54 protein-coding genes (2 of these 54 running past the window's edge) are annotated in these 57,671 nt (G+C 38.5%); 24 read left to right on the top strand and 30 right to left on the bottom strand.

Annotated features, from left to right (window positions below):
- From recN to CQZ96_RS12120, 4 genes are all read left to right on the top strand, one after another.
- On the top strand, nucleotides 1-16 hold the end of the coding sequence (gene recN, locus CQZ96_RS12105; protein WP_105714633.1) for a DNA repair protein RecN. 1,646 nt of this gene lie to the left of the window's left edge; 16 of the gene's 1,662 nt are visible here — the last part of the coding sequence; its start codon lies off the left edge, out of view; the stop codon is at nucleotides 14-16.
- A gap of 319 nt (nucleotides 17-335) precedes the next feature.
- Entirely contained in the window at nucleotides 336-890 is a 555-nt protein-coding gene (locus CQZ96_RS12110; protein WP_105714632.1) for a YqgE/AlgH family protein, read from the top strand.
- A complete protein-coding gene (gene ruvX, locus CQZ96_RS12115) occupies nucleotides 883-1,326 on the top strand; it encodes a Holliday junction resolvase RuvX (protein ID WP_004818593.1) in 444 nt (147 codons plus the stop codon). Before CQZ96_RS12110 ends, ruvX begins: the two co-directional genes overlap by 8 nt.
- Nucleotides 1,327-1,340: 14 nt before the next feature.
- Nucleotides 1,341-2,054 (top strand): SDR family NAD(P)-dependent oxidoreductase, encoded by a 714-nt coding sequence (locus tag CQZ96_RS12120; protein ID WP_105714631.1) that lies wholly within the window; start codon nucleotides 1,341-1,343, stop codon nucleotides 2,052-2,054.
- A 54-nt stretch (nucleotides 2,055-2,108) separates the two neighbouring features.
- Here CQZ96_RS12120 and CQZ96_RS12125 read toward each other — a convergent pair whose 3' ends face one another.
- Genes CQZ96_RS12125 through CQZ96_RS12135 form a run of 3 tightly spaced genes read right to left on the bottom strand, consistent with a single transcriptional unit; the run spans nucleotide 2,109 to nucleotide 5,464 of the window.
- Nucleotides 2,109-3,119 carry an HlyD family secretion protein gene (locus tag CQZ96_RS12125; protein ID WP_034613594.1) on the bottom strand — a complete coding sequence of 337 codons (1,011 nt, stop codon included), beginning with the start codon at nucleotides 3,117-3,119 and terminating at the stop codon, nucleotides 2,109-2,111.
- A gap of 51 nt (nucleotides 3,120-3,170) precedes the next feature.
- Nucleotides 3,171-3,377, bottom strand: coding sequence for a DUF1656 domain-containing protein (locus tag CQZ96_RS12130; protein ID WP_004718368.1), 207 nt, complete (start codon nucleotides 3,375-3,377; stop codon nucleotides 3,171-3,173).
- Between the two features lie 2 nt (nucleotides 3,378-3,379).
- A complete protein-coding gene (locus CQZ96_RS12135; protein ID WP_105714630.1) occupies nucleotides 3,380-5,464 on the bottom strand; it encodes an FUSC family protein in 2,085 nt (694 codons plus the stop codon).
- Between the two features lie 612 nt (nucleotides 5,465-6,076).
- On the opposite strand from CQZ96_RS12135, the gene CQZ96_RS12140 reads away from it, so the two are divergent.
- Nucleotides 6,077-6,865, top strand: coding sequence for an IclR family transcriptional regulator (locus CQZ96_RS12140; protein ID WP_004818582.1), 789 nt, complete (start codon nucleotides 6,077-6,079; stop codon nucleotides 6,863-6,865).
- A gap of 313 nt (nucleotides 6,866-7,178) precedes the next feature.
- Nucleotides 7,179-7,880, top strand: a complete 702-nt coding sequence (locus tag CQZ96_RS12145; RefSeq protein WP_105714629.1) for an NAD(P)H-dependent oxidoreductase — start codon at nucleotides 7,179-7,181, stop codon at nucleotides 7,878-7,880.
- Here the strand turns inward: CQZ96_RS12145 and CQZ96_RS12150 are convergent.
- Nucleotides 7,865-8,488: an alpha-ketoglutarate-dependent dioxygenase AlkB family protein gene (locus CQZ96_RS12150; protein ID WP_004718376.1), complete on the bottom strand. Its 624-nt coding sequence runs from the start codon at nucleotides 8,486-8,488 to the stop codon at nucleotides 7,865-7,867. The genes CQZ96_RS12145 and CQZ96_RS12150 overlap by 16 nt on opposite strands.
- 291 nt (nucleotides 8,489-8,779) lie before the next feature.
- Here CQZ96_RS12150 and CQZ96_RS12155 point away from each other — a divergent pair, with 291 nt between their 5' ends.
- Nucleotides 8,780-10,582 carry an ABC transporter ATP-binding protein gene (locus tag CQZ96_RS12155; RefSeq protein ID WP_056516588.1) on the top strand — a complete coding sequence of 601 codons (1,803 nt, stop codon included), beginning with the start codon at nucleotides 8,780-8,782 and terminating at the stop codon, nucleotides 10,580-10,582.
- 198 nt (nucleotides 10,583-10,780) lie between these two features.
- On the opposite strand, the gene CQZ96_RS12160 is transcribed toward CQZ96_RS12155, so the two are convergent.
- Genes CQZ96_RS12160 through CQZ96_RS12170 form a run of 3 tightly spaced genes read right to left on the bottom strand, consistent with a single transcriptional unit; the run spans nucleotide 10,781 to nucleotide 13,190 of the window.
- Complete coding sequence (locus tag CQZ96_RS12160) at nucleotides 10,781-11,032, bottom strand: DUF6587 family protein (RefSeq protein WP_105714628.1); 252 nt, start codon at nucleotides 11,030-11,032, stop codon at nucleotides 10,781-10,783.
- Between the two features lie 29 nt (nucleotides 11,033-11,061).
- Entirely contained in the window at nucleotides 11,062-12,924 is a 1,863-nt protein-coding gene (feoB, locus tag CQZ96_RS12165; protein ID WP_105714627.1) for a ferrous iron transport protein B, read from the bottom strand.
- On the bottom strand, nucleotides 12,921-13,190 hold the full coding sequence (locus tag CQZ96_RS12170) for a FeoA family protein (protein ID WP_004718380.1): 270 nt from the start codon (nucleotides 13,188-13,190) through the stop codon (nucleotides 12,921-12,923). Before CQZ96_RS12170 ends, feoB begins: the two co-directional genes overlap by 4 nt.
- 168 nt (nucleotides 13,191-13,358) lie before the next feature.
- On the opposite strand from CQZ96_RS12170, the gene xerD reads away from it, so the two are divergent.
- The 4 genes from xerD to thrC all read left to right on the top strand — a co-directional run bounded on the left by xerD (nucleotide 13,359) and on the right by thrC (nucleotide 17,916).
- Nucleotides 13,359-14,276, top strand: a complete 918-nt coding sequence (gene xerD / locus CQZ96_RS12175) for a site-specific tyrosine recombinase XerD (protein WP_105714626.1) — start codon at nucleotides 13,359-13,361, stop codon at nucleotides 14,274-14,276.
- A gap of 122 nt (nucleotides 14,277-14,398) precedes the next feature.
- Nucleotides 14,399-15,211 (top strand): thioredoxin fold domain-containing protein, encoded by an 813-nt coding sequence (locus CQZ96_RS12180; protein WP_056516582.1) that lies wholly within the window; start codon nucleotides 14,399-14,401, stop codon nucleotides 15,209-15,211.
- A 125-nt stretch (nucleotides 15,212-15,336) separates the two neighbouring features.
- The gene (locus tag CQZ96_RS12185; RefSeq protein WP_004718385.1) at nucleotides 15,337-16,641 is read left to right on the top strand and encodes a homoserine dehydrogenase; all 1,305 of its coding nucleotides are present in this window, start codon (nucleotides 15,337-15,339) and stop codon (nucleotides 16,639-16,641) included.
- Nucleotides 16,642-16,776: 135 nt separating this feature from the next.
- A complete protein-coding gene (gene thrC / locus CQZ96_RS12190; RefSeq protein ID WP_105714625.1) occupies nucleotides 16,777-17,916 on the top strand; it encodes a threonine synthase in 1,140 nt (379 codons plus the stop codon).
- A gap of 281 nt (nucleotides 17,917-18,197) precedes the next feature.
- Here the strand turns inward: thrC and pbpG are convergent, their stop codons facing one another.
- Complete coding sequence (gene pbpG, locus CQZ96_RS12195) at nucleotides 18,198-19,253, bottom strand: D-alanyl-D-alanine endopeptidase PBP7/8 (protein ID WP_004718389.1); 1,056 nt, start codon at nucleotides 19,251-19,253, stop codon at nucleotides 18,198-18,200.
- Nucleotides 19,254-19,485: 232 nt separating this feature from the next.
- On the opposite strand from pbpG, the gene CQZ96_RS12200 reads away from it, so the two are divergent.
- The 3 genes from CQZ96_RS12200 to CQZ96_RS12210 are packed head-to-tail and all read left to right on the top strand — an operon-like array spanning nucleotide 19,486 to nucleotide 23,159.
- The gene (locus CQZ96_RS12200) at nucleotides 19,486-20,121 is read left to right on the top strand and encodes a response regulator (protein ID WP_004718392.1); all 636 of its coding nucleotides are present in this window, start codon (nucleotides 19,486-19,488) and stop codon (nucleotides 20,119-20,121) included.
- Between the two features lie 36 nt (nucleotides 20,122-20,157).
- Entirely contained in the window at nucleotides 20,158-21,726 is a 1,569-nt protein-coding gene (locus tag CQZ96_RS12205; protein WP_105714624.1) for a sensor histidine kinase, read from the top strand.
- A gap of 17 nt (nucleotides 21,727-21,743) precedes the next feature.
- Nucleotides 21,744-23,159 carry a sigma-54-dependent transcriptional regulator gene (locus CQZ96_RS12210; protein ID WP_105714623.1) on the top strand — a complete coding sequence of 472 codons (1,416 nt, stop codon included), beginning with the start codon at nucleotides 21,744-21,746 and terminating at the stop codon, nucleotides 23,157-23,159.
- A gap of 280 nt (nucleotides 23,160-23,439) precedes the next feature.
- Here CQZ96_RS12210 and CQZ96_RS12215 read toward each other — a convergent pair whose 3' ends face one another.
- The 4 genes from CQZ96_RS12215 to lptF all read right to left on the bottom strand — a co-directional run bounded on the left by CQZ96_RS12215 (nucleotide 23,440) and on the right by lptF (nucleotide 28,521).
- Nucleotides 23,440-24,618: a S41 family peptidase gene (locus CQZ96_RS12215; RefSeq protein ID WP_105714622.1), complete on the bottom strand. Its 1,179-nt coding sequence runs from the start codon at nucleotides 24,616-24,618 to the stop codon at nucleotides 23,440-23,442.
- A gap of 30 nt (nucleotides 24,619-24,648) precedes the next feature.
- Entirely contained in the window at nucleotides 24,649-26,196 is a 1,548-nt protein-coding gene (gene gpmI / locus CQZ96_RS12220) for a 2,3-bisphosphoglycerate-independent phosphoglycerate mutase (RefSeq protein WP_105714621.1), read from the bottom strand.
- A 154-nt stretch (nucleotides 26,197-26,350) separates the two neighbouring features.
- Nucleotides 26,351-27,421 (bottom strand): LPS export ABC transporter permease LptG, encoded by a 1,071-nt coding sequence (gene lptG, locus CQZ96_RS12225; RefSeq protein ID WP_105714620.1) that lies wholly within the window; start codon nucleotides 27,419-27,421, stop codon nucleotides 26,351-26,353.
- Entirely contained in the window at nucleotides 27,421-28,521 is a 1,101-nt protein-coding gene (gene lptF / locus CQZ96_RS12230) for an LPS export ABC transporter permease LptF (protein ID WP_035371793.1), read from the bottom strand. Before lptF ends, lptG begins: the two co-directional genes overlap by 1 nt.
- A gap of 144 nt (nucleotides 28,522-28,665) precedes the next feature.
- Between lptF and CQZ96_RS12235 the strand changes: the two genes are divergently transcribed.
- The 4 genes from CQZ96_RS12235 (at nucleotide 28,666) to CQZ96_RS12250 (ending at nucleotide 31,583) form a co-directional block, all read left to right on the top strand.
- Nucleotides 28,666-30,114 carry a leucyl aminopeptidase gene (locus CQZ96_RS12235; protein ID WP_004718405.1) on the top strand — a complete coding sequence of 483 codons (1,449 nt, stop codon included), beginning with the start codon at nucleotides 28,666-28,668 and terminating at the stop codon, nucleotides 30,112-30,114.
- Nucleotides 30,107-30,514, top strand: coding sequence for a DNA polymerase III subunit chi (locus CQZ96_RS12240; RefSeq protein ID WP_096732716.1), 408 nt, complete (start codon nucleotides 30,107-30,109; stop codon nucleotides 30,512-30,514). Before CQZ96_RS12235 ends, CQZ96_RS12240 begins: the two co-directional genes overlap by 8 nt.
- A 32-nt stretch (nucleotides 30,515-30,546) precedes the next feature.
- Nucleotides 30,547-31,176: a hypothetical protein gene (locus CQZ96_RS12245; protein ID WP_228722719.1), complete on the top strand. Its 630-nt coding sequence runs from the start codon at nucleotides 30,547-30,549 to the stop codon at nucleotides 31,174-31,176.
- A gap of 188 nt (nucleotides 31,177-31,364) precedes the next feature.
- Nucleotides 31,365-31,583, top strand: a complete 219-nt coding sequence (locus CQZ96_RS12250; RefSeq protein ID WP_004818550.1) for a hypothetical protein — start codon at nucleotides 31,365-31,367, stop codon at nucleotides 31,581-31,583.
- 102 nt (nucleotides 31,584-31,685) lie between these two features.
- On the opposite strand, the gene CQZ96_RS12255 is transcribed toward CQZ96_RS12250, so the two are convergent.
- The 9 genes from CQZ96_RS12255 to CQZ96_RS12295 all read right to left on the bottom strand — a co-directional run bounded on the left by CQZ96_RS12255 (nucleotide 31,686) and on the right by CQZ96_RS12295 (nucleotide 41,185).
- Complete coding sequence (locus tag CQZ96_RS12255) at nucleotides 31,686-32,846, bottom strand: hypothetical protein (RefSeq protein ID WP_105714618.1); 1,161 nt, start codon at nucleotides 32,844-32,846, stop codon at nucleotides 31,686-31,688.
- A 214-nt stretch (nucleotides 32,847-33,060) separates the two neighbouring features.
- Nucleotides 33,061-33,648 (bottom strand): CDP-diacylglycerol--glycerol-3-phosphate 3-phosphatidyltransferase, encoded by a 588-nt coding sequence (pgsA, locus tag CQZ96_RS12260; RefSeq protein WP_004718416.1) that lies wholly within the window; start codon nucleotides 33,646-33,648, stop codon nucleotides 33,061-33,063.
- Between the two features lie 105 nt (nucleotides 33,649-33,753).
- Nucleotides 33,754-34,548, bottom strand: a complete 795-nt coding sequence (locus tag CQZ96_RS12265) for a thioesterase family protein (RefSeq protein WP_105714641.1) — start codon at nucleotides 34,546-34,548, stop codon at nucleotides 33,754-33,756.
- 126 nt (nucleotides 34,549-34,674) lie between these two features.
- Nucleotides 34,675-36,474 (bottom strand): excinuclease ABC subunit UvrC, encoded by a 1,800-nt coding sequence (uvrC, locus tag CQZ96_RS12270; RefSeq protein ID WP_034613521.1) that lies wholly within the window; start codon nucleotides 36,472-36,474, stop codon nucleotides 34,675-34,677.
- 110 nt (nucleotides 36,475-36,584) lie between these two features.
- Nucleotides 36,585-37,412 (bottom strand): hypothetical protein, encoded by an 828-nt coding sequence (locus CQZ96_RS12275; RefSeq protein WP_105714617.1) that lies wholly within the window; start codon nucleotides 37,410-37,412, stop codon nucleotides 36,585-36,587.
- 321 nt (nucleotides 37,413-37,733) lie between these two features.
- Entirely contained in the window at nucleotides 37,734-38,153 is a 420-nt protein-coding gene (locus tag CQZ96_RS12280) for a PH domain-containing protein (protein WP_056516545.1), read from the bottom strand.
- Nucleotides 38,154-38,288: 135 nt separating this feature from the next.
- Nucleotides 38,289-38,912 carry a PH domain-containing protein gene (locus CQZ96_RS12285; RefSeq protein ID WP_004718435.1) on the bottom strand — a complete coding sequence of 208 codons (624 nt, stop codon included), beginning with the start codon at nucleotides 38,910-38,912 and terminating at the stop codon, nucleotides 38,289-38,291.
- A 108-nt stretch (nucleotides 38,913-39,020) separates the two neighbouring features.
- Complete coding sequence (gene lpxO / locus CQZ96_RS12290; protein WP_004718437.1) at nucleotides 39,021-39,965, bottom strand: lipid A hydroxylase LpxO; 945 nt, start codon at nucleotides 39,963-39,965, stop codon at nucleotides 39,021-39,023.
- A 227-nt stretch (nucleotides 39,966-40,192) separates the two neighbouring features.
- Nucleotides 40,193-41,185, bottom strand: a complete 993-nt coding sequence (locus tag CQZ96_RS12295; RefSeq protein WP_105714616.1) for a hypothetical protein — start codon at nucleotides 41,183-41,185, stop codon at nucleotides 40,193-40,195.
- A 432-nt stretch (nucleotides 41,186-41,617) separates the two neighbouring features.
- Between CQZ96_RS12295 and fadB the strand changes: the two genes are divergently transcribed.
- Complete coding sequence (gene fadB, locus CQZ96_RS12300; protein ID WP_105714615.1) at nucleotides 41,618-43,771, top strand: fatty acid oxidation complex subunit alpha FadB; 2,154 nt, start codon at nucleotides 41,618-41,620, stop codon at nucleotides 43,769-43,771.
- Between the two features lie 12 nt (nucleotides 43,772-43,783).
- Complete coding sequence (gene fadA / locus CQZ96_RS12305; protein ID WP_004718442.1) at nucleotides 43,784-44,956, top strand: acetyl-CoA C-acyltransferase FadA; 1,173 nt, start codon at nucleotides 43,784-43,786, stop codon at nucleotides 44,954-44,956.
- A 297-nt stretch (nucleotides 44,957-45,253) separates the two neighbouring features.
- Here fadA and CQZ96_RS12310 read toward each other — a convergent pair whose 3' ends face one another.
- Nucleotides 45,254-45,763, bottom strand: coding sequence for a hypothetical protein (locus CQZ96_RS12310; RefSeq protein ID WP_105714614.1), 510 nt, complete (start codon nucleotides 45,761-45,763; stop codon nucleotides 45,254-45,256).
- Nucleotides 45,764-46,001: 238 nt separating this feature from the next.
- Here CQZ96_RS12310 and CQZ96_RS12315 point away from each other — a divergent pair, with 238 nt between their 5' ends.
- Entirely contained in the window at nucleotides 46,002-46,367 is a 366-nt protein-coding gene (locus CQZ96_RS12315; protein ID WP_105714613.1) for a MerR family transcriptional regulator, read from the top strand.
- 12 nt (nucleotides 46,368-46,379) lie between these two features.
- Here CQZ96_RS12315 and CQZ96_RS12320 read toward each other — a convergent pair whose 3' ends face one another.
- Nucleotides 46,380-47,195, bottom strand: a complete 816-nt coding sequence (locus tag CQZ96_RS12320; protein ID WP_105714612.1) for a DKNYY domain-containing protein — start codon at nucleotides 47,193-47,195, stop codon at nucleotides 46,380-46,382.
- Nucleotides 47,196-47,245: 50 nt separating this feature from the next.
- Complete coding sequence (locus CQZ96_RS12325; protein ID WP_105714611.1) at nucleotides 47,246-47,995, bottom strand: hypothetical protein; 750 nt, start codon at nucleotides 47,993-47,995, stop codon at nucleotides 47,246-47,248.
- Nucleotides 47,996-48,186: 191 nt separating this feature from the next.
- Here CQZ96_RS12325 and CQZ96_RS12330 point away from each other — a divergent pair, with 191 nt between their 5' ends.
- Together CQZ96_RS12330 and CQZ96_RS12335 are read left to right on the top strand one after the other, a co-directional pair.
- The gene (locus tag CQZ96_RS12330) at nucleotides 48,187-48,888 is read left to right on the top strand and encodes a DsbA family oxidoreductase (protein WP_004718454.1); all 702 of its coding nucleotides are present in this window, start codon (nucleotides 48,187-48,189) and stop codon (nucleotides 48,886-48,888) included.
- A gap of 723 nt (nucleotides 48,889-49,611) precedes the next feature.
- Nucleotides 49,612-50,757: a hypothetical protein gene (locus CQZ96_RS12335; protein ID WP_035372393.1), complete on the top strand. Its 1,146-nt coding sequence runs from the start codon at nucleotides 49,612-49,614 to the stop codon at nucleotides 50,755-50,757.
- A gap of 81 nt (nucleotides 50,758-50,838) precedes the next feature.
- Here the strand turns inward: CQZ96_RS12335 and CQZ96_RS12340 are convergent, their stop codons facing one another.
- The 6 genes from CQZ96_RS12340 to CQZ96_RS12365 form a co-directional block, all read right to left on the bottom strand.
- Nucleotides 50,839-51,249 carry a hypothetical protein gene (locus tag CQZ96_RS12340; protein ID WP_105714610.1) on the bottom strand — a complete coding sequence of 137 codons (411 nt, stop codon included), beginning with the start codon at nucleotides 51,247-51,249 and terminating at the stop codon, nucleotides 50,839-50,841.
- 61 nt (nucleotides 51,250-51,310) lie between these two features.
- Complete coding sequence (gene htpG / locus CQZ96_RS12345) at nucleotides 51,311-53,242, bottom strand: molecular chaperone HtpG (protein WP_105714609.1); 1,932 nt, start codon at nucleotides 53,240-53,242, stop codon at nucleotides 51,311-51,313.
- A 92-nt stretch (nucleotides 53,243-53,334) separates the two neighbouring features.
- Nucleotides 53,335-53,676: a lysozyme inhibitor LprI family protein gene (locus CQZ96_RS12350; RefSeq protein ID WP_004818519.1), complete on the bottom strand. Its 342-nt coding sequence runs from the start codon at nucleotides 53,674-53,676 to the stop codon at nucleotides 53,335-53,337.
- A 167-nt stretch (nucleotides 53,677-53,843) separates the two neighbouring features.
- Nucleotides 53,844-54,455 carry an OmpW/AlkL family protein gene (locus CQZ96_RS12355; RefSeq protein WP_016539694.1) on the bottom strand — a complete coding sequence of 204 codons (612 nt, stop codon included), beginning with the start codon at nucleotides 54,453-54,455 and terminating at the stop codon, nucleotides 53,844-53,846.
- Between the two features lie 379 nt (nucleotides 54,456-54,834).
- Nucleotides 54,835-56,253: a Na+/H+ antiporter family protein gene (locus tag CQZ96_RS12360; protein WP_004718465.1), complete on the bottom strand. Its 1,419-nt coding sequence runs from the start codon at nucleotides 56,251-56,253 to the stop codon at nucleotides 54,835-54,837.
- 144 nt (nucleotides 56,254-56,397) lie between these two features.
- Entirely contained in the window at nucleotides 56,398-57,273 is an 876-nt protein-coding gene (locus CQZ96_RS12365) for an alpha/beta fold hydrolase (RefSeq protein ID WP_105714640.1), read from the bottom strand.
- 119 nt (nucleotides 57,274-57,392) lie between these two features.
- Here CQZ96_RS12365 and CQZ96_RS12370 point away from each other — a divergent pair, with 119 nt between their 5' ends.
- Nucleotides 57,393-57,671 carry the 5' portion of a PaaI family thioesterase gene (locus CQZ96_RS12370; protein ID WP_004718468.1) on the top strand. Its footprint extends 210 nt past the window's final position, so 279 of the gene's 489 nt are visible here — the first part of the coding sequence; it begins with the start codon at nucleotides 57,393-57,395; its stop codon lies off the right edge, out of view.

Here is a 57,671-nt window from a genome sequence, read left to right on the forward strand (position 1 = left end):
ATTTCAGCCGTCTTAATACCTCAATCTAGTGTATAAAAAAGAATCCCCATATAAAAAACCAGTCAGCACGCGACTGGTTTTTTATTCCTATTTTGGAATATTAGCGCTTTTATCTATTCACTCACCCTATTGTCATCGCTTTTATAGAGATGCGCATTTTTATTTGGACACCATTTTGTTTATATTTTAAACATATTGGTGAAAAACTTGGGCTGTTTTTGCAGGCTTTTAAAATATTCACAACCTATTGATATTAATTGTGCTATTTATATAGATATAGATTTTATTTGAACAATTAAAATTATTTAAGCGGATTGAAAAGGAGTTGCATATCGGTGCCAAAACAATATCTTTCTCATCGCTGCTTGATTGCACCACCTGATCTTGCTGATGATTTCTTTGCCAATACGGTAATCTATCTTGCCCGTCATGATGAAGATGGTGCGCAAGGTATTATTATCAATCGACCTTCAGGTATTCAAGTCAAAGAACTTTTGAATGACTTAGAAATTGAAGCTGATAATGTGCATCCGCATGAAGTCTTACAAGGTGGTCCATTACGCCCAGAAGCGGGTTTTGTGATTCATACAGGACAACCAACCTGGCACTCTTCGATTGCCGTGGGTGAAAATCTGTGTATTACCACCAGCAAAGATATTTTAGATGCGATTGCACACAATGAAGGTGTTGGTCGTTATCAAATTGCATTGGGCTACGCCAGCTGGAGCAAAAATCAACTTGAAGATGAAATTACCCGTGGCGATTGGTTGATTTGTGATTCAGATATGGATTTGGTGTTTAATTTGCCTTATACCGACCGTTGGGATGCTGCTTATCGTAAAATAGGGATTGATCGTACTTGGTTATCTTCTGAGATTGGACATGCCTGATTTAAATTCCCCACAACTGATTATTGCATTTGATTTTGGTACACAAAAAACGGGAATGGCTGTAGGCTCCTCCATCATTGAAAGTGCAACACCGCTTGCACTTTTCCCAATGAAAGATGGTATCCCCAATTGGGATGAATTGCTTAAGATCATCAAACAGCATCAACCGAATTTATTTCTGGTCGGTTTACCATTAAATATGGATGATTCCGAATCAGAATTATCCACACGCGCACGCAAATTTGCACGACGTTTACGTCATCAAACCAATATTGAAACTCTAATGGTCGATGAGCGCTTAACCACACGTGAAGCACGAGATGAACTCGATCATTACCACGCGCAAGGTCGAGCAAAGAAATTAGCAGCGGATAGTATTGCAGCTGCTTTATTTATTGAAAGTTGGTATCGAAACCCTGAAGGAATTACCCCTTAAGCTGAGCATTAAAAATGTCAAAAACTTATGTCATCTACGGTGTAAGCAAAGGCTTGGGACAAGCTATTTTACACGCAGTACCTCAAACACAAGATCTGGTTTTTGGTATTTCACGTTCTCAACCACAGTGTGACCATCCTCATTTCAAATGGATCTCTGCTGATTTATCAAAACCTGAACATGCTCGGGATTTAGTTAAAAATCAAATTCAAAACCAGCCTATAGATTATCTGATTTACAATGTCGGGATCTGGGAAACAAAAGCCTTCCAAGCAGATTATGATTTTGAACAATGCACTGACATTGAAATATCAAATTTAATTCATACCAATATTCAGTCCTGTATTTTGGCAATTCAATCCTTGATTGAGAATCTTAGACTGTCTCCAAATGCAAAAATTATCTTGATTGGTTCAACCTGGGGACTAGATAATCATAACGGCAAAGAAGTGGTGTTTTCAGCCAGCAAATTCGCCCTCAGAGGCATTGTCCATTCGCTCCGAGAAAGTTTACGCAAAGACCAGATTGGGGTGAGTATATTAAATTTAGGCTACTTGGCCACTGAGTTTGATCTAAATACATCTATAGAAGATGTTTTACAACAGAGTGGCCATGAGTTAATTCCCTTACAGGATGTTATTCTTGCCATCAAGTTTATCTTATCCACCAGTCAAGCCAGCTGTGTTAAAGAAATTAATATGCCCGCTATGGCAGACTTAAATCTATAAAAAAAACCCATTTTTCAATGGGCTTTAAGATCAAAGTTTAATGATGGATACTGGTTATTTTTTTGCTTTTTCCAAAATATGTACTGTCACGGTACGCCCTGCAACAAAGGCCAATGAATCATGGGGCACTTCATCTAAAATAATTTTCACAGGTACCCGTTGAGCCAAACGTACCCAGCTGAATGTTGGATTTACATTGGCCAATAAGCCTGACGAAGTGGTCCGTTCACGATCCTCAATCCCAGACGCAATCCCTTGAACATGGCCTTTATATTTCAAAGAATCGCCCATGAGTTGTACTGTTGCAGGATCACCTAGATGTATTTTATTGAGTTTGGTTTCTTCAAAATATCCCACAACATAGAGCTGTTTACGATCAAGTAAAGCGGCAACAGCTTGCCCAACTTTGACATAATTCCCTGCACGCAAATCAAAATTTGATAATGTTCCATCTGCTGGTGCAATCACTTCTGAACGTTGCATATTCAATTGCGCCAAATGCACACTACTGGTTGCTGCTTCAATCAAAGCTTTTTGTTGTTTGATATTGGCTTCTGCTTGTTGTACCGCAGCTTGCAATTGCTGATGTTCTGCATGAGATTGATCTCGTGTAGCAAACATTTGATCTTGTTCTTGTTTAGAGATCGCACCATTCATCAGGTCCGCATAGCGACGTGCATTTTTATCTGCAAGATTGATATTGGCTTTTGACTTGACAATATTGGCTTTTGCCTCAGCAAGCCCCGCTTCTGCTTCAGCCAGTCCTGACTGGGCTTTTGCAAGATCTGATTTTGCTTGTTCCACGTCTAAAGTTTGGCGTGCTAAATCAATTTTAAAAAGCACCTGCCCTTTTTTCACTGTTTGGTTATCTTGAACCATCACCTCTGTGACTAAGCCAGCAATATCAGAAGACACTTGAATAACATCGCCACGGACACGCCCATCACGTGTCCAAGGTTCTGCATTGTAGTAATTCCAGATATGCAGCGCACAAAATATCGCAATAATCACCACGATACCCAATGATATCGGCCGGATTGCCTTACGTATGTCAAACGTATTCATTTCAATTTTCCAATCATTAAACTTAAAAGTAAATCAGCTCTATTGCAGCGGCTAAGTCGTCACCTGAATAAATACCCAATGAATCGACCACAATAAAATCAAATAGATACAGATGTTAAAAATCCCAGGCAATGCAATCCATTCTTTTTCAACCAAGCGATCTGTGCCAATACACACCACTTTCCAGATGATGAATGCCAGAATTGCTTGAATTAAAAAAATTGGGACATAAACACCATAAATGTTGAGCTCACCCATATTTATGCTCCCACTAGAACAGTTGAAGGTTGCGCATCAACCAGATGAATATGACAAATACTATTGCGAATATTATTCACAGAAATTTCTATACGCTGTCGAATATCTTGATCACCTACAGCTTGCGCATCTTGTAAGACTTGATCAAATTGCTGAATCAATGCTTGTCGTAAGTTATCATCAGGCTGAGTTACTGCTTTTTCGCTTAACCACTGGTTAAGTAGGCCTTGTAATTTAACAATTGCACTGGTCGTCGTAGATTCAGGCGACAATTTTTGAGCCAACTCCTGCAAACGGGTTAAATCAATTGCGGCACTCGACTCAATCAAAGCATTGTTAATTTCGATTTTGAGCTGTTCTGACTGAATCAATTTGGTATTTAACACGCCAATACGATCAAGCATACTGCGTAAATGAATTCTAAAGCCCGTTCCATAAGACATCGCAATACTTTCCCGCATGGCTTTATAGTGTAAAGCCAACATCCGTTTTACTGTCATTTCAGGGGACATTGAACGTACCATTTGCATAATACAAACCGTGATAATCGGCCCAATCACGGTTGCAATCGAAGCATCAAAAAAGGTGATCTGATCCATCAAATAACGGTTTTGCAGATTTAACCCCATAATCGTACTCATAATCAGCGGTAAACCCAGTGCATGCAAAGGCGGATGTAAATACAACATCACACAGAACATAATAAAGGGGGCTAATACAACGGCTAACTCCCAAAATGCGGTGATATGCGGGAAAATCCCATACGCATAAATAAAAACCAAAATAGCGGCATAAATACTGGAGCGGATAAATATTTTTAGCGCAGGTACAGGATCATCTAAAAAGGTCAAAATACATGCTGTAATTGCGGCCATTTCTGCCACCATAAAGCCCATTTTCCAGCCACTTAAGATCCAAAATGCACAGGCAATGTTGGTGGTTAAAAATGCCGATATCCCGCCACGTACCGCAACGCCATAATCACGATGTAAACTGGGATAGGTTGTGGTTAAAGGTACAATGGATTCAGGTAAGCTATGATTACCTTGCTGCATGCATTGCCAAATAAACTTCACTGCACGAACATTTTGAATAAAATGGCGAATATCCATTTTTAGACTGCCCAAAATCACCTGCTGTTTAGCAGTTGCATGTTCAGTGATGGTTTGAAATTCTTGGTCAAAATGTTCAGGTAAGTGCTTAAGCTCATCTTCAAGAATGGCATTTTCACCTTCTAAAAAATCATCAATCTTTTGATGAAACTCAAGCAGATACGGACGATAAGTTAAATCAATTTGATCCAGTTGCTTGATCCGTTCTGACATTGCGACCAAGTTAGCCACTAACATCGTCACTTGATGTAGCAACTCTTGGAGTGGTTTGGTCATGCCCTTAAATTTTGAAGTTTCATAACTTAAATGCACAGCCATACTATGAATATCTGTTGTATCACGCGTGATATTGGTCAATAGCTGAGTATAATTATCTGTATGTGCCGGATCAGACAAAATTGAGTCAAAAGCCTGTTTGGTGTCTTGCATGGTTTTAGTGACACGGAGTTCGACCACAGGCCCAATATGCATAGGAAATATAGTGGCAGAGACCACAGCACTACACACAACACCCAACGAGATTTCTAAGAATCGACCCACAGCCATGTCGAAAATCGAAACTGTCTCGATATAATAAATTGAGTTAAAACAAATAATCACCGCGGTATAACCCGCTAACATCACCACATAACTGCGTGGTGATCGGTCGATTAAAGATAGATATAGACAGATCCCCACCCAAGTTGCCAATACAAAGGTAAATAACCAAGGGGTATTAACCAAATGAGGCATCACTGCAATAGCAAAAATTGCTCCGATCAAGGTTCCTAAAATTCGATAGATACTTTTTGATGCCATCATGCCCGAATAAGGATTGGCAATCACAAAGACTGTACCAATCGCCCAAATCGGGTAGCTCAGGTTGAGCTCAAATGCGATATAGAGTGCCAGCATTCCTGCAATGAAAGTTTTGCTCGCAAAAATCCAATCGAGTTTATTGGGTCTAAAAGCCAATAAGGGTTTGATCAGTAACATGCAAGCAACTCACTATAAATTCAATTTCATTGATTTTCTCTGTCATCTCTAGCGCTCTAAGATCTAGGAAGCTGATATTCACCACTTTTATAAGGGTTTGTTGTACACATCACATTTTCTTTTCTTATAGACCAAAAAACCGCACTGCTTAGGGTCTTTTGGCATTTCATAAATGGCTTGCGTTGCCGCAAACATAGACGAATTGTCAGCAGTCCCACATCAAATAAACAGTGTGGTTTTAAAAAAGATGTGAATAGAAGAACAAATTTAGACATTTGCTCAAATACAACGATTGAGTAGAGAAGGACTCAATTTATGATAAAAATTTACACTTCTAGAAAAGTATAAATTCACCATTGGATATTCATATCAGCAATAATCTCAAAAAAAACACAAATAATCAATAAAAATATCTCATTTTGATAATACAACTAAATATAATTTACTTTAATGTTCAAATGTAGTGCTTTTTCTCAAAATAACCACTAAAGTTAAAAATGTAGAATCATTTGCATTTACAATGCAAATTCCACTGTTTTTTCTTGAACAATTTGTTATAAAGTAACATTCATTATTATTTTTTTTGATTCTCACTAATTGAGTAGGTCATCAATGGCACTTTCCAGTTTTGGCAAAATTCTCACCGTATTGGATTTATTTTCGGTGTCTCGCCCAGTAATTAATGTCGATGTGATTTGTGAAGAGCTTGGTTTATCTAAACCGACCAGCTATCGCTATTTAAAAGAATTAGTTTCGGCTGATATTTTGCAACGCTTAAATGGAACTTCAGGCGATTACACCCTTGGTCCTAAAATTGCTGTGATGGACTATATTTCTAGAACCACCGATCCATTGGTTCAAATCAGCAAACCATTTATGCAAGAAATTTCAGAACGTACAGAGCTTTGCTGTTTACTGACACATTTAAATGATGACTATTGTATTGATGTTCATCATGAGGTGTATCGTGATGAAACTTTACTTTCTTATGGTCGTGGTTGCCCTCGTCCCGTATTTATGGGCTCTTCACCTAAAGTGATCATGGCGCATTTATCTAAACAGAAAATTCATGAATATTACCTTCGCTTTGCAACACAATTAACTGAAGTTGGTTTTGCTGAAAATGAAGAAACCTTTGTTAATAAAATGAAAAAAATAAAAAAACAAGGTTATTATTTTTCACAAGGCGAACTTGATCCAAATGTTTCTGGCTTATCGATCCCAGTGAAGTTTTCAAGTAAAGAAGCGCCTTTAGCATTGACCGTACTTGCTTCAAAAAATCGTTTTGAATACGTCAACACCCCAAAACTAATTGAAACCTTGCAAGAGTCTGCTGCACAGATTGAAAAACGCTATCAAGCACTCTCTGCCAATGACCAATTATCTGAATTTCACCCATAAGCGCAATCATCTTGATAATTTAACATTTTGTAATGTTTTTATCTCTTGATAATGTTTTTATATTCTCATAATATGATTATGTTCTTCAGTAATCCATGATTTTTTGGACATTGTTTTTGCGAAGACAATTCCTCCTCAGAGTAAGGAAGCCTATGTGTTTAAACATAGGCTTTTTTATGTGCAATTTTTTTATCCATTGAGTTTACTTTTAAGCCATTAAAAAAATAATTAGAGTAATTGGCGAATCATTTTCATTGAGGAATAATCTAAACCAGCCAATAACAATGATGCATAATTTTAATTAAGGAATGTTATGAATATTCTCATCGTCCATGCACACCCCGAACCCCTTTCATTTACAACCGCGATGAAAGATCATGCTGTTGAGGTCTTGGAAAAATTAGGACATCAAGTTGAAGTTTCAGACTTGTATGCCATGAATTTTAATCCAATCGCATCACGAGAGGATTTCTCTGAACTGAGCCATCCTGAATATATGAATTATGCTTTGGAACAACGCCATGCTTATAAAAATAAGCAGATTGCCGCAGACATTCAGATTGAAATTGAAAAAGTACAAAAAGCAGATTTAGTGATTTTAAGTTTTCCCATGTATTGGACATCTGTACCTGCCATCTTAAAAGGCTGGATTGATCGCGTATTCGTTTCGGGTATTTTCTATGGTGGTAAACGTTTTTATAACCACGGCGGCATGGTAGGGAAAAAAGCCTTGTTAAGCTTTACCTTGGGTGGCCGTGAACATATGTTTGGTGATCATACGATTCATGGTTCAATTGAAGATTTATTACTGCCGATTCAACGTGGAACTTTAGCTTATGCAGGCTTTGAAGTGCTGCCACCATTTACCGCTTACCATGTCCCTTATATTTCTAATGAAGCACGTCAACAAATCCTGCTTGATTATCAGCAATATTTACATAACTTAGAAAATTTACCTGCATTAGACTTTCCTAAACTTGAACAATTTGATGACAAGCTTTATCCACTTGGATAAAAGTAACGAAAGGTCAAATTTACACGAGGCGCTAAAATTCGTGTAGATTTGGCGAGGGTATGTTTCCAATAACGTTGGGTCTGTCCTTGCATCACAATCAATTGACCACTGTGTAAAAGTAAATCTACTTTTTTAGCTTTCCACTTGTGCTTAAAACTGAATTTTCGAGTAGCACCTAGACTCAATGAAGCAATCACCACATTGTGGTTGGGCGCTTCCAATGATGGCTCATCATCACTATGCCAACCCACGCCTTGTGAGCCATTTTCATATAAATTTGCCAAACAGGAATTATAAGTTTGCCCTGTGAGTTGCTCGATATGCTGTTTGAGTCGATATAAAGCGGGATTCCAGATATGGGCTTGTTTTGCCATACCTGAATAATGATATTGGTAATCATCATCGCCATACCACACCACTTTGCGCTCAGTTTTATAATATTGACCATGCAAATAAACTTCATCATGTTGCCAAGCCAAATGCTGTAGAAAATAGTTTAAATATTTTTGACTTTGTTCATGATCCAAAATTAAGCCAAAGTCTTTTACTACCCCATCATAAGGCAGTAAATTATCTTGTGCTTCGGGTTCAAATAAATCTAAATTCATTGTCTAAAATGAGCGGCTGGTGCATCCAACAATGAATCAATATTTAACATGAAACAAGTCATTTTTGATCAAAATTAAACAACTTTAATATGAAGAATAGTAGGTCATATCATGGGTAAATATTCAAATTAACTCAGCAAGTTGAAGAATTTAAATAGGATTTTGATCGTGAAGATTTGGACTAGTGTAAGACATTATTAAAATCTTTCACAATTCAAAACATAGCAATCACTTGTAGCAACGTTTATTCAGCTTTAGACTAAAACCAAGCTGATAAAAAGCAAAAAACCTATGAATTTATGGCAATTATTTCAAAAATTACGCCCCTTTGTACGCCCCTACCGCTGGCTCGTCATCATCACCTTAGTGTTAACGTTGATTGGCTCACTCACCGCTCAGGTCAATGCTCTTACACTTAAATATGCTGTAGACAGCATTAACCAACTGATCCAAGCAGGACAAGGCCTAGCGGATGGATGGCACATTATCATTACCATTACTGTGGTTTTATTGGCCAAAGAAGTCATCAATGCAATTGTTCAGTTTGGGCAAAAATCATTTGGTGAAAAACTCAGAATTTTAATTTCACAGGACCTATCTCAAGGTATTATCGAAAAGTTTATTACCTATCGATTGGCCTTTTTCGATCAGAAAAATAACCAAGCAGGAAAATTACAAACCCGTATCGACCGTGGAGTTAGCTCGCTCACTCGGCTGGTTCAAATCTTTTTTATTGATATTTTACCGTTATTTACCAGTGCAATTATCGCTTTAGCCCTAATGTATTATGCCAATTTTTGGGTGGGTGTGGTCGCAACAATCATTGTACCAATTTACTTTTGGCTGACCTTTAAACAATCACAAAAGCTTTCTGGCAAACGTCGAGCCTTGCGCGATAACATGGAAAAGAAGAATCAAGGTATTTTGAGTATTATTAACTCAATTACAGTGATTAAATCTTTTAATAAAGAGGCTGTTGAATCCACCAAGCAACTGAACTTACAAAAGTCACTGACTGAAAATCAGATGCAAACTCGACAAACCAGCTATATCTTTGATGGTTTAAAAACCTTTATCGAACAAGTTGGTGTAGTCCTGATCATTATTTTAACTGCTTACTTTGTTTTAGATGGACAAATGAGTATAGGGATGATCATGTACCATGTATTGTTGTTCAATAACGTGTCTGCACCAATCCGCTCTTTGCATCGTATTTATGATGAAATTAACTCAGCAATGATCTATTCAGAAAGCTTCTTTAGTATCTTAGAAGCAGATCATGAAATCGAAGCCAGTGGTTTAATGAAACCTCAAATTCATGGCAAATTTGAATTGGAAAATGTTGATTTTATCTACCCGAATGGTCATCAAGCCTTACATCGGATTAACATGACTATTCAACCCAATAAAATCACAGCCTTAGTGGGCTTATCAGGTGCGGGAAAATCAACCTTAATCAGCCTACTGGATAAATTTTATGCCCCGAATTCAGGCTGTATCAAACTCGATGGGATTGATTTAGAGCAACTCGATACACACTATTTAAGAGAACATATTGGCTTAGTATTGCAAAAAAACCATATTTTCCAAGGCTCAATTTTAGAAAATATTCGTTATGGTAAGCCCCATGCAAGCAATGAAGAAGTCATCGCAGCTGCAAAAAAAGCCTCGATTCATGAGCAGATTTTAAAATTACCGCATGCCTATGAAGCAGATGCCTTGCTATTGTCTGGCGGGCAACAACAGCGAATCGCACTTGCTCGAATGTTCCTTAAAAACCCGCCGATTATCTTTTTAGATGAGCCCACAGCGAGTTTAGATGCCATCGCTTCAGAGCAAATCAAACAAAGTTTAGATGAGATTAAACAAGGCCGAACTGTAATTATGATCTCGCACAGCCTTTCGCAAATTATTGATGCCGATTACACCTATGTGATGAAAGAAGGACAAATCGTTGAGCATGGTGAACATCATGATCTTTATCATCAAGATGGTGCTTATAAGGAAATTTTTGATGCAATGGCTAAAAGCTTAAATATCGAAAAAATTGCACGAACTTTTGAAGATGATGGCGAGGAGGAAACCCATAGCTAAAGTCTAGTTGGTGCTTTGTATCAACCTACAGAAGCTCATACTGATTAAATTGATTTCTGCACCATTGGATCATTCAACGTACGTCTATCTACTAACAAGATAAATTATCTTTTATGGACTATTCCCATATACAAATAAAAAGCCACTCTATGTTCTAGAATGGCTTTTTTCTTTTTAGAGTAATAATTTAGAGGCCAATCATTTCCATTTTACGGCTTGGACTTCAACCTTTTTAGGATTGTCCGTTTCAGCGCTACTGCAACCACAACCGCCACCGCATCCACTCACCATCGCAGGTTGAATCCATTTGGCTAAACGAGTCCAACCTTGCGACTGACAAAATTGAGCCAGCTTAGAAAACACCGAATACGCTGACTTTGGGAAGACTTTCTTAAATACAAAAATTGCACTCCAAATCACCAATACCGCAATAATCAATAATTCAATCATCTCTAGCTCCTTTGCTTCAAGATTCTGGTTTATAGACCAAAATAACCTGACGCAATTTGATAAGTGAGGAAAGCCATTAAATAAGCCAAACCAAATAAATAGACCGTCATACCAGCAACAGTTTTCCAAGAACCTGTTTCACGTTTTACCGTAGCCAATGTCGCTAAACAATGCGGTGCATAGATAAACCACACCAACAACGATAAACCTGTTGCAACTGACCAGCTTAAATCACCCTGACTGATCAGATGTGATAAACCTTGAGCAACGGCATCATCATCCGCTGCGGATAACGCATAAACCGTACCCAATGCTGCAACCACAACTTCACGTGCTGCCATCGCTGGAATTAAAGCAATACAGATTTGCCAATTAAATCCAAGCGGTTCAAAGATTGGGTGCATCACATGCCCCAGCATCCCGGCAAAAGAGTAGTCAATATCTGGTAAAGTTGCACCCTCTGGCGGTTGAGGGAATGTACATAAGAACCATAATAAAATCGATAAAGCGAAGATAATGCCACCGACGCGCTTTAAGAAGATCTTGGCACGGTCTAACAAACCAATCCATACACTTTTTATATCTGGGATACGATAGCTTGGTAATTCCATCAATAAAGCATGTTGTGATTTATCTTTCTGGAAAAATTTCAGCACGGTCGCAACAATGAGCGCGCTCACAATTCCCGCCATGTATAAACCGAAGAGCACTAAACCTTGTAGATTAAGGAAACCCCAAACCATTTTCGCTGGAATAAATGCAGCAATCAGTAAAGCATAAACTGGCAAACGCGCTGAACATGTCATCAACGGCGCAACCAATATTGTCACCAAACGATCGCGTGGATCACTGATACTTCGAGTCGCCATGATCCCAGGTACAGCACAGGCAAAACTGGATAACAGGGGGATAAACGCCCGACCACTTAAGCCTGCTTTAAACATCAATTTATCGAGTAGAAACGCCGCACGCGGTAGATAGCCTGACTCTTCTAAAACCAAAATAAAGAAGAACAGAATTAGAATCTGTGGCAAAAACACCACTACACTACCTGCACCTGCAATAATCCCATCGACCACCAAGCTGTGAAGTAGTGGCTGGGTAATAAACTGCCCAATCCAGCCACCAAACCAGCCAAAAAATTCTTCAATACCATCCATAAATGGCGCTGCCCAAGCGAATACTGCTTGGAAAACAATAAACATCATCAGCGCAAGGCTAAGAAGCCCTAAAACGGGGTGTAAAAAAATCTTATCGAGAAAATCAGTACGTTTGTCTTCATGATCTAAAAAAATCACCACATCTTTTAAGATTTGGTCAATTTTTTCATGATTGGAACCTGAAAGCTTAACATCACTCAGTTCTACACTTGGTGTATGGAATTTTTCATTTTCCAAAGCACCCATCAAGTTTTCAATCCCTGCATTACGCACAGCAACCGTTTCCACCACAGGAATACCTAAACGCTGTGATAATTTTTGGGTATTGATCTGCATACCACGACGACGCGCTTCATCCATCATGTTTAATACAAGCAGAATCGGTTTGCCTTGTTCAATGACTTCAAGGACAAGTCCCAAATGTAATTTTAAGTTGGTTGCATCCACCACACATAAAAATGCCTGTTGATCTTGTTCACCGGCAATTTTCCCTAAAACGACATCACGGGTAATGGCTTCATCAGGACTGGCTGCATCGAGGCTATATGTTCCAGGCAAATCTAGAACACGCACCGCACGACCAGAAGGTAAATTAAATGTACCCACTTTACGTTCAACAGTCACCCCAGCATAGTTGGCAACTTTTTGACGTGTACCGGTTAAATGGTTGAAAAGTGAAGTTTTACCGCAGTTAGGATTTCCCACTAAAGCAATACGTAAAGTTTCGCTCATGCGGAAGCTCCTTCTAATGCCTGATGTATTTCAATTTTCTCGGCTTCGATCTTGCGCAACGCAAATCGAGTAAAACCAATTTGAATGAGAATAGGATCACCACCAAAAACACCTTTTGTGATCACTTGTACACGTGTGCCAGGCACAAAACCTAGAGTTTCTAAACGACTCGCCACTAAATCTGGCTGATTGACATTATCTTGTGAGGTACGATTGACCTTTGCGATAATGGCAGTTTGCTTTACTTTCAAGTCTGACAAACGCACAGCAATTAACCCTAAAATTTACACGATAGACAGACTATTATACATACAAATGAGAATAATTACCAAGTAAGGTTTGATTACAATTCTCATTCAAACACGATATTCGACTTATGTTTTCTTTTAGTCTACATTCCATCAACAAATAAGTTTTAAACACCACCTAAGACCATGCTAAATAAGAAACCACGTATTCCTGCCGCTGTTGCTATTCCTGAAAATCTAGACTTTTTACAGGGATTCCGTGACTATTTAATTGCACAAACGGTCAGTCCGCATACAAGAAATGCCTATTTATCTGACTTAATTCAATGTAGTGAATGTGTAAATTCTTACCTTCCGAATTGGACACATGAAGACATCTCCGATGTGCTTATTCAACTCACCAAACAAGGCAAAAGCCCTCGGTCAATTGCTCGCTCACTTTCTGCTTTACGTTCATTTTTTAAGTTTTTGCGTGAACAAAAGATTCGTTTAGATAATCCTGTCGCGCCCCATAAAACCCCAAAACTCGGACGAGCATTGCCTAAAGATTTATCGGAGCAGGACGTTGAAGCACTAATTCAGGCACCTGATGTCACAACAGCATTAGGTTTGCGTGATCGCGCCATGTTTGAAGTACTCTATGCTTGTGGTTTACGTGTTTCTGAGCTTCTCAATTTAAGATTAGATTTGATCAATTTAAAACAAGGCTATTTAAGAATCACAGGTAAAGGTAATAAAGAACGTTTGGTGCCTTTGGGGGGCATGGCATGTGAATGGGTGGAAAAATATTTAACTGAATCTCGCCCACAACTGTATAAATCCGCTACCGATTATCTATTTCTAACCCAACATGGCGGCATCATGAGTCGTCAAAACTTTTGGTATGCCATCAAACGTTATGCCTTACAAGCTGGGATTCAAGCAGAGCTATCACCACATACCTTACGCCATGCTTTTGCAACGCATCTTTTAAATCATGGTGCTGACTTACGGGTGGTGCAAATGCTTTTGGGGCATAGTGATTTATCGACCACACAAATTTATACCCATGTCGCACAAATCCGTATGCAACAGCTGCATGAAAAATATCATCCACGTGCTTGATGGCTGAGCATGACGTGTATATCGGCAATTTACATCCCTTAATCAAGTTTTAAAGTACACTATTAAAAATTTTGTTATGCTAATTCCCTCAAATCATGCTGAAGAAACATAAAGAGTTATTTATGCAATTGAATCGTTCAAAATTGATGTTGGCTTGTCTTATTGCAAGCACGATGGCAGTGAGTGCTTGTTCAAAGAATCCAGACTCAAAAAAAGATGACACTTTAACTGCGACAGCACCTGCAACAGGTGAAGCATCGAATTTAACTGAGCGTGATGCAAAACAACGTCTAATTCAAACATTACAAGCCAATTTCAAAAAGGCTGGCGTTCAAGCCAAAATTTTAGATGCCAAACCGACTGAAATGCCCAATCTTTATTGGATCAGTATGGAAGGCATGAGCTCAGTCTATGCAACATCTGATGGTAAATTCCTGATCCAAGGCGATGTGATCCGTTTAGGTGGTGATAAACTCAGTAGCATTGGTGACAAAATACAAGCTGCAGAAAACAAGAAATATCTTGCTGAGTTAAATATTAAGGATCTGTTGGTTTACCCTGCGCAAGGTAAGGTTAAACATGTAATCTATGTATTTACTGATGCAAGCTGTCCTTATTGCCATAAACTTCATGAACATATCAGTGAAATCACGGCTAAAGGTATTGAAATACGTTATATCGCATGGCCACGTGGTGAACAATTTATACCGACGATGGAAAGTATCTGGTGTAGTGCAGACCGTAGTGCTGCATTTAATCAAGCCATTGCTGGTACTGCGCTTCCACCTGCAAGTTGTAAAAATCCAGTTCGTGACCTGTATGCTTTAGGTCTAAAAATGGGTGTAAATGGTACCCCTGCGATCTACAATGCAGAGGGTGAATATCTGGGCGGTTATATGACTGCTGACGAAATTGAAAGCCGTTTAAATAAATAATTTTTATCAGTAAATTTACTATTATTTATAGCTCAATATAAAGATGCGTCAGGCTCTAGAGTCTGGCGCATTTTTTAGCTATGATCTAAGCTTAATATAATTTATATACATAATTGGAGTGTGACGTGAAACCAGTTCGTCTGGCAATACTCGGTCTTGGAACCGTAGGCGGTGGTGCCCTTAAACTACTACAAGAAAACGCTGCTGAAATTAGACGTCGCACCGGTCGAGAAATTGAAATTACCCACGTAGGCACGCGTCGTCCACGTCCAGATCTAAATTTACCAGCAAGCATTAAACAGAGCGCTGATCTGCTAGATATCGTCCGCCAGCCTGATGTTGATGTTGTCGTTGAAGTCATGGGCGGTATCCACCCTGCTTATGAAGTCATGATGGAAGCCATTAAACATGGCAAGCAAGTGGTAACGGCAAACAAAGCCTTACTGGCAGAACATGGAAATGAGCTATTTAAAGCGGCTGATGATCACCACGTACAAGTTGCCTTTGAAGCAGCGGTTGCCGGTGGTATTCCAATTATCAAGGTCATTCGTGAAGGCTTAGCAGCCAATAAAATTGAATGGCTGGCCGGTATCATCAATGGTACAGGTAATTTCATTCTGACTGAAATGAGTGAAAAAGGTCGTGCCTTTGCGGACGTACTTAAAGAAGCTCAAGAACTTGGTTATGCCGAAGCAGACCCAACATTTGATGTTGAAGGCATTGATGCTGCGCATAAGCTGACTATTCTTGCGTCATGTGCCTTTGGTATTCCTTTACAGTTCGATAAGGTTTATACCGAAGGTATCACCAAGATTACTGCACAAGATGTGAAATACGCTGAAGAGCTTGGCTATAAGATCAAACACTTGGGTATTGCACGTCGTTCTAGCAAAGGCATCGAACTTCGCGTACACCCAACCCTGATTCCTGAAGAAGAGCTTCTTGCCAATGTAAATGGCGTGAAGAATGCAGTTTTGGTTCAAGCCAATGCAGTTGGCCCTACATTGTATTATGGTGCAGGTGCAGGTGCAGGCCCTACTGCTTCTGCGGTTGTGGCAGATGTGGTTGATATTGTCCGTGATATCATTTACACAGAAGATGGTTCAGGTACTATTCCTCAGCTTGCCTTTGAAGCTCTTTCCGACTTGCATATCTTGTCGAGTGATGAGATGACCACAGGTTATTATTTGCGTTTAAATGCTGAAGACCAAACTGGTGTACTCGCAGATGTAACAACAATTTTAAGTCGCACAGGGATCAGTATTGATGCCATCATGCAGCAACCTCGCTTAAAAGATCTGATTCCTATCGTGATTTTGACTGATCCGATCGTCGAATCGAAAATGAATGAAGCGATTGCACAAATTCAAGCCTTACCTGCTATCCATGGCGAAATCGTACGAATTCGTTTAGAATTGCTCGATAACTAATCGGGTTTTAAACTCCTCTAAATTTGCAGCAATACCCTGCAAAGCGCCATTCAATGAATGGCGCAGCCTCTCCGAGTAGAGGCTTAGAGGTTAAAAGAATATCTTATTTGCTCTACACACAATTGGAACACCATCATGTCTAATGCCAATCGCTATACAGGACTTGTTGATCGCTATCGTGACCGCTTACCAGTATCGAAAACTACACGTGCTATTTCTTTAAATGAAGGTAATACGCCTCTCATTAAATTAGACAATATTCCCGGTATTATTGGTAAGAATGTTGAAATTTATGTGAAGTATGAAGGTTTAAACCCGACAGGTTCGTTTAAAGACCGTGGTATGACCATGGCAGTGACCAAAGCAGTAGAAGAAGGCTCTAAGGCAATTATCTGTGCATCTACAGGCAATACCTCTGCTGCTGCTGCTGCATATGCTGCTCGTGCGGGTATCAAAGCATTTGTGTTAATCCCAGAAGGCAAAATTGCCATGGGTAAAATGGCACAAGCGATGATGTACGGCGCGATCACCATGCAAATTCGCGGGAACTTCGATGACGGCATGCGTTTGGTTAAAGAAGTTGCAGACCAAGCGCCGGTAACGATTGTTAACTCAATCAACCCATACCGCTTACAAGGTCAAAAGACCATTGCTTATGAAATCGTAGAAGCGTTAGGTCGTGCGCCTGACTACCACTGCTTACCTGTTGGTAATGCGGGCAATATCACTGCGCATTGGATGGGTTATACCGAAGCAGTTGCTAATCAACCTGTTGAAGCATTTGAACAAGTGGTTTATGACCCTGAAACAGATAAGTTTACCGGTCCAAACCCTGAAGGTCGTCCGATCATGGTCGGTTATCAAGCTTCTGGTGCTGCGCCATTCTTACGTGGTGGTCCTGTTGAAAACCCAGAAACAGTTGCAACAGCAATTCGTATTGGTAATCCTCAAAGCTTTAATCATGCTAAAGCAGTGGTTCGTGACTCAAATGGCTGGTTTGATGAATTAACTGATGCAGAAATTTTAGAAGCGCAACGTCTGCTTTCTATGTATGAAGGTGTATTTGTTGAACCTGCTTCTGCAGCATCTATCGGTGGTGCAATTCGTGATATCAAAGCAGGTAAAATTGCTGAAGGTTCTGTGATTGTGTGTACTGTGACAGGTAATGGTCTAAAAGATCCTGATACCGCAATTAAACAATGTAAAGATGCAGTGATGTTATCTATTGATGCAACAATGAATCAAGTGAAAGACTCTATTCTTTCAAATATGTAATAACGCATTCACATCTAAAAAAACCAGTTGTGCGCAACTGGTTTTTTTTGCTCAATCTAAACATTTTTCTTCTTCATATTAGTCATAATTTAGATCTGATTCACTCTTGCACTATATATCAATTGCTTTGTCAGCACGATTTGAAAAAGTGCTACCCTAACACCAGTATTCCAGATTTACACATCTCATAATCTATTTTTTATGCTTAATTTAAGCATAAAAAAGCCCTTCATATTGAAGAGCTTTTTGTCATATGGCGATTTAAATACAGGCGGTAACGCTTAGATACGTTTCGGTAAATTACTGACCCAGTTTAATAAATTGGTTGCATCATTGGTACGTGCCTGAGACGAACTTGCACCTAATAACACCACTACAGCTGGACGACTATTTACAGTGGTATGCATAACCACGCAACGCCCTGCTTCATTGATATAACCCGTTTTAGAAATATTAATATTCCAGCCACCATTACGTACTAAGGCATTGGTATTATTTGATTTCAACACGCGATAACCTAAATTAAAGTCATAATGTGCTGTTGTTGAAAATTGACGAATTAAGCCATATTGCGAAGCAGCACTGACTAAAATACCCAAATCACGAGCAGAAGAAACATTACGTGGATCTAAACCAGTAGATTCAACATAATGGGTTGAATTCATTCCCAATTGACGTGCTTTTGAATTCATTGCAGCAAAAAACGCTTGGCGACCACCTGGGTAAGTACGCGCTAAAGCTGCTGCAGCTGGATTTTCAGATTTCATCAATGCCACAAGTAACATTTCAGCACGGTTCATGGTATCGCCAACTTTTAAAGTTGAACTTGAATTCTTACCACCAGCACCCGCAAAATCGATTTGTTGCAAAGTAATGTCTTCAGACATATTTAAACGGGCATCTGCGGTAATCACTGCTGTCATCAACTTGGTAATTGATGCGATAGGCAACGCCATATTGGTATTTTTACTAAACAGGACTTCACCTGTTTTTGCATCCATCACCAACGCAGCACGTGCATTTACCGATGGTTGGCTGTTATAGGTATTGGTGTCATAAATCTGTACAGACTTATTGGTCAATGTTGTCGGTGCAGCATTTGACGCACGAATTGTTGTGGTTAAGGTGGTTGAGCCTTTTGGAGAAATATCCTCGCCATCATCATCCAGAGAGTCACCATTGAGTAACTGGCTGGCATCTGAAGAAGACCAATTTACAGTTGCTTGTCCGCTCCCCCCCGATGAGTTCATAATGATTTCAGCAAAACCGGTAGAACTCAAACTGAGTAGTACTGACAAACTCAGCACATGCATTAACGTTTTTTTTGGTTTTTTCACGATAACTTACTCACCTCAAGGAGGTATTCACAAACTTGCTAATTACCTCAAATATGACTTACATTTACACTCAAACGTGACTATATTAAAACAAATATTTCAATCACGCCGTATTATGCGTAAATATTGAATGGATATTAGGAATAGGATTGCCAATTTTGTTATGTCTTTGCAAGTCTTTTTTGCTTTATGTAACAAAAATGTCGATATTGAGAAATTTAAGGAGGTGTAAGTGATTACTGTTTTAGTGGTAGATGACCATGAATTAGTAAGAACCGGCATCTGCAGAATGTTAGAAGATCAGACCGATATTCAAGTCATTGGACAAGCAGAATCTGGTGAAGAAGCAATTACGATTGTAAGGCAACAACATCCCAATGTGGTTTTATTGGATGTCAACATGCCTGGAATTGGTGGTGTAGAAACTACCCGTCGTTTGTTACAAACCGCACCTGATACCAAAGTACTCGCTGTGAGTGGTTTGGCTGAAGAACCCTATCCATCGCTATTATTGAAAGCTGGAGCTCGTGGTTACATTACCAAGGGCGCGCCAATCACTGAAATGGTTCGCGCAATCAAAAAAGTCATGCAAGGCGGTAAGTATTTTAGTGCCGATATTGCCGAACAACTTGCAAGCTCTTATTTATCCGATACACAAACCTCACCTTTTGACGCGCTGTCAGAACGTGAAATGCAAGTTGCCATGATGGTGGTAAATTGTGTCAGTGCACAAGAAATTTCTGACAAACTCTTTGTCAGTGTAAAAACAGTCAATACTTATCGTTATCGTATCTTTGAAAAATTAGGACTTGATAGTGATGTAAAGCTCACCCACCTTGCGATACGTTATGGTCTAATTAAGCCATAAATTGATTAAAACAATAATTTATCTTGAGTACGATTTATGTCGCCTACGGTAACGGTTCCTATTTATCAAACAATTTACCGTCTAGGCACACTGTATTCAGGCTATAGATTGGTTATTGCCTTTTGCTTAGTCATTATTTTTCTGATTACCCTTGAACACCAACCCGTACATTACGAATATCCCAGCTTATATTTTTATTCTCTAACCGCATTTACGCTGGTCGCAGCATTACAAATGATGCTGCTCAAATTCTACCCGCATGGGGTTGGACGGCAATTTATCGGTTTTTTTATTGTTGATATTCCCTTTCTAAGTACCTTGGTATTTGCCCTCAATGGGCCAAATTTAGCCATCAGTATTTTGTTCGTGATTGCCGTTTTTACCGCAAATTTTCTGCTGAGTAAAAATAAAGCGCTATTCGTAACACTGGTTTCTGTGATTGCAATTATTTACCAACAGTTTTTAGGCAGCTTCTTCGATTTTTCAAATTTAAATAATATTAGTAACAGTGCCTTATTGGCTTTTTTATTTTTTATGGTCTATGGCATTGGACAGATTGCAATTAATCGCTTCCAAGTTTTAGAGTCGTTAAATACCTATCAATCTCTTGAATTATTTAAGTTACAGAACATTAACCGCTATATTTTAGAACAGATTGAAGTCGGTTATTTGGTGCTCGATGAAAAATGCAAAATTATCGTCAGTAACCCAGCTGCCTGTTTACTTTTGGGTATTTCACCACTTTACGCACATGAGCAATATCATTTATCCAGCTTTCAACCGGACTTATATGAAATCTTAAAAGATGCCTTGTTACGTGATGGCGAACGCTTCCAATTTGAATCCCAACAGTCCTCGTATACAGTCGATATTCACGTACAAAAATTGATTGTTCCGCATCAAGCACTCACGCTTTTAGTCCTCGAAGATGCACAAAAAATTAATCAAAAGGTACAACAACTCAAACTTGCCGCACTTGGTCAATTATCGGCCAGTATTGCCCATGAAATTCGCAATCCGCTTGCCGCCATTGCGCAGGCCAATGATCTCTTTATCAGCAGTGATCCAGAACAACAAATTATTTTAAATCAAATGATTACCAAACAGACCATCCGTATCAATAATATTATTAAAGATACCTTAGATATGGCAAAAAATAAAAAGATCCATACCTCAAAAATTAATTTTCAAGAATTTGTTGATGACTTATTACGCCATGATTTAGGGGATGCTCAGGAAAAAATCAAATTAGAAATTCAAGCTGATGTTTGGATCTATTTTGATGACTCCCACCTCCGACAAGTTTTAATCAATTTAGTCCGTAATGCATTACGTCATAATGATCAAAATGCTGAACACATTTTAGTGCAAACGTTTAAAAATGAATCACACATATATATTGATGTGATTGATTATGGGAAAGGCGTCACAAAACAAGATCTTTCGCAATTATTTCAACCATTTTTTAGTACCGAAATCAATGGAACTGGTTTAGGATTGTACCTATCGCAGACGATATGCGAAGCGAATCAAGCGAAACTAATTTACGTAGAGCAAAAACAACAAGGGGCGTGCTTCCGTATCGAATGCCCACTCATGGATTAGATTAGGTTTTTGGGGATATGACTACACGACAACCATTGGTTTTACTTGTAGATGATGAACAAGATTTATGTATGTTAATGCAAATGAGCCTTTCTCGGATGGGCATCAAAACGCATATGGCACACCATTTACAACAAGCCAAATATTTTTTTAGTGAATATAAATATGATGCCTGTATTACCGATTTAAACCTCCCTGATGGCAGTGGTTTAGATTTGGTTAAGCATGTATCACAGCATTATCCTAAAACGCCTATTGCAGTCTTAACTGCATATGGAAATATGGAAATTGCGATTGCCTCGCTGAAAGCAGGTGCTTTTGATTTTGTCAGTAAACCGATTAACCAATTACATCTGCAACAGCTTTTACAAAAAGCTTTGCATGTACCACAGTTAAGGGAAACTATCAGCGATGCGCCGCTTGAGGAATCAATGCTCATCGGTGATTCACAGGTCATTCGTAAGTTAAGAGAATCGATTAAAAAAATTGCTCGTTCACAAGCACCCGTATTTATCACGGGTGAATCTGGAACAGGTAAAGAAGTAGTTGCCAATCTCATCCATCTACTCAGCAACCGCAGTGATAGCCCTTTTGTTGCGATTAATTGTGGTGCAATTTCTGAAGAGTTGATGGAGAGTGAGCTATTTGGGCATAAGAAAGGCTGTTTTTCAGGTGCAACTCAAGACAAACAGGGCCTTATTCAAGCTGCCAATGGGGGCACCCTGTTTTTAGATGAAATTGCAGAACTTTCTTTGGCCATGCAAGCCAAACTGTTACGAGCTTTACAAGAAAAGAAAATTCGTCCTCTAGGCAGTGATACCGAAATCGAAGTTGATTTTCGTATTATCAGTGCAACACATCAAGACATTGAAGCATTCGTTGAACAAGGCAAATTCCGTCATGATCTGTTCTTTAGAATTCATGTGATGGATATTGTGCTCCCGCCATTGCGCGAACGTGATTGTGATATTTTGATTTTAGCCAATCATTTTCTTCAGCAAATTTGTACAGAATGGCGTATTTCAACCAAGTCTTTCACTGAACAAGCCAAAGCTTTTCTTTTACAACAACATTACTCAGGCAATGTTCGTGAATTACGCAATATCATTGAAAAAGCCATTACCATGAGTGATGAAGACTATATTGATATTCAACAGCTACAACCAGCTCCACATCGTGGTATCCACAAAGTCGAACAGCATGATCTGATGCAAAGTAAAGCCTTGCCGATCGTCATGCCGAATAAAGCACAAAACATTCCAGAAGAAGGTTTGGAGCAATATTTGGAAAAAGTCGAAAAAGAAGTGCTGTTATCTGCATTAAATCAAACCCATTGGAATCGCACTTTAGCTGCGAAGAAATTGGGCATGACGTTTCGTTCTTTACGTTACCGTTTGAAAAAGTTTGGTTTAGATACCGATGATGATGAATAAAAGTAGCCTATATTCTTCATCATAATATCAATTCAAACGCTTTTGCTTTTTACATGGTTACAGCGTGACAACATGGATGTCGTCGTTGAGTAGGGGTACTGGATGCAGCCCTTACTCAACATACGATTTGGTCATTTTCATTTTGAGCAACTAGCAAGCATTGGCTTAGTTTGCAGTGCAAGCTGAAGGATCGCCGACACAACGTTATTTAAATACGTCATGTCAGATATAGCAGCATAAACTGCTACAGTGTTATAAATTCACTTTTCTGCACTCAACTTTATCTATCACGATGTTTTAATAGTTGATCTGCAACATTATTTAAATAAGTTTCTTCTTTTTGATCCAAAGCCCATGGATATTCTAAATTAGGGCGAATGCCTTGTCCGTCAATCATATTGCCATTAGGCGTATAATAATGCGAAACCGTCATTTGTAATGCAGCGCCATTTGGCAATGGAAATAACTTCTGCACAACGCCTTTGCCATAGCTTTTTTCACCAATGACCCAAGCACGCTGATGCTCCTTCATTGCAGCCGTAAAAACTTCTGCTGCAGATGCCGAACGACCATTAATCAAAATACCTAATTTGGTATTAGACGACTCATCGCCCGGTAAGGCTTGGAATTGTTGATTGCCTTCTGAACGACTTTTGGTCGAAACAATCGTTCCCTGAGTTAAAAACAAATCAGCCGTTTCAACAGCCGCTGAGAGTAAACCACCGGGGTTATTGCGCAGATCGAATAGCACGGCTTTTACTTTTTGAGTGCTATATTCTTCAATTAAACGTTTAATTTCATTGGCCGTATCTTGTTGAAAGACTTTGACTTTAAGAACCAAAACCTGATTATGCAACATAACCGGCTCTATATCCGCCACTTCTAATTTTCGATTTCTGACCATCGTGATTGCTGGGCTTTTTTCATTCAGTTGCAACTGAAAAGTTGAACCAATTGAGCCATGTAATAAGTCTTCGACTTGCTGAGCATTTAAGTTTTTAAGTTCTTGATTCTCAATTTTAAAAATAGTGAAGCCATTTTTTAAACCAAGTTTAAATGAGTCTGAATTATCGCGTAAATTCTTCACTTTCCATTGATGAATATGATTATCAAAAGCCAATTCAAAGTCAGCAGTCGCAAGGTCACTTTCCGTATATTGCATCAACTGTTTATATTCTTCAGGACTTAGATAACGTGAATAGCGATCTAAACCACCTACCAGCCCTTTGATTGCCTGTAGAAACAAAACATCATCAGGTTTTTCCTGAACATAATTGTCTTTAACGATACCGTAAATTTGCACAAACTGCTCAATCGATTCAATTGGCACTTCCGCAATACTTTCTTCGACATCGCCATCAAAATCAAGTGCGGCAGCATTTTCTGCCGCCCAAACTGAATGGCTCCCACAGGTCAACAATCCTGTCAATACAGCAATATATTTCCAAGCTTGAGCCATTCACGCACCTAGTTTTTAATAGAGATAATTTTATGCTTTCAATGTAATTAGATTACGGCCTTGCATTTCTGTCGGTACAGGGAGATGCATTAAACTTAAAATAGTCGGTGCAACATCTGCTAAAACTCCACCTTCAGCAATCGTCGCTGAAGTTGGTCCAACATAAATGAAAGGGACAAGTTCAGTGGTATGCTGTGTATGGACTTGACCACTCACATAGTCCTGCATTTGCTCGACATTACCATGATCAGCAGTAATCAGCATGTGACCATGCTTTGCCATCACTGCTTCATATAAACGACCAAGGCTTATATCAACCGCTTCAACTGCTTTCACAGCTGCCTCAAACACGCCAGTATGACCCACCATATCACCATTGGCATAGTTCACCACCAAAAGGTCAAACTCGCCTGAATTGATCGCATCAACCAGCTTGTCGGTAACTTCTGGTGCGCTCATTTCTGGTTGTAAATCATAGGTCGCCACTTTAGGTGATGGGATTAGGATCCGTTTTTCACCTGGATATTCATCTTCACGACCACCACTAAAGAAGAAAGTCACATGGGCATATTTTTCTGTTTCTGCAATACGTAACTGCGTTTTGCCTAAAGAAGATAAGTATTCACCAATTGAATTTTTTAAACCTTCTGGCATATATGCCACTGGCGCATCTATCGTCGCTTGATAACGCGTTAACATTACAAATTTAGATAGATGTGGTACTACTTTACGCTCAAAACCTGCAAAGTCTTGCGCTACAAATGCTTTGGTAATTTCACGTGCACGATCAGCACGGAAATTCATAAAGACCACACTGTCACCATCTTGGATTTTTGCAATTTCACCAATACGGGTTGCTTTAACAAATTCATCATTTTCATTGGCTGAATAAGCTTGCTCTAAACCTTCAACTGCTGAATCAACAACACGTAAAGCTTCTCCTTCAGTCATCAGACGGTAAGCTTGTTCCACACGATCCCAACGATTATCACGATCCATGGCAAAGTAACGTCCAATCATCGTGGCAATACGGCCTTGATTTGGATATTGTGCAAATACCGCATCGAGTTTTTCTAAAGAAGGTTTTGCACTGCGTGGTGGTGTATCACGACCATCTAAGAACGCATGTAAATAGACTTTTGCCCCACGCTTCAAAGCAAGCTCACACATCGCAATAATATGGTCTTGATGAGAGTGGACACCACCCTCTGACAACAATCCCATGATGTGTAATGCACCATTTGCCGCTTTGGCTTTTTCTACCGCATCAATCAGAACTTCATGCTCGAAAAAATCGCCTGTACGGATGTCTTTGGTAATACGAGTAAAATCTTGATACAGCACACGACCTGCACCCAAGTTCATATGACCAACTTCTGAGTTACCCATTTGCCCATCTGGCAAACCGACATCTTCACCTGAACCTGAAATTAAACTATGCGGATGCTTTTCTTGCATCATGGTTAGATTTGGCGTTTTTGCTGCTAAAAACGCATTATCTTCGACCGCTTCACGATGACCCACACCATCCATAATCACTAGAACGTGAGGGATTTTGCCAGCAGTTGCATCCGTCATGATTTACACTCTTTACTGTTTACAAATTAATCGTTACATCTTACCGTTTTTTTACGGCAGACTCTATGCTAAGACTATGGCAAAAACGGGTTGCCATCATCTAAATTTCTAATCTAGTTAAAATCCCACTAAACTAAGCGATTGATTCATCAGATTATCTTGCTCTATACAACAAATAACTGCCGATACCAAACATCAATACAATTGGCAAAAATACAAACCAAGCTGGAGATGGCGCGTAGACCAAACTTGCATAACCCAAGAAGTCTTGTATGTAATAGAAGCCTAAACCAACAAATAATGCGATCACTAAACGAAAACCCATAGATTGTTGACGCAAAGGCCCAAAAATAAATGAACAGGCAATCAAGACCAAAGCAAGCAATGCAAATGGTGAACCGATATTTTTCCAGAAAGCCAACAGATACGTCTTAGGTACTTGGCTATATTCATGCATATATTGCATAAAACTCAATAACTGCGTAGGGGCTAAGTCTTCAGGATTGATAGTCACCATATGCACATATTTCGGTTGCAATGCGAGCGCTAGATCCTGTTGGTTTTTATTGACAACCTGAGCTTGGCCATTGGCCAATAAATTGACTTGGGCACTTTGTTTTAAATTCCATTGACCTTCTTTTAAGAACTGCCCTTCTTCCGAATTTAACAATGATTTCATTCGATAATTTTCGTCAAAATCGACAACTTGAACTTGTTTTAGCGTCCCTTGCGAGTTGGCATAATCAATATAAATAAAGCGTTGCCCTTCACGTGTCCAATAGCCTTTAACTTCCCCAAGCGCCACAACACTGCGATGGCTTTTAATACTTTTCGCCTGTTCATTGGTATAAGGAATCACAAATTGCGTCAATAAAAATGAAAGCACCACCAAAAGCATCGCTGAACGCATCACCCAACCGACAATACGCCAGAGACTAATACCCGCTGCTCGCATCACAATCAATTCACTGTTGGAAGCCATTGAGCCTAAGCCCAATACAGCGCCGATCAAGGCAGCAATTGGAAGAATCTCATACAAATAACGAGGTGCACCCCATAAAACATATTGCAATGCATTCCAAGCGGTATAGCCTTGTTTTAGATCACTTAACTCACCCAAATAGGTGAATAAGATCTGTAAGCTGGCAAGAACTGCTGTCGCACCTAACATGGCGAGCAAGGTGGTTTTCGTCACATGTTTTGCGACAATTCTACGTGCTAACATTATGATTTTACTCGCTGTATTTGCTTTTTAATCTTAGGTGCTAATTTCTGTTTTCTTGAAAATAGAGCGGCAGCAACAGCATAGAATAATAACACTGCAGGATATGCCCAAACACCCACCTCATCCTTACTGATACGAGTTCGTATTGCCATAAGTGCCACAATTAAACTGGCAAAAATCAATAATGCAGGGAAAAGTTTGAGATAGCGACCTTGTCTAGGGCTGACTTCACATAGTGCTGTTGCCAGCATTAAGGCGACAATAATAGAAAATGGAACAAATAAACGCCATCCCAATTCACTTGCCACAACGGGGTCATTTCTATTTTCAAGCAATTTGCCAAATGATAGCCCCTCGACTTCATCACTTTCAAACTTGGCTTCTTTATTATTTTCTAAACGCAAACGATATGATTGGAATTCAGTTTGACTATATTTGGGTGTTCCAGGATAAATTTCATAACGACGGCCTTGAACTAAATCGACAACACTGGCAGTTTCATTGGCAATTTCAATCCGTGTTGCTTCCTTTGCCAAAATCATGACATCAGGTTTACCTTCTTTTTCAGCACGTTGATAAAAGAAAATATCTTTTAGATTTTTACGATCTTCAGATAAAGAGCCAGCATAAATCGTATAAGCTCCCGAAGAAATAAACTCACGTGGCCGAACTAAATCAAAGCCCGTTCGTACCGCTTGTGTAGAGATCAGTTGCTCATATTGACGAATTCCCCATGGAGACATCCAGATCATTAAGACACTTTGTACACACAAGTAAATAACGGTCAGTGGGATCAATAATCTGGCGACTTGAATACGGCTAATACCACTCCCGTTCAGTACCGCCATTTCATGATCGACATATAAACGACCAAAAACCAGCATCAACCCAATAAAGAAACCCAAAGGAAGAATTAAAGTCAAAAACTCAGGTAAACGAAAACCGATAATACTCAATAGAATACTCGGATCTACACGCCCCATAGCAGCTTGACCAAATCGTTTAATCAATTGCCCACCCATCATAATGACTGTCAGTAATGTGACAACCACAAGAGAGGTCGAAACGACTTGTTTGACAAGGTAACGTCGAATAATCAAATTAATCTTCCAAATAAGGGTAATATCGTGATGTAGCGCTAGTTTACCCGAAGTTAAAATTATAAAACTAGATTGAAATTCTACCATTTGAAGTGGTTCAATGGTTTAATGATTTGAAATGTACAAAAGGCACAAAGACAACACATGAAACTTACGATCAATACGTCATTTTCAGCGTCTACATCTAGCCAGTCGTTATTTATTCTGGTGGATTCTGAAAACGCTAAGCAAGCTCAAGAAACATATAAAATCAATGACTTGAGCAGCATAATTGAAGACACTCAATTCAAAGCAAGTTTAAACGAAACTCTACCACTTATCGGAAAGCTAACTCAAGTTACGCAATGTACTTTAGTCGGCATAGATAAAGCCTCCGAAATTAAAGCCGCGAAATTAGCAAAAATCGCACAAACCATTATCAAAGCTTCACAAAAAAAATTCCAAAAAATTAGCATTGATATTTCGGCTTTGTCGTCTGAGTTACATTATCTATTTGCATTAAATTTGACGCAAGCTGCGTATGCTTATGATGAATTCAAATCGAAGAAGAATGAATTTACTTTAGAAAATATTGAATTTATTGCAACGCAATCGAGTCTGAGTGCAGAGCAGATCACGCTTATTGAAGCTGTTCAAAAAGGACAAAACTTTGCTCGTGACTTAGGTAACTGCCCTCCTAATATTTGCTTCCCTGAATATTTAGCAGAACAAGCACATGCTTTAGCAGCTGAATTCCCTGAGCTTTTACAAGTGACTGTACTTGAAGAACAACAACTTGCTGATCTAGGCATGCATGCTTTTCTTGCGGTAAGCAAAGGTTCTGATCGTCCAGGGCGTGTGATTACGCTTGAATATAAAGCCAATCCTGATCAAGCACCGATCGTGCTCGTGGGTAAAGGTGTGACTTTTGATACAGGTGGTATTTCATTAAAACCGGGCTTAGGCATGGATGAAATGAAATTTGATATGTGTGGTTCAGCATCTGTACTGGGTACGATTCGTGCACTTTGTGAAGCGAAACTCCCGATTCATGTTGTCGGTGCAATTGCCGCCGCTGAAAACATGCCTTCTGGTCATGCAACTCGCCCTGGTGATATTGTAACCACCATGAGTGGGCAAACGGTTGAAATCCTGAATACCGATGCCGAAGGTCGTTTAGTCCTTTGTGATACCTTAACCTATATTAAGCGCTTTAATCCTGCATTAGTGATTGATATTGCAACACTGACTGGTGCTTGTGTGGTCGCTTTAGGTTCAGTGGTTTCTGGTTTATTTACACCAGATGATGAACTTGCAGAAGAAATTACAGCAGCAGGACACACTGCATTTGACCGTGTATGGCGTATGCCCGTATATGACGATTATCAAGAACAACTTGATTCGCCATTTGCCGATATTGCCAATATTGGTGGTCCAAAAGCTGGCGCAGTTACAGCAGCCTGTTTCTTACAACGCTTTACCCGTGACTATCGTTGGGCGCACTTAGACATCGCTGGTACAGCATGGAATTCTGGTGCAAATAAAGGTGCAACCGGCCGTCCAGTACCATTGTTGATGCAGTTAATAGCCAACCGTGTACAAAAGAATGGCTAAAATTAGCTTTTATTTATTTGAAAAAAGCCCTGAGCGACAGGTAGAAAGTGCCTGTCGTTTATGTCGTAAAATTTTACGAAATGCAGCCAAAGTTTGGTTGCATTGCCCTGATGTAGACATGCAACAACAACTGGATGAACGTTTATGGAGCTTTGATCCGACCAGTTTTATTGCGCATGGAATTGATCAAATTGATGCACCGATCTGTATTTCTTCAAGATTACCGGAGTCTTTAGACTGGATTGTGTTTAATTTTAACAATCAAGCACTTGAACAAGTGACACAATTTAGTCACATTATAGAAATTATTGAAAATGCTGAGTCAGCAAAACAAATTGGTCGAGAGAAATATAAAGCCTATCGACGAATGGGTATTTCGCCTCAAACATTTAAACTTTAATTCTTTATTCTCATTTTATATCAAGGAGATGCGTGGTGACATTAAATGTCGGTCAAGATTTTAAAAAGCGCTGGTTAGATACGCCTGAAGCAGTACGCCAAACTTTTGTAGATGACCTCAACCGCATCTGTGACCTTCTCAGCCCGACAACAAATGTACAGGACTGGCTAAGTAACGACCAACGCCAAATGCAAGTGGCGCAACTCCAAGTTGAACACGCCTATGCTGAGCTAAAAGCCCAGCTCATTGAAGAAGCGCGTATCCGTAGACAATTGGCTCTTGAAAAATCTTTAGCTGAAAAACGAGCATTACAGCACGCATATAATTTAACACTACAACAAGATGAAATTCAGCAGTTTGAACATCAACAATTGACCTTACAGAATTTACGTCAACAAATTGATATTGAAATTTCAGAATATAGTGAAAAATACACTAAAAATCCTGATTATCCAGCAATAGATTATGCCAATGGGCAATTCCGCATCACAGATGCACAAATGACTTCAGAGTTGGAAAGTGTTCGTCTACGTCTTGAGTTAGAAGCAGAAACGCTAATCGAACAGAGCCTAAATGCTTTACGTAGCAAACTGCAAACTGCTGCAAAAGAAGAAATTGAATATATTTTGGCAAATTCAAATTTTTCGACAGAAAAAAAATAAAGTTTATTTATTTTAATTGGATATCCAAGTTTACTTGTCACGAAAATGCAATATTAATGTCACATGATAGTCATCTCGGATGGCTTTAAAGCTTATGTGTACAGGTTAAAAATATTTTAAGTGATCAACTCAGTGGGTTTTTATTTTCAAGATAAAAATTTCCAATCACTTGCATCAGGATGAATAAAATGGATCTGCTTAACCACATTTCGAACCAAATTGCGCGACTACATTCAGGTGAAAAATGGACTGTTTCTATACAAGATTTACTAATTAGCCGTGTAGATTTTCAATCGCTTTCAGTATTTCTTTCTCGGGAATCTGAAAAAGGGACGTTCTCACTGACTGATATGGACAAGCTAAAATCGCGCTTTGAACATACCTCTTTGACGATTATCAAAAACTAATTAAGCCTGATACTTTGTCTCCTTCTCAAAGCAATTTCTTAGATAAACCAAAGTCTCATTTCGGCCTTGGTTTATCTAAATGTAGTGTGGAAACACAAGACCTCAACAGATAATTTTTGAAATTAGCTTTGCTTCAACCCGCAAGATCTCATTGTTGTTTTGATCAATTTCAACCAAATATTTTCCATTGGAATAAAAAATAGAATTGTCTTTTAAAGCAAAACTCATCACACCCTTTTTTAATACGATCATCTCACCAGAAGCTGTCATTTTGATCAACTCCCACGAGTTTGGAATCATCCCAGGATATTTTTCGCCAGCCTTCTGATTACGATCTAAGTTTTGCTGAGCCTTAATTAAATTACCTTCAACAAATAGTTCTTCTTCTGACTTTTGTTGCGATTTGGCTGGATTATTTCCAGACGTTGTTTTTAACGATTCACCCGTATAGCGTTGAGTAAAGAAATCCAACCACCCCACAATCGCACGAATAATTTTAAAAGGCGCAAAAATAATATCTTTGAACGTTGTTAAAGGAGATTGGTGAGAACCATCACGGGAATATGGGCGCTTAATAAAGTACAAATTGCCCAGCCCATCCATTTTTGGTTTAAAGAAATCAAACTTTGGATTTGAAGCGATTGTTTGCAACTCGCCTGTTCCCATATCCAAATGAAAAATTTCTTTGGGACTATAGGCAATACGATGTTCACCATAGGCTAAACCACACGAATCATAATATAACTGCGTGGTGTCTCGCGGATCAAAACATGGATTTGAATCCTGACAATCCCCTTCGGTCAAATACTGTGTTCGATTGGCGTCTAAAGGTAAAATACAAATATGTCGTTCATAGCCCTGTGTGTTGACGGATAGTGCTAAACGCTTTTTAGACTCATCATAAGCCATATCCTGCACCACAAAATCATTCTTTCTTAACACTAAACCTTCGGTTTCTTGTAAATCTGTCAATGATTTGATATTGATCGAAGTGCCTTCTTGCAAACAAGCGGTATAGATCATTTTACGATCAGTAGTCAGAGCAACATCTGTTGGGAAAATATGGGTTAAATCGACTTCATCATCTTGTGAAGATGTTCGCATGAACTGTGCACCCGTACCTTTGGTTTTCCAATCTTTACGTTGTTGAATCTCAACTAAATTCTTTTTATATAAGTCAACTGCTTGGCAAGGAACCGTAATACTTTTATTCCCATCCAATAAATACAGATTTTGATTCGATAAATAAAGCAATGCTGCCATGTGTATTCCTTAATTTTACCTGCAATGGCGTGTTTTTCAATATTCCAGTTACAGTGTTTCTTGTAATTTGATAGATTTTCAATATAGCACAAGATGGTGTTCAACGATTTGTATCGGTGTTCATCAATTTCCCCATTGTACTGACTTTCAAGCACAAAAAAAGCCTTTCACGAGAGAAAGGCTTTGATCTGTATACTGCTTTCTATTGCGCAGATTAAGGCTGTTTTAAATAAGGCCACGCTGCTTTTAAATAAATAAACATCGACCAGAGTGTCAAAATGACCGCGGTATATAGCAAAGCATAAGCCAGTATTTCAAGCGGCTGCCAATTCAATAAAAACACCGTGATTGCAATCATCTGAAAGGCTGTTTTATATTTACCCACCGTGGAGACTGCCACATTGGTACGCGCACCTAATTCAGCCATCCATTCACGTAGTGCTGAAACTGTAATTTCACGTGAAATAATCACAATTGCAGCAAATGCCATAGTGATTGATGGTTGCCACTGCACTAAAACAATCAGTGCTGCTGCCACCATTAATTTATCTGCAACTGGATCTAAAAACCGCCCAAAAGCTGAGGTTTGATTTAAAGTTCGTGCCAGATAACCATCAAACCAATCTGTGACTGCTGCAACAACAAAAATTGCAGTCAAGATAATATGACGCGTCATACCACCTGTATGTCCAGCCACTCCAATTGCAGGTGGCCAATAGGCAATAATTAAAAAAACAGGAATTAACGCGATTCGAGCAAGCGTCAAGATATTTGGAATATTCAGGATACGACCTGTAGTCATAGACACCGCCAGTGAGTCCCCTACTTACCCGAATGAAGGTAAATAATAATTTAGAGTGAAGCTCTATTTCCTTAGTACTTTAAACGATTCACATGAAACTGTCGACTAGGTAAATACCGTAACCGTCTGTCTTGCAATCGCAATGAGTCGATTTTGTTCATCCCAAAGATAGGCATGTTCTGTTGCATATCCATGCTCAGCAAAGTCTGTAATCACTTTATACTTAAACCAATCATTCAACTGATTTTGTAAAGGATGGATAAACGTTACTTGCCAAGTCAGTGTACTTGCAGGTGCAGGCAGTTTAAACATTGGCAATACACCCGGAGGCCAAACATCCATTAATGTCATGATATCTGAGACATTCATTGCTCGATTGGCATGTAGCTCAGGGTCAAAACGACACCAACCTGAAAAATCAGGTTGTTTACTGCCTGACATTGGATAATTCCCTTCAGTCCATGCCAGTTGGAAATTTTTTACACACTCGGGAAAAGGTAAATATTTAGGGACAATATTAATCTGATCAAGTGACGGAAAATCAGGAGCTTGAGGCTCTAAAGACACTTGAATTTTAGAATCTCGTTGGCTACCAAAACTTGCAATTAAAATACTTTGCACAGCCTCATTTTGCCACAATCTGACTTCAATCGTCGTGACTGATTTACCCTGTCTCAGGATTTCAGCAGTCAATTTCACTGGCGTTTCTTCAACAGGTCCAACAAAAGTGACACTACAACTTAACAACTTTTTAACTGGATCATGAATGGTTGCAATTGCTTTATAAACCAACATACCTGCAACGAGACCACCAAAGATGGTACGCCCCTGCAACCATCCTTGAGGAATATCAATCCATTCTTCCTGTTCAATCTGCTGAAATAGCGATTCTAATGACATGATCTGTCCAATTTTTCGATCTTTGCTGTACTGTTTCATATTTAACGTGAGATGAAAATGATCAGTGACTCATGCGTCAATGGTTGTTTTGGCAAATGCTACTCATCATCGAGAACAATAACGATATTATTCATGCAACACTTTATAAATCATTCGTGCCATAACATCGCCTAGACCAGGAACATTTTTTAAGTCATGTTCAGAGGCTTTAAGTACCCCTTGAATACCACCAAAATGGGTCAGTAAATCACGGCGACGTTTTGGACCCAAGCCCGGAATAGCCTCAAGTACCGAACCTCCACGACGCTTATCTCGTTTAGCGCGATGTTTGGTGATTGCAAAGCGATGTGCTTCATCACGGACCTGTTGAATCAAATGCAGAGCTTTATGGTCTTCAGGAAGCTGAATCTTCGTGCCATCGGTAAAATGTAGTGTTTCTAAACCGGGTTTACGCCCTTCACCTTTGGAGACACCCACCATAAATGCATCTAAACCAAGCTCTTGCATAACTTCCATCGCCATATGAAGTTGCCCTTTACCCCCATCAATCAATAATAAATCGGGTAACATGGCTTTTTTATAACGGCGTGTTAAGGCTTGGCGCATTGCGGCATAATCATCACCGCCAGTAATATCTTCAATCGCAAATTGGCGATAATCGCGTTTACGTGCGCCACCTGCATCAAAAACCACACATGATGCAATGGTTGCTTCGCCCATAGTATGCGAAATATCAAAGCATTCAATACGATCAACAGGTCGTCCGCAAACTTGTTCCAATTGATGAAAACGCTCATTTAATTCTAAATGATTGGCTAATTTTCCTTTAATCGCATGCTGAACATTCATTTCAGCCAACTCAAGCCATTCAGCACGAGTTTCACGAACATTGTGTTTAATCTGAATTTTCTTTTCAAACTGTTGATGTAAAGCTTCTTCTAGTTCTTTTCGGTCTGTCACATTCACATTGACAATCAGTTCAGCAGGAACTTCATCTGCGACCTGAAAATAAAAATTGGCGATAAAATCAGATAACATTTGCCCCAAATCATCATCCAACATATCGGGAAAATAACTTTTCCCACCCAGCATTTTCCCATTACGCACATGCATGATCTGTACACAGGTCACACCCGCTTGATAGGCAATGGCAAGAATATCCGCTTCGCCTTTAACTTTATAAATGGCTTGTTGTGCTTGGACATCACGAAGTAAGGCCATGCGGTCACGGTAAAATACTGCTTTCTCAAATTCTAAATTTTCTGCCGCCTGTTCCATTTTTTGAATCAATTCCTGATTCAGTTCTTTGGTATCACCATTTAAAAAACGAATCGAGTTTTGTACATCTTCATTATAGGCTTCGGCTGAAATCAGCCCCACACAAGGCGCAGTACAACGCTTGATCTGATATTGCAGACAAGGACGTTTACGCTGTGAAAAATAGCTGTTTTCACATTGGCGGACATTAAATAACTTTTGTAGAACTAAAAGCGTGTCTCTCGCATTATAAGCACTTGGATAGGGGCCAAAAAACTTACCCACTTGATGTTTGCCTTTGCCTCGCCCTGAAGCAATCCGCGGATAAGGTTTATCTGCGGAGACAAAAATATAGACATAGGATTTATCATCGCGCAACATAATGTTATACGGTGGGCGATGCAGTTTTATTAGATTCTGTTCGAGCAATAAAGCTTCGGTTTCAGAACGGACGACAAGGGTTTCAATATTATAAATACGTGCAACCAAAGCCTGTGTTTTCGGGTGTTCAATGGTTTTGACAAAATAACTCAGTACGCGATTTTTTAGATTTTTGGCTTTTCCGACATATAATAATTCACCCTCTTTTCCCAGCATTTTATACACGCCAGGTAAAGTCGTCATATTGGCTAGAATCTTTTCGATATTTTCACGTGCGTTTTCGTTCACAGTAGACTTTTAACTTTGGACTATAAATGGATGATGTAGTTAGATCATCCATTTTTCAAGTCTACTTGAGTGAATTACTTGCGCTTTCAATTGGAAAATATCTTGATTTTTCATTTTTCAAAGGGCTGATTAACAGCTTTATAAGCGGTATGGTTCATCCAATTACACGCCAACTCATCAGATTTATGATAAAAAAATTCATTTTGAGGATGATATTTTCCTTGATAGTCTTTTCCATCTATTGTGAGCTTTACATTGCTATATAGGGTGTTTTCCTTATCTTTGAATCGAGTCCAAGCCACATTACTCCAATTTCCTGTTGCTTCTATTTCTAAATCTGCAAATACCTTTGCATCAACGATATACGGTAAGAACTCAATATATTCCTGATTACTATTGGCTGACAAACTTTGCCAACAAATAGAGCCTTTGGGAAATACTTCATTTGGCGAATAACCTAACCCTAAGATTGCAACTAAAATCTGGCCTGCCGCACTACTATTCATTTGACGGATTGGATTATAAATATCATTAGTGATCAATTGCCCAGAGACATCAATTTTCTTATATTGATAAGATAAAACCAAAGGTTGTTCAGCAATATAATTACTCACTGCATATTGTAATTTCGCTCCATCAAATGTTGCAGACTCACCCAGCAAGTATGTATTTTGATCTAATTGTGGTGGGGTAAATGTCGAAATCGCATTATGTGTTAGATAATATTTTGAAGTTTCTTCTATAGAAGCATCTTGAACCAAGAGATTTTTATTTTCATTAATATGGTAAGTTTTTGCTCCGAATAGTAAGTCAATGCCTCCACCTTGAAATGAATATAGGGTATCAAATTTATCTGATTCGCTTTTTGAATCATCCGATCCACCACCACACGCTGTTAAAATTAAAGCATTGATTATAAAAAATATTGTTTTTTTCATTATAGCGGTTCACTCGACTATTTATTTTGAATCATTATTAACCAATATTTGATAAAATCACAAGTGTAAATCGCTTAAATTTCGACTGTTTTTTATTTTCACTTAGTTGATTATTAAAGTAAATTTCAAGAGACTCTCGTCTCAGTTAGGCCTTGTACTTTAAGCTTCTTTTATAAATCCCTTTTAAAACCATAAATCAACATAAAAGCCCCTCATCCTAGCCTTCTCCCAATGGGAGAAAGAACTTTCAATAGCAGTATGATTCACTTCTTATGATGATTCTGAAATATTTATCACACAGGATCGCTATTATCTGTTTATTTAAATCTGAGAACTATTTACTTCTACTGCCTGACGAAAGGCCTGCTGATCTCTTGGAGAAACCAAGACCTGTTTGATTTTTCCGTCTTTCATATATTCGATTTTCAAACGATCTAAAGATAATGCAGGTGATGAAATTGAATTATTGGTTTTGCTGATCTTTTGAATATTTGCCAATGGGATACGCCATTTTAAAAATAGACTATGAATGATCAAAGCTTCATCTTCAACGATATAGCGTGTATTGAAAACTGGCCACCAAATCACCGCAATAGTTAAAATATACACCGCTGTATGCTCAGGATATTCAACCATAGTGCCTTTTGCATACATGGTATAAAGCAATTGAATCAGCAGACCTGTCATTGCGATTAAAAAGCCTAAAATCCACCAATCAATTTTAGTATGAAATTTTTGCATCACGCTCTTCAAAGTTTCCCCATACAAAATATTATTCTATCTGAATTTCGAGTTAAATATGACTATAAAATCATCAATTTACATAATAAAAAACGCCCTTTCGAGCGTTTTAATTTTTGACTAAATGTCTAAACATCAATTTTTTAAATAGCGATCAAAAATTTCAGAAAAATCATAATTCTCAATTTGTCGAATACGCTGGTTGGCATAATCTTCAACTTGTTGCGCAGTCTGATTGATGATTTCAGGTAAATTTAAAATTGCCTGTTCACTGAGCTCTCGTAAGTTAAACATTTTCTGCACATTGTCAGTGCTTTGTAATAGCACATTACGTTTACGATTGATCTCTTTGCAGGTTTCACCAATGGTAAATAATGCTTTATAGAGATCGCGAATTTTCTCGATTTGTTTTTTATCAATATCAATAGAGAAATGCTGTTCACCTAATTGGAACTTGATTTCAGCATCTAAATCCACGGTACCAGCGGTTTCTAAAAGTACATTTTTAATTGGGTTGTGCTTATACAAGTAGCGGTACAACATGCGTTTTTTACTGATCGCACTTTTACCATCGAGGTGCATAAAGGCCACATTAGTAAAACAATATTCATCTGTTTTACTTTTGATGACAAAGAAAATTTTCTCGTTATCTTCATGAAAAATATAATCATCAATATCTGTTTTATTGAAATCATGTGGCTCAATAATTGTTCCAATATCACTCATACCCATCATTTCTGAGGCTAAATTTTTAAACATTTTGTGTTTCCAGCGCTTTTATAAATTATGAAAGTAAATTAAAAAAAACGAGCGTTAAACTCAAGTCAAAATTTGTTATTAAAAAAACGCCCTGACGGGCGCTTTAAATCAAATCATTTTTTCAAAAAATGCAATGATCTGTGACATATATGGTCGAATAAAAATCAGGAAGAAAATCCCTAACATCAAGAACCACTTTAAAAAGTAATACAACTGACGATTGGTTTTTTTCAAGGCTTTGGCTTTAATGCGGATTTGGTACACATAACCAAAAACTTTGTTTAACCCCCCTGTTTGATCGCCCGCCTCATTTGGAGAGCTGGCAGCTGTCATCACTTTTTTACCAAACCAGTGGTTAAAGCGCTGCATAAACCTTGTTTTTAATGGGCGCTCTACATCAGCAAAGAAGATAATACGATTTTGGTCCGTGGTATTTTCAGCATAATGAATATAGGTTTCATCAAAAACCACGCTTTCACCATCCCGCCATGAATAACGCTGACCATCTACGTCAATAAAGCAACGATCATCATTTGGTGTAATGAGCCCCAAGTGATAACGCAATGAACCTGCATAAGGATCACGATGGCGCACTAATCGACTATCAGGTGCAAGCTCTGTAAACATTGCCGCCTTAATACTTGGCAAGGTTTTCAACAATTCAGTTGTTTTCGGGCAGAGTTCTGCTGCTGACGGATGCGCTGAGTCATACCATTTTAGGTAAAACCGTTTCCAACCTGTTTTAAAGAATGAATTAAAGCCTAAGTCATCATATGTACTTGAAGCCTTAATTCCACCTTTGGCATATAACGCTTGCGCCTCTTCACGAATCATTTCCCAGTTTTCATCTAACACTTTTAAATCTTTAAAATGTTGTGTGTCGATATACGGCTGATTCGGCACTTTTGAAAACATATACATGAGAAAGTTAATTGGTGCGAGTATCGTTGAATGGTCAAAAAATTGACGATAAAACGAATGTCGCACTTTACCGCGATTTTGGATATACAAAGCAGAAATCACAAAAATCGCCAATATGATCCATTTAATCATACAGCACTCTTTTCATTAATCAGGTTAATCAAGCAACATGTGCTGATAGAATTTTAAATCTCAAAAAGGGAGAATGTTTCTACAAATTATAACAAATCTATAAATCAAAAAGCCACAATGATCTAATTGGATGTTTTTTATTAATTATTATTAAAAACAAACCAAATTTGTAGAGGTGACTACAAATTTGGTTTAAGTTTTATTAGACAGACATCTAAGTTTTTTTCTTATTTATTCCAATCAATCAGTCTTAAAGAAGCCAAAGCTGATGCAGCTTTTGAATTATATACAGCGCACCCTTTCTTAAGTTTCTCAATATTTAACGTTGCTGTTCTTCTTTGTTCATCTGTTGTGGCTATTCCCAGCAGTTTTTCCCATTGTTTAATTTCTTTAGTACTCGTCCATTCAATACTGCTGTTGTAATCCGCCAAATATGTCCTATTTTGATATTTAACTGCTACCGCATCACTATTCCCCACACCCGTATCGGTTTCATAAATGGTCGTCCACGGAACATTTTGCCAGCTACCACTTGAATAGCGATAAGTTATACCTAATGCTTCATATTTTTTATTCAAATAATCAACATAGCCAAGATTGTCGTTATTAAATTCTTCAAATGTTTGATTAAACTCATTATCTGTATTGAAGCTAAAATAGTCTTGGTTATTCTTTCGAGAAATAAAACGATAACAGTTACTTCCCTGTGGAAAACGATCATTGCCATATGAAGCTAATAATTTTCGTGCTTCAAAATAACTATTTTCACTATCAAAACCTAAACTACGATAGCCAGGTAAAACCGTATCAAAAATATTTTTTCCTGAGATATCAATTTTTTCTAGTTTAATATCCGTTTTAACATTACCAATGAATGTTGAGGTCCATGAAGTCAAAGAATTTAATGCAACTGTATTCACCGCAATATCTCGCGGAGTATATAATTTGTTGGCTGTTAATATGTATTCATCTAAACTTTTGTTAGCTTCCGTATCCTTAAACTGTTTATTAAAAATTTCAAAATATTCCATAGTTAAATTATCAGAATCATTGTCTAATTCATAATCAACGAAATAATAGCGCGTTCCATTATCTAAGCTGTCTTGTGCCGTTGAAGTGTTCGAATTATTTGATGAGGAGTCACCACCGCCTCCACATCCAACAAGTAATAATGATAAACAAATAGCAGTGAATGCAAGTTTCTTTTTCTGTATAGACATAATGGGTTCTTTTTTGTGATAAATACCAAACAAATATTACATTTGCTATACAGAATATTCAATTTATTTTCAAAATTTCATAGGCGAAAAATTAAATTCAATATCAATTGACCTAAATGACAAAAAAAATGAATCACTATGTATGCCTATTATTATCCATTTCGCTAAAGAAATGTTCAAAGAAATTCACATTAAATCAATAAATTTCAAATATTTATATAATAAACCTATAAAATTATTAAAATTTAAAAGCTTAATTTAATCTTCTACTCAAAAAAAATTGATGACCCTTGCGTCACGGCTTGATACAACTTGTTAGGTTATTTTTAGATATAGTTATCGTAAGATTAGTGAAGTCGAAATGTGTGCGGGAATTGCATACACACTTCAAAACATCAACTTAAGAAGTCCTCCAAAAAAGGAGATCAGGGCATGATCCACGCTGGCAATGCCATTACCGTCCAATTGCTTTCGGACGGAATTGCAGAATTCCGCTTTGACTTACAAGGTGAGTCTGTTAACAAATTCAACCGTGCAACGATTGAAGACTTTAAAGCTGCTATTGAAGCTGTAAAAAATAACAGTGAAGTGAAAGGTCTAATCGTTACCTCTGGTAAATCAACATTTATCGTTGGTGCAGACATTACTGAGTTTGGTGAAAACTTTAAGCAAGGTGAAAGTGCAATTGTAGAATGGGCAATGCCTGTTCACGAGATTTTTAACGCTTTTGAAGATCTAGAGATTCCTAAAGTTGCTGCGATCAATGGTATTGCATTGGGCGGCGGTTTTGAAATGTGTTTGGTATGTGACTACCGCGTAATGTCAAATGCTGCAACAGTGGGCTTACCAGAAGTTAAACTGGGTATCATTCCTGGTTTCGGTGGTACTGTTCGTCTAAGCCGTTTGATTGGTATTGACAATGCGGTTGAGTGGATCGCGACTTCAGCAAACAAACGTCCAGATGCTGCGCTGAAAGACGGTGCTGTAGATGCAGTTGTTGCAGCTGACAAACTCCAAGAAGCTGCGATTGATCTTGTTAAACAAGCAATCTCTGGTCGTTTAGACTGGAAAGCAAAACGTCAAGAAAAATTAGAGCCTGTTAAATTAGACATGCTTGAACAAATGATGGCGTTTAACTCATCTAAAGGTGTGGTTCTTGCGAAAGCAAACCCTGCTCAATACCCTGCGCCTAAACTTCTTCTTGATTCACTACAAGCTGGTGTAAGCCAAAAACGTGATGAAGCGTTAAAAATTGAAGCTGAAGCATTTGCTAAAGCTGCGATTACACCACAAGCTGGTGCATTGATCGGTTTATTCATCAATGACCAAGTTGTGAAAAAAGCATCTAAAAAACATGAGAAAGGTGCTCACCCTGTTAACCAAGCAGCTGTTTTAGGTGCGGGTATTATGGGTGGCGGTATTGCTTACCAAGCGGCAAGCAAAGGCACACCAATCATCATGAAAGACATCGGTAACCCACAGCTTGCTTTGGGTATGTCTGAAGCGAATGGCTTGTTGACTAAACAAGTTGAACGTAAAAAGATGACGCCTGCAAAAATGGGTGAAACACTTGCACGCATCCGTCCTACTTTAAGCTATGACGAGTTTAAAGAAGTTGACATCGTGATTGAAGCAGTCACAGAGAATCCTAAAATCAAGGAAGCTGTGTTACGTGATACAGAAGCAAAAGTTCGTGACAACACAATCATTGCTTCAAATACCTCTACGATTTCAATCACGCGTCTTGCAAATGCATTGACTCGTCCTGAAAACTTCGTGGGTATGCACTTCTTTAACCCAGTTCACATGATGCCTTTGGTTGAAGTGATCCGTGGTGAGAAAACATCTGAAGAAGCAATTGCGACAACTGTTGTTCTTGCTCAGAAAATGGGTAAAACACCAATCGTTGTAAACGACTGCCCTGGCTTCCTTGTAAACCGTGTATTGTTCCCTTACTTTGGTGCGTTTGACCTTCTGCTTAAAGATGGCGCAGACTTCCAACAAGTTGACAAAGTCATGGAAAAATTCGGCTGGCCTATGGGACCTGCTTATTTGATCGACGTTGTGGGTATCGACACTGGTGTACATGGTGCTGAAGTTATGGCTGAAGGTTTCCCAGACCGCATGAAGCCTGACTATAAAGGCGCGATCGAAATCATGTACGAAAACAAACGTCTTGGTCAAAAAAATGACATCGGCTTCTACAAATACGATCTTGATCGTAAAGGTAAGAAAGCGAAATCTATTGATCCAACTGCGTATGAGCTTGTTGCAACGATGGCAACAACTGAAAAGCACGAGTTTGATGCTCAAGAAATTATTGACCGTATGATGCTCGCGTTCTGTAACGAGACTGTTCGTTGCTTAGAGGACAACATTGTTTCTACTGCTTCTGAAGCAGATATGGCAATGATCATGGGTGTAGGTTTCCCTCCATTCCGTGGTGGTCCAGCGCGTTACATCGACCAAACAGGTGTTGCTGAATATGTTGCGCTTTGCGACAAATATGCACACTTAGGTAAGGCTTATGAAGCGCCACAAATGTTGCGTGACATGGCTGCAAACAACAAAAAATTCTACGGTTAAGGAGCAACGTGAATGGCTACTTTAAATCCACGTGACGTTGTCATCGTTGATGGCGTACGTTCTGCAATGGGTAAAACCAAAAACGGTATGTTCCGCAATGTACGTGCTGACAGCTTATCTGCTGAATTGGTTCGTGCTTTAGTTGCTCGTAACCAGTTTGATGTCAATGAAGTTGAAGATTTGATCTGGGGTTGTGTTAACCAAACCCTAGAACAAGGTATGAACATTGGCCGTAACATCGTGTTATTGGCTGACTTGCCGAAGACTGTTGGTGGTCAAACTGTAAACCGCCTCTGTGGTTCTTCTATGCAGTCAATCCATACTGCTGCGGCGCAAATTGCAACCAACCAAGGTGATGTATTCATCATCGGTGGTGTAGAGCACATGGGTCACGTTGGTATGATGCACGGCATCGACCTTAACCCAGAAGCATCTAAGCATTATGCGAAAGCATCTAACATGATGGGCTTAACTGCTGAAATGTTAGGTCGTATGAATGGCATTAGCCGTGACGAACAAGATGCGTTTGGTGTTGAATCTCATCGTCGCGCTTGGGCTGCAACTCAGGAAGGTCGTTTCAAAAACGAAATCGTGGGTGTTGAAGGTCATGATGCCAATGGCTTCAAAATCCTTTGCGACATCGACGAAGTAATTCGTCCAGATGCAAACCTTGAAGCATTCAAAGCATTACGTCCAGTATTTGATCCTAAAGGTGGTACTGTAACTGCTGCGACTTCTTCTGCATTGTCTGATGGTGCATCGGCAATGTTGTTAATGTCTGCTGAACGTGCTCAAGCTTTAGGTCTTAAGCCACGTGCTGTGATTCGCTCTATGGCGATTGCAGGCTGTGATGCTGCGATCATGGGTTATGGTCCTGTTCCTGCAACACAGAAAGCGCTTAAACGTGCTGGCTTAACAATGGAAGACATCCAAACCATCGAGTTAAACGAAGCATTTGCTGCTCAAGGTCTTTCTGTAATGAAAGGCTTGAACATCTATGACAAGCAAGACAAGATCAACTTAAACGGCGGTGCGATTGCATTGGGTCACCCATTGGGTTGTTCAGGCGCACGTATCACCACTACATTGTTGAACGTGATGGAACAACAAGATACTCAAATCGGTCTTGCAACGATGTGTATCGGTCTTGGCCAAGGTATCGCGACAATTATCGAACGTGTTTAATTCTTAATTAAATACTAAGATATAAAATCCCCGCTTAATGCGGGGATTTTTATTAAAAGTGATCCAACTTTCCCTAAAAGACTCTATTCATTTTGAGTTTTTTATAGATCATTTTACTTTTACTCACTTGATCTGCTGCAGACAGTTTAGAAACCAAGCTGTAACTGTAGTCGTTGAATTGTTCTCGCTATTATTTGCATAGCATTCACCAAGTTTAATTTTAGGACAGAACACAATATACAAAAAAGCCAATCTGCAGATTGGCTTAATGAAATAATCAAAATTTTAAATAACGAATCACTTAGGCAGAGCACTTTGCCACTTGTCACCTAACAGAAAATTCAAACGATCTGTATCAATATTCAACTTAAAAGTTCCATTACGAACTGCTTCTAAGGCTTTCTCGCGATTCATCCCCATCGAAAGTGGCTCCATCATGGTAAACAAACCTGACGTTGGATCAGAGGACTGCAAACCGGCAGCCACAGCCAAAACATACTCTCTGAGTAATGGTGAAGAAATTTGATTTATATTCGGTTCAGAGGCTTTGGGCTGCATATCAAGCACAGCAAAATTATCACCTATCACATAATTTTGGATCTCATTCTCTTTTTTAATGATCTGATGTTGTAACGCTTTACGTACATCCTTAGCTTCTTGATAAGGAACAACACCTACAGCTTCTTGACGCAATTCAGAATCCGCCATCACTTTAATGGTAGGCAATGAGGCAACTTCTTCTGCCTGTACAGTGGGTAACCAAACAGAAAGAGCCGTTGCAAGTATCGAAACTTTGATAAAGTTCATACATTTCACCTAAAAATAAATCATCCTATAAATTTAATAAAATGATTCAATACATTTAATATTGTCTATTAAATAGGCTATAACAAATTATAGCGAGATTCACTAAAGCTCAGATAAACGGTAAATACTGTTAAAATTCTGAAATAAAGATTAAATAGGTTTTGCTCATTCAACAGCTTGAATAGAGCCACCGATAAATTTTTTCAACTGATCCATTTCAGTTTATAAGAGGTCTATTATGAATCTTGCTAAAGTTGCTGAAATAACTCAAGTCAGCCCGCGTATGCTCCGTTATTATGAAGAGCTAGGATTAATTCGTCCGCAACGAACAGCGAATCACTATCGAGATTATAATCAAGCAAACATCGAGGATATTCAAAAAATTAAAGTTCTCAATGATGCCGGCATGCATTTAAAAGACATTAAATTATTATTGCCATGTTTCGATTTGGCTGAGGAAAAACTTACCTTATGCCCAGTTGCCAAAGAGACATTAGAAATGGAGTTAGAACATATTTCAGAAAAATTAGCCAAACTCAAAAAATCTCAAAGCTTATTAGCATCTTTTTTAATGCAAGGAAAAGTTGAAGAAACCAAGCGCTAATTGAGATCAACCTCATTGAAGCGCTTTGACTCGCTCTTTTTCTTCACTATTCATATCCTTCCAAGCTTTTCGATCATTCCAAAACCAATAGCCATTTTTATCCTGTGCAATACATCCCGCATCAGATTTAGTTTTAAAACTTGCATAATCAGCATCGTCAAGTTTGCCAAAACGTTCTTCATAAATATTGTGCTTGTCTTTTGCATAGCAATCTCCGAGCAACTCAAAACTATTGGCATCTGCACCCTCTAAAATAGAAAAACTGCCCCCATCCAGCATGCTAAAGTAGCGATAAACATGCCGTTTATCTTTATACAAATTAGAAGGGTTTAACTGCTTGAAGCTCGCTAAATCTATAGTGTCATTCAAAGAAGGCCCATCTTCACCACCAAAACCCAAATGTCTATAAAAACGCTCACCCATGATCGACAGGCTTTTGCTAGGCAGAACATGTTCAGATAAAAACATGCTACAACGATTTGCATAAGGAAACTTTAAAGCCAATTCTCGTTGAGGATTGATATATAAATTGTCCCGCACAAGGCTCCATTGCTGTTTTTCCTGCTCAGCATTTAAAGCCGCTTGCTTTTCCTCCTCGACACATTGGTCATAATCAATTTGTTCAGCACATAAAATAGGGGCTAAGCCTAAAAAATGCTTCCATCCATAAACCTGTTTATAGGTATCGACATCCAGAATGGAATCTCGGTCAATTTGATAAACACCAAAATGATAACGATATAAAGCAACACTTTTACAATCCTGCTGAACGAGAATTGGCGTCTGGTAGACATAGCCAATCCCACCCAGCAATAGCAGTATAAACATTGTAAAAAACAACCATATTTTTATATTTTTCATTCATCTACTTCTAAAATTTACAAGGCTTCTTCTAATACTTCCGCATTTTGCTCTTTTTTCTGATTGATTTGGCTATTCAATTTCAGTACATCCTGAAATAACTGATTAAATTGTTTCACTTGAGCATCTTCTTTAAACAAAATTTGATTGCCCTGCTTCTGCCACTCATATTTTTTTAACAAATCAAACATGGTTTCAGCTTTACCTAAAATTTGTAGCTCATTTAGGATTAGGGTATTTTCAGGGTCAAGTTCAGCATTCTGTTCGAGCTTATCCTGTAAGGGTTTCTTGAGGTCTTTACGCAAATCTATTTTTTTTAATTCGTTTAAAGCCTCGGTTTTATTTTGTCTATTTTTTTGCTGATATTGCTGCATTGCTTGTCGTACAGTCACCAGCATCTGTGTTGTTTCTACATAGTTCTGTTTACGGTCTGCATCCAAACGATTTACATCTAAAAAATGATCCCATTTGGCCGCTGCGAGCTGATTTAAATAAGTGTTCCGTGTATCAACATTCTTGGCCCAATATTTCAATAAAAACTCAGACAAGGTTTTGTAATCACCTTTGAGCCGATTATCATGGATATCAATATTTACTGGTTTAGAACGGTCTTGGGCTTGTTCAGAAAGTTGCCGCATTTTTTCAGTCATCACCAAATCAAATGCTTGGCGATTGGCTTCTTCATTCTTTATTGAACTATGGTCATAGTAGAAAAATCCAATAACAGCCAGAAAGATGATACCGAAAACAATCAAAAGTCGACGCATACCAAGCTCCGAACATCCTTATAGATTACTTAGAATATCCTAAGCGACTCTTTTTTGTATATTAATTATGCAAAATAACAATAAATAACTTTTGCTGAATAAGCTTAAAATGGGCATCACTTAAAAGTTTCACTTTAAATTTATGCAAACAAACCCCATCATAATCCAGAATTAGATTGTAGAGATTTCCCATGCGCGTAGATATTTGGTCAGATGTGGTTTGTCCTTTTTGCTATATCGGTAAAAAACGTTTAGAAGCTGCTGCTGAACAAGCAGGTATTGAACTTGAAGTCCATTGGCACAGTTTTGAACTTGATCCTGAAGCACCTACGCGTCAAGAAGTTTCAAACTCTGAACGTCTTGCGCAAAAATATGGACGTAGCATCCCTGAAGTCGAAGATATGCAACGCAATATTGCAGCAATGGCAAAAGAAGAAGGCATCCAATTTAACTGGGAAAATGCCAACTCAGGAAATACCTTTAATGCCCATCGTATCATTCACCTTGCACAAAGTAAGGGTTTAGGTTCAGAAGCGGAAGAAGCTTTTTTCTATAGCTATATGACACAAGGCCTACCGATTGGTGAGCGTGAAACAATTGAAGATGTCGCATCTCGTATTGGCTTAAATCCGATCGAAGTTGATGATGTTCTAGACTCTGAAGAATATGCTGACTTTGTAAAATTCGATGAACAAGTTGCTCATGAACAATTAAAAGTAACAGGTGTACCATTCTTTGTCTTTGATCAACGTGTGGCTTTAGCGGGTGCTCAACCACGTGAAGTCTTTGTACAAGTGTTAGAAAAAGCCCTTGAAACTGCGAATGATGCTGAAATCGAGCAACAGGATGGCCCTGTTTGTGCTGATGACTCTTGTGAAGTTCCAAACAAATAAAATCAGCAACTGGAGAAATTCCTTGAAGGAGTTTCTTCAGTATTCAATAAGCATAGTAATATTTAAGAAAATGGTTAAAAAACCAACATAAACTGATCATAAAAATATACTAATGATTTCTACGCTTTATTTTTAATGGGTCATTTTTTAAAATTTTACGTGCCATTTTTGCAATACAGCGTTGCAGAAAAGGAACTATTCATCGTGTTTTTCTTAGACTAATATCTTTAAATATTTTTCGTTCCCACGAAATTCATGCGCTGTAGTTTCTTTTTTAATTTTCTTATTTTTTTAAGACACAACACCTCCTCTTTTGGAGGTGTTTTTGTTTATACCACAATAAAATCGGCCTTGAGGATAAAATTAAAGTTATCCACAACAGCGTATAATTTTTCTTCATTCTCGATTTTCAAACGTTTATGGGATCTATTCACAATCGCTTATCTATTCTTCTTGGATAAGTGCATATTTTGTATCTAAAGCAATTTTTAGCTTAAAAGCTTTACTACAATTGGGCTGTGGATAATAAAAGCACTCATCTATTCAAAAACAGCTTAAACTGCGCTTTGGTTCGCGATATCGCTGATAGAATGCGTTTCATTTTAAATAAATTTATGTTTTTTGTACTTAAAATAGCGATTCCATTGAAATTCAGTGTTTTTTTAAGGCATAGTTATACTGAAAATTAAAAACTGAATGACTCAAAGTTTAAGAAGTGTGCATATGAATAAAATATCAATCTTCTCAAAACTACCTTATGTCTTAATATTAGGCGGTTTTTTTGGGAACGCTGCATTTGCAGAAGTAAATAGCAGTCTTGAAGCGAATGCTAAAACGGGGAAAGTCGATCAGCAACCTTCTTTAGCCACCACCAAAGAAAATGAGATCGGCTTGCTCAACTATATTCCAAAAATTGTTGACTCAACACCGACCATTTTTCCTGAACAATCTGATCAGGTTATTGTTCCCCCAACAGATGCGACAGAAGATCAAACTTGGGCCGACAAAAAGCAGAAAAAGATTAGCAATTGGGCAGACCGTACAGCCAATAAAATGGACAACTGGTTTGGAAAAACTGATCCGGCACATCCAGCATCAGCAACGTTGCGGATCATTGTTGATAATCAATGGAACAAACATGATGGTTATGATGTCAATCCACGTATTCGAGGGAAAGTAAAATTACCCACACTTGAAAACCGTTTAAGTGTGGTCTTTGGTGATGATTCATTAGATGATGAAATTTCCAATAATATTGCGATCAATAACAATCATGCTGATGGCAATCCAGATAAACGAGTGGATGGAAAACAAATTCGTGATGATAACAGCTCGATTGCTTTACGTTGGTCACAGCTTTCTAAACGCTTACCTTTTGACATAGATGCAGACCTTGGTATTCGTTCAGGCGATGATATTTATGCACGTTTAAAGGCCCAAAAGGATTGGAAACTGGGGAATGATTTTACTTTTCATGCAGAACAAATTTACCGCTATGGGATCGATAGTGAAAACTATTTAAGAACCAACTTAGAGCTAACCCATGCTCGCCCCAATCAGCCCTTTATTTCTAACCAATTCTATGTGACGTATGCAGATGAACAAGACGATGATTTAACTTGGGATAACCGTACTTATCGTCAACATCAGTTCTTTAAAAACAATCGCTTTAACTACGGTATCTACACTGGCGGTTATTATAATGATAATGATCTTAAATTAAACAGTTGGGGGCCTTTTGTGTCTTGGCGGCAACCTGTTTGGCGTGAATGGTTTTACGTACAAGGTGATTTAAATTATTTTAATGATCGTCGTGAAGATCGTAGCCATTTCCCAAGTGCTTTGGTCCGTTTAGAAGCGTTATTTTAAGCATCAGCTGAATCTTTAAGCTGAACTGTGGATAAGTTTCGACTTATCCACTGATGTTGATAAAACGCCTGCCACATCCTTTTAATTCAATGAGGCAATTGAAAACAATTCAAAAGTAAAACTATAAGCGGGACCAAAGTCGCTTGAATTTGGCATATACATTGTTTCGTAGGTCATTCGCCCAATCGCCCTAACTTCTTTATCGACTAAAGCATCGTCTATTTTAAGGCTTGGATGTACTGCTATCGGTAACGCCATTCCCCCTTTCCCATCGCTAGCTGCAAGTTCATAGTTCTGACCATTTTTTTTCAATATACCAATCACAGCAGCCTGTGTATTTTGTCGTAAGAACATGGCGTTATGTACTGAAAGATCTGTGGTATTTGCATTGCGCTTTTCAACAGGTGGAAGTTCATATGCCATTCCTACTGTTGTAGCTAAACTGAGCAATACAGAACAGCCTATACATTGAATTCTTTTAAATTTATTCATTGAATGTTTTTTATAAAAAAAGCCTATCTTTAAGATAGGCTCTGTTAAAACAAATGACGACTTATTTAAGCAATAAATTGTTAATACGTTTTACATATTCCGCAGGATCATCAGGTAAACCACCCTCAGCAATTACTGCCTGATCAAAGATCACATTGGCTAAATCATCAAACTGTGCTGAACTTTCCAATTTTTTCACTAAAGGATGTTCTGGGTTAATTTCCAGAATTGGCTTAGATTCAAGTACAGCCTGACCCGCTTGTTTTAACATACGAATCAATTGTGGAGAAAGCTCACCATCGCTGGTTACTAGACATGCTGGTGAGTCCACCAAACGCGTTGTCACACGCACTTCTTTGGTCTTGGCTTTTAATGAATCAGAGAGCTTTTCAACCACAGGTTTAAACTGTTCTGCAGCAGCTTCAAGTGCTTTTTTCTCTTCAGCATCTTGTAAATCACCAAGATCGACTGCACCCTTTGCGACATTTTGCATAGGTGTACCATCAAAGTCATGCACAAATTCCATCGCCCATTCATCAACACGGTCTGCCATAAGCAAAACTTCAATGTCTTTTTTACGGAACAATTCAAGTTGTGGTGAGTTTTTTGCAGCCGCTAAGCTATCGGCAGTCACATAATAGATGGCTTTTTGCCCTTCTTTCATGCGTGCTTTATACGCTTCCAATGATGTTGAAACTTCATCATTGCTCGAAGTAGAGAAGCGTAAAAGTTTTAGAATACGTTCACGATTACCAAAGTCTTCACCTAAACCTTCCTTGATTACTGAACCAAATTCAGCATAGAAGGTTTTAAATTTGTCTTGGTCAGCTTGATCTTCTGATTTTGCTAAAGCATCCAATGTTGTCAATACACGACGTGCATTTCCTTCACGGATGGTTTTCACATCACGGCTTTCTTGTAGAATCTCACGACTTACGTTAAGTGGCAGATCAGCACTATCCACCACACCTTGTACAAAACGTAAATAATTTGGAATCAGATTGTCTGCATCATCCATAATAAATACACGTTTTACATAAAGTTTGATGCCTGCTTTAGCTTCACGTGTGAAAATATTACTTGGTGCTTTACTTGGAATATAAAGCAATTGGGTATATTCAGTACTGCCTTCAACTCGGTTATGCGCCCAAGCCAGTGGTGCATCAAAGTCATGGGTTAAATTCTTATAGAATTCTACATACTGCTCTTCTGTAATTTCGCCTTTGCTACGTGTCCACAAAGCACTTGCTGAGTTAATCGCTTCCCATTCATCTGTTTTAACATAATGACCTGGTTTTTTCTCTTCGCCTTCAGCAGCTTCTTCTTCCTGCCAAACTTCCTTCTGCATTTCGATAGGTAAGCTGATATGGTCAGAGTATTTATTGATAATTTGTTTAACTTTATAAGATTCTAAATAATCCAGCGCATCATCACGTAAATGCAAAATAATCGATGTTCCACGTGAAGTCTTCTCAATTTGTTCAACTTCAAAATCACCTGTACCGCCACTGATCCAACGTACACCTTCTGATGTATCTAAACCTGCACGACGAGATTCAACGGTAATCTTATCAGCAACGATAAAACCAGAATAAAAACCTACACCAAACTGACCAATCAGTTGCGCATCTGCTTTTTGGTCACCAGATAGCTTTGACATAAAGTCTTTGGTACCTGATTTAGCAATCGTCCCTAAGTTATCAATGGCTTCCTGTTGGCTTAAACCAATACCATTATCTGAGATGGTGATTGTTTTAGCATCTTTATCTAGGCTTACACGAACATGTAAGTCTGGATCATTCTCATAATATTCAGGATGGTTAATTCCTTCAAAACGCAACTTATCACATGCATCTGAAGCATTTGAAATCAGCTCGCGTAGGAAAATTTCAGGGTTAGAATAAAGTGAATGCGTCACTAAATGTAAAAGCTGAGCCACTTCTGCTTGAAAGCTATGCTTTTTTGAACTGTGTTGTACGTTCTGTTCACTCATAAAATCACTCCGTAAATTCATAACGCTTTTTTATTGAATGCATTAGAAATGGAGTGGTTTAAGCATATTTCAATAGGAAAATTTAATTTTTTTTAAAATGGCCCTTGTTGGTAAACTCGATTCATATAAATTTCTAGTTTTTGCTGACGCATCTGATACGCATCGGTTAAACAGCGTAGATTGTCCTGACATTGATTGCGCAGTTGTAACCATTTCACTTGCTGATCCTGTATCACGCCCCGTGTTCCCATCGGAACGAGTTTACGGATAATGGTATAGGTGGTCGCCATTTTGACATCTGCATCGTTTAAACTGCGATGCTCACAAATGGCATGTTCGCTTTTGGTCTGAGCATGCTCACAATTAAAACTTGCAGCATTGGCTATAGTGCTGCTACTTAACCCTACAAATATTATAAAAATTAAATTTTTCATATCATGTCAAAGTCTTATTGATGTTCTGATAGATTAAATGGATTTAATCAGCGCTTATATAGCTAAAAATAACTATTTTTTATTGCTTCTTGTTTCAATATATAAGGCTCTGTAAAAATAAAAAAACTCGGTAAATTTACCGAGTTTTTTATGATTCTAAAGCAAACTTAGAATCTATAGCTATAACCCAAAGTATAGATAACTGGATCAATATCTAAATCAAATTTTGCAGCAGTAGTATTACCCGCTTTAACAGTCACTTCTGGGCTTAATTGAGCATAACGGGCATCAAAGAAAACACCCCAATTTTTTGCATCAGCAGGTTGGAAGTTAAAACCGATTTGACCAGCAAAACCAAAATCTTCTTTAACTTTAACCTTAGTGCCCGCCAATGCCCCAGATGATTCCTCATCCCATGCAAGGAATGCTGTACCACCAACACCAATATACGGTGTAAAACGTGTAGAGTTTTTAAAGTTATATTTAAACGTTACAGTTGGTGGTAAGTGTTTAAGGTTAACTGCTTTTTCACCATCTAATTTCACATCGTGGCTAATTGGTGTAGCTAATAAAACTTCCGCAGAGAAAGGTGTTTCACCAAAGATATATTCTACAGAAGGCGTAAAAGCATATTCATGGTCTGCCTTCACAGTCCCAACACCAGCAACTTTGGTGTCTTGTGTTGGTGCAATCACCGAACCACCAACTTTGACTTGCCAATCTGCAAATGAAGCAGAAGAAATTGCCATTAATGCAATAAGAGCAGTTTGCTTTAACATTATAAATACCCCAGCGTTGTTATTAATAAGCATTAAACATAGGTATTAATAATATTGCAACATTTATTTAAATCAAAAATTATCATATATTTTCAAATAATTGTTATATAAGTAAATTTATTTTAACCATATCAATATGGTTGGTTTTTAAACCCAACTTAATTAATCAAGTTTATTTAATTAAAACCAAGTATTTTAATCAAGATAATATTATCGATTGGTTAGTTATTTTAAATAAATAAAATCATAACTATTATTTTATTTTTTAATATTTATAGGAAATTTCTCGCAAACACAAGTTATTTCAGACTAAATAACCATAAAAAAAGGAGATTCATCAATCATTTAATGAATCTCCTTATGTTTGATCAATGCCGGCTTATAAAACCATCGCTGCAATCCAACCAAACACCAATAATGGAATATTAAAATGGATAAATGTTGGAACAACTGTATCCCAAATATGATCATGTTGCCCATCTACACCCAAACCAGCAGTAGGTCCTAAGGTCGAATCTGAAGCTGGTGAACCCGCATCTCCTAGTGCTGCCGCAGTACCAATTAAGGCAACAGTTGCAAGCGGAGAGAAGCCGAATTGTACACATAAAGGAACATAAATGACTGCAAGTACAGGCACACTTGAAAATGATGAACCAATTCCAATCGTCACAAATAATCCAATAAATAACATCAAGAAAGCAGCCAGCGCTTTATTGTCACCAATCAAATGAACAACACCGTTAACCAACTGATTTATGTCCCCAGTATGGGTCATCACAGATGCAAAACCCGCGGCAGAGATCATAATAAAACCGACCAATGCCATCATACGCATCCCTTGTACAAAAACATCATCCGCTTCTTGCCATTTAAAAATCCCTGCGGCAGAAAGAACAGAGAATCCAACCAATCCACCAAGAATCATCGAGCCTGAATACAATTGAGAGATCAGGGTTAAAATGATTGCCAGCAATGCCATAACAATAGTTTTCTTGGCAATCACAGGAGCTTCTTGTTTGGCTTCTTGCTCTAAGGCAATGCCATCAGCTTTTAATACCTCAACATTTACCGCACGAAGTGGTTTATCTAAATCAATCGTGGTAATTGGCGCAACATTACGATCAACATAAATACGCGGTTTACGATAACTGACAAAAACGGCAAATAAAGTACCAATCACCATACCCAATACAGGAATAGCCATTCCCATAGGCATCATGCTTCTTTCAACATGCAAATGATAAGCAGCGCCAATTTTGTTGATATTCCCCATCAGAATTTGTTCAAGAAAAATTGCACCAAAGCCTACAGGCAAGAAGATATATGTGCCGACCAAACCTAAGGTCAGTACACATGCTGCGGCACGACGGTCGAGTTTCAAGTGATTCATCACTTTTAATAACGGTGGAACAAGCACAGGAATAAACGCAATATGCACAGGGATTAAGTTTTGTGAACAAATCGCGGCAATCAGTAAAATACCCAATAATAAGAATTTTACTTTGGTTGCTTGTTTCTGCGTGGCTTCCATACCGAGTAAGCCAATCAGTTTATATGCCAATAAATCGGGCAAGCCTGACTTTGAAAGTGCCAAAGCGAAAGCGCCTAATACCGCATATGCCAAGGCAACTTCTGCACCATCACCTAAGCCCGCATTAAATGCTGTAACTGTATCTGACAGACTTAAACCTGCAACCAACCCACCTATAATTGCTGAAATAACCAATGTTAAAACAACAGAAACTCGTGCCAGTGACAAGATAAACATCACGGCAATCGCAATAACGACAGCATTCATGGAGAAATTTACGAAAATTTGAAAGCCGATATTTTATCAGATTCACTACAATGAAGCTGTAATTTAGTCGAACTGGTCATAAAATGAATAGGCCATGTGAAAACATGGCCTATTTTTATAAGAGCTCACATCATTTTAAGCGAATCAACTCTCACTATTTTTGAGTGCAAATGTTTGAATATATTGTGCAATCTCTTGTGGTTGGCTAAGTACTGCCCAATGGTTTGCATCAACTTCTACACGTTCAAAATCTGTTGCCCATTTAGGCACTTCATCAATCAATTCTGGGCTTACAAATTTATCTCTTAACAGTACAACAGCCTGTACAGGACATACTGCATAACGCTCACGTGGTCGAGTTAAACGTGGAAGAAAGTTAGCACGGTATAGTCCGATACCATGTTCACCATCTTTTGCAATATTTTGGTTTAACGGTAAGCCTTTCTTTTTCTCAAGTTGCGTTAAAATTGCGCCCCAGCGTTGTGGACTAAAGAAATGCCAAACGGTCGGTGCAAGAAATGGTAACTGGAATGCAACGATATACCAAGATTTAAATAACTGCTTAAAAAATTTAGGCTTTTCATGCAAGAACTGTTCGCGCATCCAAAAAGCAGCATGATCTAAGCAAGGTCCAGACATGGTGGTATAAGACAAAATACGATTTTTAAATTTAGGTTCAGTCACAGATTCCCACGACTGAATCGAGCCCCAGTCATGCGCTGCAAGATGAAAATTACGATTGGGCAGTAGCTCATTTACCACGCACTCTAAATCCAGAGATAAGCGTGCTAAGCCATAATCACGAATTCGTTTCGGTACAGAAGACTGTCCTGCCCCACGCACATCATAAGTAATGATGTAAAATTTTGAGATCAATTGTTCAATAATCGGTTCCCAAACTTCCTGATTATCAGGATAGCCATGCACCAAAACCAATGCAGGGTTTTCAGCATTACCCCATGTTTTTGCATAAAGTTTTTGCTTATCTTGTGTGGATATCCAATAAGTTTGCACTTGCATTGAGTCACCTTTTATTGTTTTACCATTGGCTGTGATTTCGTTGTAGAGGGCATTTGGATCAATGCCACATTCCATTCAGTTCTTTATTATGGTTTAAAAATCGATAACTAGAATTGACCATGAATGCGCTAATCAAAAAACTACAGACAATCCCATTTGTTTCCAAGTTTATGTTGAATCATTTTTCTCCATATAAAGGTGCAGGGATTGAAATCGAAAAAATTGATCTAAAAAACTATCATGTTCGGGTCAAAATGCCACTGACACATAGCAATCAAAATATTGTTGGTGTGCACTTTGGCGGTAGTTTGTATTCAATGGTTGATCCATTTTATATGCTTCTTTTAATGCATCATCTGGGTCCGAAATATATGGTTTGGGATAAAACCGCAAGCATC

The sequence above is a fragment of the Acinetobacter sp. MYb10 genome, from assembly GCF_002980175.2.
GTDB classification, from domain to species: Bacteria; Pseudomonadota; Gammaproteobacteria; order Pseudomonadales; family Moraxellaceae; genus Acinetobacter; species Acinetobacter guillouiae.

Coding starts and splice junctions, on each gene's coding strand:
- CQZ96_RS12320 (WP_105714612.1), bottom strand. CDS start 47,195: ATGTTTATACTGCTATTGCTGGGTGGGATTGGCTATGTCTACCAGACG.
- ruvX (WP_004818593.1), top strand. CDS start 883: ATGCCTGATTTAAATTCCCCACAACTGATTATTGCATTTGATTTTGGT.
- lpxO (WP_004718437.1), bottom strand. CDS start 39,965: ATGATTAAATGGATCATATTGGCGATTTTTGTGATTTCTGCTTTGTAT.
- gpmI (WP_105714621.1), bottom strand. CDS start 26,196: ATGACGGATGCAACTGCTGGCAAAATCCCTCACGTTCTAGTGATTATG.
- CQZ96_RS12310 (WP_105714614.1), bottom strand. CDS start 45,763: ATGAACTTTATCAAAGTTTCGATACTTGCAACGGCTCTTTCTGTTTGG.
- lptG (WP_105714620.1), bottom strand. CDS start 27,421: ATGTTAGCACGTAGAATTGTCGCAAAACATGTGACGAAAACCACCTTG.
- CQZ96_RS12180 (WP_056516582.1), top strand. CDS start 14,399: ATGCAATTGAATCGTTCAAAATTGATGTTGGCTTGTCTTATTGCAAGC.
- pgsA (WP_004718416.1), bottom strand. CDS start 33,648: ATGACTACAGGTCGTATCCTGAATATTCCAAATATCTTGACGCTTGCT.
- CQZ96_RS12335 (WP_035372393.1), top strand. CDS start 49,612: ATGAATAAAATATCAATCTTCTCAAAACTACCTTATGTCTTAATATTA.
- CQZ96_RS12350 (WP_004818519.1), bottom strand. CDS start 53,676: ATGAAAAATTTAATTTTTATAATATTTGTAGGGTTAAGTAGCAGCACT.
- CQZ96_RS12325 (WP_105714611.1), bottom strand. CDS start 47,995: ATGCGTCGACTTTTGATTGTTTTCGGTATCATCTTTCTGGCTGTTATT.
- CQZ96_RS12360 (WP_004718465.1), bottom strand. CDS start 56,253: ATGAATGCTGTCGTTATTGCGATTGCCGTGATGTTTATCTTGTCACTG.
- fadB (WP_105714615.1), top strand. CDS start 41,618: ATGATCCACGCTGGCAATGCCATTACCGTCCAATTGCTTTCGGACGGA.
- xerD (WP_105714626.1), top strand. CDS start 13,359: ATGCTAAATAAGAAACCACGTATTCCTGCCGCTGTTGCTATTCCTGAA.
- CQZ96_RS12125 (WP_034613594.1), bottom strand. CDS start 3,119: ATGAATACGTTTGACATACGTAAGGCAATCCGGCCGATATCATTGGGT.
- CQZ96_RS12330 (WP_004718454.1), top strand. CDS start 48,187: ATGCGCGTAGATATTTGGTCAGATGTGGTTTGTCCTTTTTGCTATATC.
- thrC (WP_105714625.1), top strand. CDS start 16,777: ATGTCTAATGCCAATCGCTATACAGGACTTGTTGATCGCTATCGTGAC.
- fadA (WP_004718442.1), top strand. CDS start 43,784: ATGGCTACTTTAAATCCACGTGACGTTGTCATCGTTGATGGCGTACGT.
- CQZ96_RS12150 (WP_004718376.1), bottom strand. CDS start 8,488: ATGAATTTAGATTTATTTGAACCCGAAGCACAAGATAATTTACTGCCT.
- CQZ96_RS12160 (WP_105714628.1), bottom strand. CDS start 11,032: ATGATTGAATTATTGATTATTGCGGTATTGGTGATTTGGAGTGCAATT.
- CQZ96_RS12235 (WP_004718405.1), top strand. CDS start 28,666: ATGAAACTTACGATCAATACGTCATTTTCAGCGTCTACATCTAGCCAG.
- CQZ96_RS12315 (WP_105714613.1), top strand. CDS start 46,002: ATGAATCTTGCTAAAGTTGCTGAAATAACTCAAGTCAGCCCGCGTATG.
- CQZ96_RS12155 (WP_056516588.1), top strand. CDS start 8,780: ATGAATTTATGGCAATTATTTCAAAAATTACGCCCCTTTGTACGCCCC.
- CQZ96_RS12215 (WP_105714622.1), bottom strand. CDS start 24,618: ATGGCTCAAGCTTGGAAATATATTGCTGTATTGACAGGATTGTTGACC.
- htpG (WP_105714609.1), bottom strand. CDS start 53,242: ATGAGTGAACAGAACGTACAACACAGTTCAAAAAAGCATAGCTTTCAA.
- CQZ96_RS12275 (WP_105714617.1), bottom strand. CDS start 37,412: ATGAAAAAAACAATATTTTTTATAATCAATGCTTTAATTTTAACAGCG.
- CQZ96_RS12240 (WP_096732716.1), top strand. CDS start 30,107: ATGGCTAAAATTAGCTTTTATTTATTTGAAAAAAGCCCTGAGCGACAG.
- feoB (WP_105714627.1), bottom strand. CDS start 12,924: ATGAGCGAAACTTTACGTATTGCTTTAGTGGGAAATCCTAACTGCGGT.
- CQZ96_RS12295 (WP_105714616.1), bottom strand. CDS start 41,185: ATGTCTATACAGAAAAAGAAACTTGCATTCACTGCTATTTGTTTATCA.
- CQZ96_RS12140 (WP_004818582.1), top strand. CDS start 6,077: ATGGCACTTTCCAGTTTTGGCAAAATTCTCACCGTATTGGATTTATTT.
- CQZ96_RS12130 (WP_004718368.1), bottom strand. CDS start 3,377: ATGGGTGAGCTCAACATTTATGGTGTTTATGTCCCAATTTTTTTAATT.
- CQZ96_RS12265 (WP_105714641.1), bottom strand. CDS start 34,548: ATGTCATTAGAATCGCTATTTCAGCAGATTGAACAGGAAGAATGGATT.
- CQZ96_RS12355 (WP_016539694.1), bottom strand. CDS start 54,455: ATGTTAAAGCAAACTGCTCTTATTGCATTAATGGCAATTTCTTCTGCT.
- CQZ96_RS12280 (WP_056516545.1), bottom strand. CDS start 38,153: ATGCAAAAATTTCATACTAAAATTGATTGGTGGATTTTAGGCTTTTTA.
- CQZ96_RS12255 (WP_105714618.1), bottom strand. CDS start 32,846: ATGGCAGCATTGCTTTATTTATCGAATCAAAATCTGTATTTATTGGAT.
- CQZ96_RS12365 (WP_105714640.1), bottom strand. CDS start 57,273: ATGCAAGTGCAAACTTATTGGATATCCACACAAGATAAGCAAAAACTT.
- CQZ96_RS12210 (WP_105714623.1), top strand. CDS start 21,744: ATGACTACACGACAACCATTGGTTTTACTTGTAGATGATGAACAAGAT.
- CQZ96_RS12285 (WP_004718435.1), bottom strand. CDS start 38,912: ATGTTTAAAAATTTAGCCTCAGAAATGATGGGTATGAGTGATATTGGA.
- CQZ96_RS12250 (WP_004818550.1), top strand. CDS start 31,365: ATGGATCTGCTTAACCACATTTCGAACCAAATTGCGCGACTACATTCA.
- CQZ96_RS12145 (WP_105714629.1), top strand. CDS start 7,179: ATGAATATTCTCATCGTCCATGCACACCCCGAACCCCTTTCATTTACA.
- CQZ96_RS12205 (WP_105714624.1), top strand. CDS start 20,158: ATGTCGCCTACGGTAACGGTTCCTATTTATCAAACAATTTACCGTCTA.
- CQZ96_RS12135 (WP_105714630.1), bottom strand. CDS start 5,464: ATGTTACTGATCAAACCCTTATTGGCTTTTAGACCCAATAAACTCGAT.
- CQZ96_RS12340 (WP_105714610.1), bottom strand. CDS start 51,249: ATGAATAAATTTAAAAGAATTCAATGTATAGGCTGTTCTGTATTGCTC.
- CQZ96_RS12120 (WP_105714631.1), top strand. CDS start 1,341: ATGTCAAAAACTTATGTCATCTACGGTGTAAGCAAAGGCTTGGGACAA.